This window comes from Vibrio agarilyticus (assembly GCF_012641465.1).
In the GTDB taxonomy this organism is placed as follows: Bacteria; Pseudomonadota; Gammaproteobacteria; order Enterobacterales; family Vibrionaceae; genus Vibrio; species Vibrio agarilyticus.
The window spans coordinates 288,357-346,027 of the sequence record NZ_JABAIK010000002.1 but is presented as its reverse complement, the minus strand read 5'-3'; the positions used below and the strand labels follow the sequence as shown (position 1 = coordinate 346,027).

General features: G+C 47.0%; 54 protein-coding genes and 1 tRNA gene (1 of these 55 only partly in view). 18 read left to right on the top strand and 37 right to left on the bottom strand.

Going from position 1 to position 57,671, the window contains the following annotated elements; translation table 11 throughout:
• Nucleotides 1-161: 161 nt before the first annotated feature.
• The 3 genes from HGP28_RS03490 to HGP28_RS03480 form a co-directional block, all read right to left on the bottom strand.
• A complete protein-coding gene (locus HGP28_RS03490) occupies nt 162-1,049 on the bottom strand; it encodes an N-acetylmuramidase family protein (RefSeq protein ID WP_168835043.1) in 888 nt (295 codons plus the stop codon).
• A gap of 309 nt (nt 1,050-1,358) precedes the next feature.
• Entirely contained in the window at nt 1,359-2,165 is an 807-nt protein-coding gene (locus tag HGP28_RS03485) for a phospholipase A (protein WP_168835042.1), read from the bottom strand.
• Nucleotides 2,166-2,354: 189 nt separating this feature from the next.
• Nucleotides 2,355-3,266 (bottom strand): LysR family transcriptional regulator, encoded by a 912-nt coding sequence (locus HGP28_RS03480; protein WP_168835041.1) that lies wholly within the window; start codon nt 3,264-3,266, stop codon nt 2,355-2,357.
• Between the two features lie 198 nt (nt 3,267-3,464).
• Here HGP28_RS03480 and HGP28_RS03475 point away from each other — a divergent pair, with 198 nt between their 5' ends.
• Genes HGP28_RS03475 through HGP28_RS03465 form a run of 3 tightly spaced genes read left to right on the top strand, consistent with a single transcriptional unit; the run spans nt 3,465 to nt 6,223 of the window.
• A complete protein-coding gene (locus tag HGP28_RS03475; protein ID WP_168835040.1) occupies nt 3,465-3,944 on the top strand; it encodes a hypothetical protein in 480 nt (159 codons plus the stop codon).
• On the top strand, nt 3,945-4,556 hold the full coding sequence (locus HGP28_RS03470) for a cytochrome c3 family protein (protein ID WP_168835039.1): 612 nt from the start codon (nt 3,945-3,947) through the stop codon (nt 4,554-4,556). It abuts the gene before it with no gap.
• The gene (locus tag HGP28_RS03465; RefSeq protein WP_168835038.1) at nt 4,556-6,223 is read left to right on the top strand and encodes an Lcl domain-containing protein; all 1,668 of its coding nucleotides are present in this window, start codon (nt 4,556-4,558) and stop codon (nt 6,221-6,223) included. The genes HGP28_RS03470 and HGP28_RS03465 overlap by 1 nt, the downstream gene beginning before the upstream one ends.
• A 73-nt stretch (nt 6,224-6,296) precedes the next feature.
• Here the strand turns inward: HGP28_RS03465 and rsgA are convergent, their stop codons facing one another.
• The gene (gene rsgA / locus HGP28_RS03460) at nt 6,297-7,343 is read right to left on the bottom strand and encodes a ribosome small subunit-dependent GTPase A (protein WP_168835037.1); all 1,047 of its coding nucleotides are present in this window, start codon (nt 7,341-7,343) and stop codon (nt 6,297-6,299) included.
• A 161-nt stretch (nt 7,344-7,504) separates the two neighbouring features.
• On the opposite strand from rsgA, the gene HGP28_RS03455 reads away from it, so the two are divergent.
• From HGP28_RS03455 to katG, 3 genes are all read left to right on the top strand, one after another.
• A complete protein-coding gene (locus HGP28_RS03455; RefSeq protein WP_168835036.1) occupies nt 7,505-7,846 on the top strand; it encodes an ArsR/SmtB family transcription factor in 342 nt (113 codons plus the stop codon).
• Nucleotides 7,847-8,223: 377 nt separating this feature from the next.
• Complete coding sequence (arsB, locus tag HGP28_RS03450) at nt 8,224-9,306, top strand: ACR3 family arsenite efflux transporter (RefSeq protein WP_168835035.1); 1,083 nt, start codon at nt 8,224-8,226, stop codon at nt 9,304-9,306.
• Nucleotides 9,307-9,743: 437 nt separating this feature from the next.
• Nucleotides 9,744-11,912: a catalase/peroxidase HPI gene (gene katG, locus HGP28_RS03445; RefSeq protein WP_168835034.1), complete on the top strand. Its 2,169-nt coding sequence runs from the start codon at nt 9,744-9,746 to the stop codon at nt 11,910-11,912.
• Between the two features lie 162 nt (nt 11,913-12,074).
• On the opposite strand, the gene HGP28_RS03440 is transcribed toward katG, so the two are convergent.
• Nucleotides 12,075-12,323 (bottom strand): hypothetical protein, encoded by a 249-nt coding sequence (locus tag HGP28_RS03440; RefSeq protein ID WP_168835033.1) that lies wholly within the window; start codon nt 12,321-12,323, stop codon nt 12,075-12,077.
• Between the two features lie 230 nt (nt 12,324-12,553).
• Here HGP28_RS03440 and HGP28_RS03435 point away from each other — a divergent pair, with 230 nt between their 5' ends.
• A complete protein-coding gene (locus HGP28_RS03435; RefSeq protein ID WP_168835032.1) occupies nt 12,554-13,066 on the top strand; it encodes a lactoylglutathione lyase family protein in 513 nt (170 codons plus the stop codon).
• A gap of 127 nt (nt 13,067-13,193) precedes the next feature.
• Here HGP28_RS03435 and HGP28_RS03430 read toward each other — a convergent pair whose 3' ends face one another.
• The 18 genes from HGP28_RS03430 to HGP28_RS03345 all read right to left on the bottom strand — a co-directional run bounded on the left by HGP28_RS03430 (nt 13,194) and on the right by HGP28_RS03345 (nt 35,178).
• Nucleotides 13,194-13,469 carry a hypothetical protein gene (locus HGP28_RS03430; RefSeq protein ID WP_246225521.1) on the bottom strand — a complete coding sequence of 92 codons (276 nt, stop codon included), beginning with the start codon at nt 13,467-13,469 and terminating at the stop codon, nt 13,194-13,196.
• A 221-nt stretch (nt 13,470-13,690) separates the two neighbouring features.
• Nucleotides 13,691-15,184: a sodium/proline symporter PutP gene (gene putP, locus HGP28_RS03425; protein ID WP_168835031.1), complete on the bottom strand. Its 1,494-nt coding sequence runs from the start codon at nt 15,182-15,184 to the stop codon at nt 13,691-13,693.
• An 829-nt stretch (nt 15,185-16,013) separates the two neighbouring features.
• Entirely contained in the window at nt 16,014-16,826 is an 813-nt protein-coding gene (locus HGP28_RS03420) for a helix-turn-helix domain-containing protein (protein ID WP_168835030.1), read from the bottom strand.
• A gap of 289 nt (nt 16,827-17,115) precedes the next feature.
• A complete protein-coding gene (gene pdxH / locus HGP28_RS03415; protein WP_168835029.1) occupies nt 17,116-17,751 on the bottom strand; it encodes a pyridoxamine 5'-phosphate oxidase in 636 nt (211 codons plus the stop codon).
• Nucleotides 17,752-18,211: 460 nt separating this feature from the next.
• Entirely contained in the window at nt 18,212-19,897 is a 1,686-nt protein-coding gene (locus HGP28_RS03410) for a flagellar assembly protein A (RefSeq protein ID WP_168835028.1), read from the bottom strand.
• A gap of 203 nt (nt 19,898-20,100) precedes the next feature.
• Nucleotides 20,101-21,315, bottom strand: a complete 1,215-nt coding sequence (locus tag HGP28_RS03405) for a methyl-accepting chemotaxis protein (RefSeq protein WP_168835027.1) — start codon at nt 21,313-21,315, stop codon at nt 20,101-20,103.
• Entirely contained in the window at nt 21,312-22,421 is a 1,110-nt protein-coding gene (locus HGP28_RS03400; RefSeq protein WP_168835026.1) for a protein-glutamate methylesterase/protein-glutamine glutaminase, read from the bottom strand. Before HGP28_RS03400 ends, HGP28_RS03405 begins: the two co-directional genes overlap by 4 nt.
• Nucleotides 22,422-22,438: 17 nt before the next feature.
• Nucleotides 22,439-23,047, bottom strand: a complete 609-nt coding sequence (locus tag HGP28_RS03395; protein ID WP_168835025.1) for a chemotaxis protein CheD — start codon at nt 23,045-23,047, stop codon at nt 22,439-22,441.
• Nucleotides 23,034-23,894, bottom strand: coding sequence for a CheR family methyltransferase (locus tag HGP28_RS03390; protein WP_168835024.1), 861 nt, complete (start codon nt 23,892-23,894; stop codon nt 23,034-23,036). Before HGP28_RS03390 ends, HGP28_RS03395 begins: the two co-directional genes overlap by 14 nt.
• The gene (aer2, locus tag HGP28_RS03385) at nt 23,879-26,359 is read right to left on the bottom strand and encodes an aerotaxis transducer Aer2 (RefSeq protein WP_168835023.1); all 2,481 of its coding nucleotides are present in this window, start codon (nt 26,357-26,359) and stop codon (nt 23,879-23,881) included. The genes HGP28_RS03390 and aer2 overlap by 16 nt, the downstream gene beginning before the upstream one ends.
• Nucleotides 26,360-26,403: 44 nt before the next feature.
• On the bottom strand, nt 26,404-26,871 hold the full coding sequence (locus HGP28_RS03380) for a chemotaxis protein CheW (protein ID WP_168835022.1): 468 nt from the start codon (nt 26,869-26,871) through the stop codon (nt 26,404-26,406).
• On the bottom strand, nt 26,871-27,386 hold the full coding sequence (locus HGP28_RS03375) for a chemotaxis protein CheW (RefSeq protein WP_168835021.1): 516 nt from the start codon (nt 27,384-27,386) through the stop codon (nt 26,871-26,873). Before HGP28_RS03375 ends, HGP28_RS03380 begins: the two co-directional genes overlap by 1 nt.
• A complete protein-coding gene (locus HGP28_RS03370) occupies nt 27,383-29,590 on the bottom strand; it encodes a chemotaxis protein CheA (RefSeq protein ID WP_168835020.1) in 2,208 nt (735 codons plus the stop codon). Before HGP28_RS03370 ends, HGP28_RS03375 begins: the two co-directional genes overlap by 4 nt.
• A 63-nt stretch (nt 29,591-29,653) precedes the next feature.
• Nucleotides 29,654-30,013, bottom strand: coding sequence for a response regulator (locus HGP28_RS03365; RefSeq protein ID WP_168835019.1), 360 nt, complete (start codon nt 30,011-30,013; stop codon nt 29,654-29,656).
• Entirely contained in the window at nt 29,988-30,299 is a 312-nt protein-coding gene (locus HGP28_RS03360) for an STAS domain-containing protein (protein ID WP_168835018.1), read from the bottom strand. Before HGP28_RS03360 ends, HGP28_RS03365 begins: the two co-directional genes overlap by 26 nt.
• A gap of 465 nt (nt 30,300-30,764) precedes the next feature.
• Nucleotides 30,765-32,831 (bottom strand): tRNA(Met) cytidine acetyltransferase TmcA domain-containing protein, encoded by a 2,067-nt coding sequence (locus HGP28_RS03355; RefSeq protein WP_168835017.1) that lies wholly within the window; start codon nt 32,829-32,831, stop codon nt 30,765-30,767.
• A gap of 149 nt (nt 32,832-32,980) precedes the next feature.
• Nucleotides 32,981-33,955, bottom strand: a complete 975-nt coding sequence (locus HGP28_RS03350; protein WP_168835016.1) for a ParB/RepB/Spo0J family partition protein — start codon at nt 33,953-33,955, stop codon at nt 32,981-32,983.
• Between the two features lie 5 nt (nt 33,956-33,960).
• The gene (locus HGP28_RS03345; RefSeq protein WP_168835015.1) at nt 33,961-35,178 is read right to left on the bottom strand and encodes a ParA family protein; all 1,218 of its coding nucleotides are present in this window, start codon (nt 35,176-35,178) and stop codon (nt 33,961-33,963) included.
• A 1,446-nt stretch (nt 35,179-36,624) separates the two neighbouring features.
• On the opposite strand from HGP28_RS03345, the gene HGP28_RS03340 reads away from it, so the two are divergent.
• A complete protein-coding gene (locus HGP28_RS03340) occupies nt 36,625-38,592 on the top strand; it encodes a replication initiator protein RctB domain-containing protein (RefSeq protein ID WP_168835014.1) in 1,968 nt (655 codons plus the stop codon).
• Between the two features lie 53 nt (nt 38,593-38,645).
• Here HGP28_RS03340 and HGP28_RS03335 read toward each other — a convergent pair whose 3' ends face one another.
• The gene (locus HGP28_RS03335) at nt 38,646-39,140 is read right to left on the bottom strand and encodes a transcriptional regulator (RefSeq protein ID WP_168835013.1); all 495 of its coding nucleotides are present in this window, start codon (nt 39,138-39,140) and stop codon (nt 38,646-38,648) included.
• 333 nt (nt 39,141-39,473) lie between these two features.
• Here HGP28_RS03335 and HGP28_RS03330 point away from each other — a divergent pair, with 333 nt between their 5' ends.
• The 3 genes from HGP28_RS03330 to HGP28_RS03320 all read left to right on the top strand — a co-directional run bounded on the left by HGP28_RS03330 (nt 39,474) and on the right by HGP28_RS03320 (nt 40,987).
• On the top strand, nt 39,474-39,671 hold the full coding sequence (locus tag HGP28_RS03330) for a hypothetical protein (RefSeq protein WP_168835012.1): 198 nt from the start codon (nt 39,474-39,476) through the stop codon (nt 39,669-39,671).
• Between the two features lie 300 nt (nt 39,672-39,971).
• Nucleotides 39,972-40,181, top strand: coding sequence for a DUF3283 family protein (locus HGP28_RS03325; RefSeq protein ID WP_168835011.1), 210 nt, complete (start codon nt 39,972-39,974; stop codon nt 40,179-40,181).
• Between the two features lie 89 nt (nt 40,182-40,270).
• Entirely contained in the window at nt 40,271-40,987 is a 717-nt protein-coding gene (locus HGP28_RS03320) for a YebC/PmpR family DNA-binding transcriptional regulator (RefSeq protein ID WP_168835010.1), read from the top strand.
• Nucleotides 40,988-41,086: 99 nt separating this feature from the next.
• On the opposite strand, the gene HGP28_RS03315 is transcribed toward HGP28_RS03320, so the two are convergent.
• From HGP28_RS03315 to HGP28_RS03280, 8 genes are read right to left on the bottom strand one after another with little or no spacing between them, the layout of a single operon-like run.
• The gene (locus HGP28_RS03315; RefSeq protein ID WP_168835009.1) at nt 41,087-41,446 is read right to left on the bottom strand and encodes a c-type cytochrome; all 360 of its coding nucleotides are present in this window, start codon (nt 41,444-41,446) and stop codon (nt 41,087-41,089) included.
• Nucleotides 41,446-42,066, bottom strand: coding sequence for a thioredoxin domain-containing protein (locus tag HGP28_RS03310; protein ID WP_168835008.1), 621 nt, complete (start codon nt 42,064-42,066; stop codon nt 41,446-41,448). Before HGP28_RS03310 ends, HGP28_RS03315 begins: the two co-directional genes overlap by 1 nt.
• The gene (locus HGP28_RS03305) at nt 42,063-42,692 is read right to left on the bottom strand and encodes an SCO family protein (protein WP_246225520.1); all 630 of its coding nucleotides are present in this window, start codon (nt 42,690-42,692) and stop codon (nt 42,063-42,065) included. Before HGP28_RS03305 ends, HGP28_RS03310 begins: the two co-directional genes overlap by 4 nt.
• Before the next feature lie 9 nt (nt 42,693-42,701).
• On the bottom strand, nt 42,702-43,811 hold the full coding sequence (locus HGP28_RS03300; RefSeq protein WP_168835007.1) for a YncE family protein: 1,110 nt from the start codon (nt 43,809-43,811) through the stop codon (nt 42,702-42,704).
• A 60-nt stretch (nt 43,812-43,871) separates the two neighbouring features.
• Entirely contained in the window at nt 43,872-45,548 is a 1,677-nt protein-coding gene (locus HGP28_RS03295; RefSeq protein WP_168835006.1) for an Lcl domain-containing protein, read from the bottom strand.
• Nucleotides 45,541-46,167, bottom strand: coding sequence for a cytochrome c3 family protein (locus tag HGP28_RS03290; protein WP_168835005.1), 627 nt, complete (start codon nt 46,165-46,167; stop codon nt 45,541-45,543). Before HGP28_RS03290 ends, HGP28_RS03295 begins: the two co-directional genes overlap by 8 nt.
• Nucleotides 46,164-46,637 carry a copper chaperone PCu(A)C gene (locus tag HGP28_RS03285; RefSeq protein ID WP_168835004.1) on the bottom strand — a complete coding sequence of 158 codons (474 nt, stop codon included), beginning with the start codon at nt 46,635-46,637 and terminating at the stop codon, nt 46,164-46,166. Before HGP28_RS03285 ends, HGP28_RS03290 begins: the two co-directional genes overlap by 4 nt.
• A gap of 16 nt (nt 46,638-46,653) precedes the next feature.
• Nucleotides 46,654-47,634, bottom strand: coding sequence for a porin (locus HGP28_RS03280; RefSeq protein WP_168835003.1), 981 nt, complete (start codon nt 47,632-47,634; stop codon nt 46,654-46,656).
• Nucleotides 47,635-47,935: 301 nt separating this feature from the next.
• Between HGP28_RS03280 and HGP28_RS03275 the strand changes: the two genes are divergently transcribed.
• Nucleotides 47,936-48,862, top strand: coding sequence for a LysR family transcriptional regulator (locus HGP28_RS03275; protein ID WP_168835002.1), 927 nt, complete (start codon nt 47,936-47,938; stop codon nt 48,860-48,862).
• A 32-nt stretch (nt 48,863-48,894) separates the two neighbouring features.
• Here the strand turns inward: HGP28_RS03275 and HGP28_RS03270 are convergent, their stop codons facing one another.
• Complete coding sequence (locus HGP28_RS03270) at nt 48,895-49,320, bottom strand: thiol-disulfide oxidoreductase DCC family protein (protein WP_168835001.1); 426 nt, start codon at nt 49,318-49,320, stop codon at nt 48,895-48,897.
• A gap of 554 nt (nt 49,321-49,874) precedes the next feature.
• Between HGP28_RS03270 and gltS the strand changes: the two genes are divergently transcribed.
• Complete coding sequence (gltS, locus tag HGP28_RS03265; RefSeq protein WP_168835000.1) at nt 49,875-51,101, top strand: sodium/glutamate symporter; 1,227 nt, start codon at nt 49,875-49,877, stop codon at nt 51,099-51,101.
• Nucleotides 51,102-51,246: 145 nt separating this feature from the next.
• Here the strand turns inward: gltS and nagB are convergent, their stop codons facing one another.
• Nucleotides 51,247-52,047 (bottom strand): glucosamine-6-phosphate deaminase, encoded by an 801-nt coding sequence (gene nagB, locus HGP28_RS03260; RefSeq protein ID WP_168834999.1) that lies wholly within the window; start codon nt 52,045-52,047, stop codon nt 51,247-51,249.
• Between the two features lie 462 nt (nt 52,048-52,509).
• Here nagB and HGP28_RS03255 point away from each other — a divergent pair, with 462 nt between their 5' ends.
• Nucleotides 52,510-52,800 (top strand): DUF3081 family protein, encoded by a 291-nt coding sequence (locus HGP28_RS03255; RefSeq protein ID WP_168834998.1) that lies wholly within the window; start codon nt 52,510-52,512, stop codon nt 52,798-52,800.
• A gap of 119 nt (nt 52,801-52,919) precedes the next feature.
• Here HGP28_RS03255 and HGP28_RS03250 read toward each other — a convergent pair whose 3' ends face one another.
• Nucleotides 52,920-53,279 carry a MaoP family protein gene (locus HGP28_RS03250; protein ID WP_168834997.1) on the bottom strand — a complete coding sequence of 120 codons (360 nt, stop codon included), beginning with the start codon at nt 53,277-53,279 and terminating at the stop codon, nt 52,920-52,922.
• Nucleotides 53,280-53,428: 149 nt separating this feature from the next.
• On the opposite strand from HGP28_RS03250, the gene HGP28_RS03245 reads away from it, so the two are divergent.
• Nucleotides 53,429-54,307, top strand: a complete 879-nt coding sequence (locus tag HGP28_RS03245) for a LysR family transcriptional regulator (RefSeq protein WP_168834996.1) — start codon at nt 53,429-53,431, stop codon at nt 54,305-54,307.
• Between the two features lie 117 nt (nt 54,308-54,424).
• Here HGP28_RS03245 and HGP28_RS03240 read toward each other — a convergent pair whose 3' ends face one another.
• Nucleotides 54,425-54,631: a hypothetical protein gene (locus HGP28_RS03240; RefSeq protein WP_168834995.1), complete on the bottom strand. Its 207-nt coding sequence runs from the start codon at nt 54,629-54,631 to the stop codon at nt 54,425-54,427.
• 205 nt (nt 54,632-54,836) lie between these two features.
• Between HGP28_RS03240 and HGP28_RS03235 the strand changes: the two genes are divergently transcribed.
• On the top strand, nt 54,837-56,234 hold the full coding sequence (locus tag HGP28_RS03235; RefSeq protein ID WP_439333826.1) for an Ada metal-binding domain-containing protein: 1,398 nt from the start codon (nt 54,837-54,839) through the stop codon (nt 56,232-56,234).
• 8 nt (nt 56,235-56,242) lie between these two features.
• Complete coding sequence (locus HGP28_RS03230; protein WP_168834994.1) at nt 56,243-56,746, top strand: methylated-DNA--[protein]-cysteine S-methyltransferase; 504 nt, start codon at nt 56,243-56,245, stop codon at nt 56,744-56,746.
• Nucleotides 56,747-56,774: 28 nt separating this feature from the next.
• Here the strand turns inward: HGP28_RS03230 and HGP28_RS03225 are convergent.
• A tRNA-Arg gene (locus tag HGP28_RS03225) sits at nt 56,775-56,849 on the bottom strand.
• 534 nt (nt 56,850-57,383) lie between these two features.
• Between HGP28_RS03225 and HGP28_RS03220 the strand changes: the two genes are divergently transcribed.
• A protein-coding gene (locus HGP28_RS03220) for a GGDEF domain-containing protein (protein ID WP_168834993.1) crosses the window boundary here: on the top strand, nt 57,384-57,671 show its beginning. The gene runs 915 nt beyond the window's last position; 288 of the gene's 1,203 nt are visible here — the first part of the coding sequence; the start codon lies at nt 57,384-57,386; its stop codon lies off the right edge, out of view.

The following is a 57,671-nucleotide window of genomic DNA, read 5'->3' as shown; positions in this document are numbered from 1 at the left end:
AGGTGCAGCTAGGCGGCAAACACTCAAAGCCTCTGAGCACTTCGTGAACATAGACGAACACTATCATGAGGTTTGAGAGCGCCCGCCAACCACGCTATAACGTCAAGTGGAAAGGGTATACTTGGCAATTTAATTTCGATGAGAATTGCGCATTGCTGTGATTATGATGCTGCGTCATACGCGGCTTTTAATTTGGCATCATAATGATTTTCAGCATAGCCTGGGCCGTTGTAATGACGCGCAAACGTCGCCCAATCGAGTGACTGGATCGCTTGATGAAGACGTGAATTGGACAAAATGAAGCCGACAAAAGCATCGAGATGATGAGATTCCGCCACAAACATATCATGAACAAAATCTTCAATGTCATCATACCCAGCGGCATGATGGTTAAAGCCCATGATCTGATAACGACCGTAAGAAGCCGACATCAATGCGGCGTGGCGATCCAGCATCATGGCTTGTTGCAAGCGTTGATATTCTTGCTCGCCGCCTTGATACAGTGACCGATCCCATTTTTTGCTCGAGAGCGACGGATGGCTCTCATCAAAACGCGAATCACTGTATTTTGAAAAAATGTGCGCTTCAAATAAAATCGCAGGCGCGCCATTGGCAAAAAAACCACTTCCCTTTGATTCAACCTCAGATACGGCTTTTATTGCCGCGACCTCACACTCCAATCTTTCTGCTGCGCGGAGAAAATCAGAGTCGCTCAACCCCGTTGTGGGTTTAATGCGAGGCAAAAACAAACCCAATATTGGAGAAATGGCATTACTGCATGCTTTTGCTAACCCTCTATGGCTGCGGCCCCCTTCATCAATACGGTAATCTGGATTATTAAAACCCAATAAGCGACTTTGAAAGCGGCCAATCGCAATGCAAGTGGGCGATTGATTTGGCGGGGTGATTATCACACCATCTTCGGATAGTGGCTGAGTCAACCCAATTTTATCACTGAGCTGATTCAGCGCCTTCTGCACGGCCAATACATCGTCGTATTGGTTTGGCGCGCCAGCACCGACGGCGCGATTCATATGAATGCTTTTCATGACGACTCCCTGATCTAAGAATGGATACCCAAACCATTTGAAAATGCAGCTCGTCAGCAAAGCAATCTCTAACCATAGCAGCAACTATGATGAGGTTTGTTTGCGTTAATCGCTAGTGCCGTAGCAAACGCACTGCAAAATCAAGCAAAATGGGTAGAGACCAAAAAGTATCACAGCCGAACCCGCAACAATCGGCCAAACCACGTGTTTATGCGGGTCAATCTAAGCGACCAATAGAAGTATGTGACGAACGTACTCTACTGGCCACTATTCACTGATGAGGCGTCAGATTTAAAATTCAAATCAGATTTAAAATTCAAAGTAGAACCCAAGTCCAAAGGCATTATGTCGAAAATTATAATTGGAAATCGTGGTGCCATAACCCGCTTCTGCTTTTGCATACCCTTTAATGCCTTGATACACAGGAAAGGTCCACGCTAAACGGTAGTAGCCACGGCTAAAGCCGCTTTCAATGCCATTGCGCATCATCGCTTTTAAGGTCTGATGATCACTAATATTCCAAGCCAATTCGGTTTCACCATAGCCTAAATAGTGTTTTATATCGGGGTTATAATCGGTGCCAGTATGCACCCGGACCCAAGGCGTCACTTGCAGATAGCCCCAATCAAACGGAATATTAAGACCGGCGTAAAGCCGATTCCAGCTCACCTCTTCATCGCCCCCAGCGCCATTTGACTCATGTTCAAAACCGAGTGCCACACTGTAATCTTGTTGTTCAAGAAGGTAATAAAGCTCAGGGTTGTAGTCATTGTCGCGAAAATACGCTGAACTGGCGTAAGCTTCCCAGTTGGACGTTTGGCTGTAGGCCAGAAACAGGTTATGCCGCTCAATCCGCGCAATACGGTATTTCACGCTAAAACGAAATTGAATGAATGTATCTTTTACCGCGTCATCATTGGGATTCAACGGTCGAAAACGCGCTTGGTTCACGCGCGTTTCATGGTAAACCGGCAAAAAGTAGTTATCTTTAAACGCGGAAAAGCGAGCGTCTTTCTCATCGGTACTTTTCGGTTGCGACCACTGTGCAGCATAAGCACTACCTAAGGTTACAACGCTACTCAGTGTTACACAGATTAACGAGGGGATGATCTTCATTGCTCTCGCTCCTTCGATTATGGCAATACGGCTCTTCATGACTATAAAAATAGTCTGCTTTTTTAAAGCGCAACATGTTGCCTAATGAATAATCCCTCATTAAATTGTTACATTGCTGAGACGAGTAATACATTTATCGAGCGACGACGCTCAAGTCACTTCATTTGAGGCAAAGAGCAAACCATGAGTTTAGCGTGCGGGCACTTGCATGCCTTGGTCGGAAAAAAATTGGGCCAAATCTTCAATAAACAGCTTGTAACGGCGCGGCGTCTGAACGCTCTGCTTATAAAAAACACTAATCTCTCCCATTTGAAAGGCTTCCCTTTCAAGCAGATGAATGAGTTCGCCGGTTTCCAAATGCGTTTTAACTTGTTCAATCGGCACCAACCCGACCCCCTGATGCTGTTGAATCATCATAATGGCCAAATCCACCGAATTGGTACCACAGCGCCCATTAATGTTGACGGTTTTAACGTGCCCCTGTTCGTCTTGCAACTCCCAACGATTTGCGCCAGCAGGCAGATCATCAAAAACAATGCATTGATGAAGTTCCAAATCATGCGTGTATTTTGGGGTTCCGTGTTTTTTGAGATACGTGGCAGAGGCAACGCATCCACGTCGATACTGGCCAAGCACTCGCTTTACGACATTTTCTGATGTCAGAGGGTATGGTGATATCATCAAATCAACCGCTTCAAAGTTTTCAAGACAGCCACGTGAAAACGTTTTGATTCTGACCGCAATATCAGGATAGTTTTGCATAAAGCTGGGCAAAAAATGCTGAGTCAAGTTGCGTCCCATCGAGGGCAGACAACCAATAACTAAGCTGCCCTGACTGGCCTTAGATTCAAGATGCATACCCTCTTTTGAGATATCAATGGTTTCCACCACTCGCTCTGCCATTTCAAAAAAGGTGACACCTTGTGGGGTCAAGCTGATAGCACTTCCACGACGATGCACTAAGGGGGTTCCCATATAGTGCTCAAGGGCTTTGATTCGACGACTCAAAGATGGCTGGCTAATATCAAATTCTTTAGCGGTTTCAGTAAAATTTAGCTTTCGCGCAAGAACCGTAAACATACGCATGGTTTCAATGTCCATCGCGTCTCCTACAACTATTTTTCACTTCATTTTCCCATTTTTTGATCTCGCAAAGCTAATACGGTTTTTGCATAGCAGCGATAGAGAGATTGCGTTTTGGAATATCGCCCCCTCGCTATAATCGGGCCTCCTTATATGTCTAAACGAGCAGTTTATGTGCCCCCACTGCTTCGTCATGACAGAGTTTTAGAGGCAATAATGAAAAAACTCCTCCCCCTTTCAGCACTATTATTATCCACGACCACACTCGCGAGTGTGAACGTCAACCACTGCTTTATTATCGAGCCAGAACCTAAGGCCAATGAAACGTATTTATTTTTAGATATCGATTATCGTATTGATGAGGAGACAAAAGCGTTACGTATTCCCTCTCCTGAAGCCATCGTCGGAGGGCGCATTGATGCTCTAACGCAAGATGTGCAAATCCGTATTCAGGCCAATCCTAACCAACCAACGACTCAACGCTTACCTCGCATCAACCTAAAACCCGATGGCGTAACGTCGCTCAACTTAGAAAATGCGCATTTAAAACTATTCAATTTAACCCGTCGTCCAATTCAAGGCGAGCAATACACTTTTGTCCCTTGGCTTCAATATCACGACGAAATTCCATGCCAAGCCAAAGTCGTCACAATGGCACAGTACCAAGCGTTCACGGCCGCTAAGGAGACAAAATAAATGTCCCTTATTCATGCAATAAAAAGCACCAAGGGCAAAATTGTTGCCTTAATCACAACCGCTGGTATCGGAATTGGCGCGCTGATGGCACTGCCCGCCGTTGAAGTGCTGCACGTTTTTAGCACTAACGAGTTTTGTGGTTCATGCCACACGATGGAACCGATGGTCGAGACGTTCGCAAGAAGCGTTCATGGCGGTAACAACAGCCAAGGTTTCGTTGCTGAATGCGTTGATTGTCATTTGCCGAAATCGAATGTGGTTGAAACCTTGTATGTGAAAGGCACATCAGGGATCCGCCATTTATGGGGAGAATACATCGAAGGCAAAGAAGTGCTGGACTATGAGATCTTGCACAATAAACGAACCGAATTTGTGTATGACTCAGGGTGTCTTGATTGCCATCGTGGCCTTGAAGAAAAGGCCACTAACGCCGATACCACCGCGCCTATTCGCGATCAAGTGCATCAACAGGCTTTTGCCAATCGTCAAAGCGATCCCGATTATCAATGCGCAAGCTGCCATTACGACATCGCGCACCCGAACCTAAAACATGAAATGCAAACGCGTCAAACGCAACTGCGCCAACACTATGCTCAAGAAGGCAATCTGTGATGAATAAACCCTCAATATTAGGTCTTGTCATTGCGGCAAGCCTAGCAACACCGATGACCGTATTCGCCGCCGAAGACATCGACAACGGCTATTACGATTACATTATCAACCGCACTGTTGAAGATCTGACACCAGCAGATCGCAAGCTCGCCGCCCTCATCGTGAGTGATTGCTACCTTGGCTGTCACCGTCCCGCGCTTGAAGAAGTTCCAGAAACACTCAGCCCAAAGCTTGAAGGCTTTGACCCGCAGTATTTTTACAATCAATGGGTTGATATGGACAACGAACGAACGTCTGGCATTTCATCGCAAATGAAACTCAAAGTGTACGGATACCCACCGCGCGACTTGGCCACCGTGGCCCTCTTTATGAGTGAGCGCAAAATGAAATATAACCCAACCCAAGAGGCGTTGGACAGTGAAGCGTTCAAGCGTGGCAAAGCCAAATACGACGCTTCTTGTAAAATGTGTCATGGTGAGCAAGGGGCCAGTACCCATGAGCGCTATCCGCCACTGAAAGGCCAAATGCCAATGTACATCGTTGAACAGATGCGTGCCTATCGCGATGAAACGCGCACCAACCGAGATGCGCCAATCATGTACCCATTTGCCAAAATGTATAGTGAAGAAGATTATCGCGACATCGCCACCTATGTTTCGGGACAAAAGCCGGTTCAAATTGAGTATCACGAATTTATTTCTGGTATTGGCATGCCAGCGCCACAAGGGTTTAAGCTGCCCGACTCAGGCCAAATTCAGAACTTTACCGATACCAAAGGGGAAGACTCTGACTACATAAATGCGCCGCTCGATTACACCATCAGTGAGTCAGGCAAAGTCACTATCGACAACAACACCAAGCTGATGTGGGAACGCGAAGCATCTCGTATCTGGATGACCGCCCTTGAGGGTGAGCAATACTGTGAAAACCTAGAGCTGGATGGTTACCAAGATTGGCGTTTTCCACTGATGAAAGAGCTACAAAGTATCGCCGATTACGGGAACTTCCGCCCAGCCATTGATACCAACGCTTTTCCCAATATGCCTCGTATGGCCGCAGGGATCTGGACATTCCCGAAATCGGATCACCCTGATCATGTTTGGCACATCGGCTTTCCGGATGCGCACATCATGGGCCAACATACCGCTTCAACCAAATTAGTGCGCTGCGTTCGCGCAGATAATGGCGCGGCTTACCACAACATGAGCTATGTTGATAATCAAAATGGCACAGTAACCGAAAATGTGACCCAAAGAATGTGGCAGAAACACATTGATTTTCAACAGCGTCCTTGGGAAGAGGCAATGCAATATTGTGAAAATCTAAACCTCGGCGGTCATCAAGATTGGCGTTTACCAAATGTCAAAGAGGCTGTATCGATTGTCAATTACAACAAAACCTCGCCTGCAATTGATGAGCAATATTTCCCAGATACGCCATCAAAATCGTTCTTTTGGACAAGCTCATCTGATGTGGCAGGCCCCTTCTGGTTTGCTCGACCACTGAATATGCGCAAAGATCAGCAAACCGCAGAAGAGCTAGACTTACGTACCGACAAAGGTCAAAAAGACAGTGCTTGGGCTGTGGGTTACCAAATTGGCAGTGGCTTAGGGATGCAAAAATCCATGCCATTCTATACCCGTTGCATTCGCACCATTCACCAATAACCCCTTGTATGGGCGCGACTACGCGCCCTATTCTCTTGCAACACAATCTGAGATGCGGGAGGTTATCCGAGACTCAGTAGCCTTTTTTGTATTTTTTTGTCGCGCTTTGAGCACTGCTGATGAGCTTGCCTAACGCCTTATCTTTAGAGCGCTTTTCAGCCAATGTTGCTCCGTTAACCGCTTGCTCTTGCAGGAGTTTTTGATAGCTATTTAAACGCCTTTCGGTTAAATCACCCCGTTCTAATGCACGTTGAACAGCGCAACCCGGTTCATTTTGGTGTGAACAATCCGAAAAGCGACACTGACTCGCCAGCGCTGAAATTTCAGCAAACGTCTCACTGACTCCTTGCTCGCTGCTGCCAAGTTGCAACTCTCTCATTCCGGGCGTATCCATTAACAGACCACCGTTAGGCAGCAACTTTAACGCGCGGTGAGTCGTGGTGTGGCGACCTTTGCTATCCTCTTCACGAATGCTGCCGGTTTGCATCGACTCAAAACCCAGCAAGCCGTTGACCAACGTCGATTTTCCTACCCCTGATGAACCGAGAAAAGCCAGCGTTTTGCCTTGGTGACAGTATGTGCCAAGCGATTGAATATCATGCTCATCCAATGCATTCAATGTGCGAACATCGAGCAGAGGATCGAGCTGCTGTACTTGCGCTCGCTTTTCGTCTGCACTTTCACAAAGATCGGCTTTAGTTAAAAGGATCACAGGCTCAACCATAGCTTCACGAGCGAGCGTTAAGTACCTTTCGATACGGCATAAACTAAAGTCATGGTTTAACGACGAAACAATCATGACAGTATCAATGTTCGAGGCGATTAACTGAGTATCCACCTTTGAACCTGGTGCTTTACGCTCAAATAGGGATTGACGTTCTAGTCGGCGATGCATTCTATTTTGCGCGTCAAATAATAACCAATCGCCCACGCAAACTCTGTCATCAGTACTGGTAAAAGTTACGCTTTTTTGCCCCTGTTCAAACATGACAACGACGCGGTCTCGGTGCTGTTCAATCACACGACCAATATGGTATTCCGTTAAATCTTCTAAGCTGAGTTGCTGTTGAAAGAAGGGTTTCCATCCGAGCTGTTGAAGCGTTGGGATTTCGCTGTTCATCGGCTTTGCTCTTGTGTCAATAGTGCCACTATCATAGCGCTATCTCACTAGGAAGCGATTGAATATTTCCGACAGCTATACCTAAATAACGTCAATCAATCTACTTGCCTTCTCACAACAACAGGTGTAAATTCATCGTCAATCGACGATTGAGGTGTGATATGAATAAAACCTGTGCCAGTGTGGCCAATATCGATCTTAGCGCCAGTGAAGCAACACTGTTACAAGAGCAACAGCTCGCCATGCTGGCAAAAGCACTTGCTCACCCCGCACGCGTCAGAATACTGAAAATGTTACTCACGCTTGATCAGATGGGCGGCTGTTTAAACAGTGATTTGGTCTCAGAGCTGGGCTTAGCGCAGTCAACGGTATCGGAGCATTTGCGTATTCTAAAACAGGCTGGGTTCATCACTGCCGAGGCGATGCCACCCAAAGTGTGTTATCGCATCAATCGTGAGCAACTTAGCCAGTTCTCTTTAACGTTTGATGGCCTTTTTGGCTAATCCATATACCCAAACAACTTGGAGTTGCAGGTAGGCGGCAAACGAGCAAAGCCTCTGAGCATAGACGAACTATGTGATGAGGTTTGTGAGAGCCCGCCAACAACGCTGCAACTTCAAGTGGAAAGGGTATAGCCAAACAACTTGAAGATGCAGGTAAACGAGCAAAGCCTCCGTGCACTTCGTGAACATAGATAAACTCTGTGATGAAGTTTGTGATAGCTCACTAACACAGCCGCAACTTCAAGTAGGACGGATATAGTTATTCGATACCCAAGTAAGTTCTATTGAGACGGGTATCAGTGGCAGACTCATCTTTCTAAGGTGAGTCGTTAACCTCAAATAAATCGTCTTTCGACGATAAACGAAAGGAAATGGTGATGAGCGAGACTTGCCCTTCCCCAACCGCGCACGCATCCGCGGCACAAAATATGCGCTTTTTAGACCGTTACTTAACCGTATGGATTTTTTTAGCTATGGCGCTTGGCGTCGCGATTGGTGCCTTGTTTCCCAACGTTGCGCAGTGGAACGAATCTCTCAGTGTTGGTAGCACGAACATTGCGTTGGCGGTTGGCTTGATTTTGATGATGTACCCACCATTGGCAAAGGTGGACTATCGCTCAATGGGCAAAGTTCGTCATGACAAGAAAGCCATTACCCTCTCGCTTATCATGAACTGGATTGTTGGCCCCATCTTAATGTTCATTCTCGCATTGACATTTCTTGGTGATCACCCCGGTTATATGGTGGGCATCATTCTAATTGGCCTTGCTCGCTGCATCGCAATGGTATTGGTTTGGAATGACATCGGTGGCGGAAATCGCGAATATGGCGCAGCCTTGGTTGCATTAAACAGTGCATTCCAAATTGCGACCTACAGTTTTATGGCATGGTTATTTATCAGTGTATTGCCACCCATGCTTGGCTACCAAGGCTTTGACGTCGATATCTCAATCGCGCAAATTGCTGAAAGCGTACTGATTTATCTTGGTATTCCGTTTGCCGCAGGCTATTTAAGCCGCACGCTGCTCAGCCGCTGGAAAGGCGAGGCATGGTATAATGACGTTTTTATTCCGCGCATCTCTCCCATCACGCTCATTGCGCTATTGGGCACCATCGTTTTGATGTTCAGCCTAAAAGGTGAAATGATCCTTGAGCTACCAATGGATGTTTTGCGGGTTGCGGTTCCACTTGCTATCTACTTTGTGGTGATGTTCTTTGTCAGCTTCTGGATTGGCAAAAAAATGGGGATCGCCTATGACAAAAATGCGTCCATCGCCTTTACCGCCACGGGAAATAACTTTGAATTGGCCATCGCCGTATCCATTGCCGTCTTTGGTTTAGGATCCGAGCAAGCTTTTGCGGGTGTTATTGGGCCACTGATTGAAGTACCGGTATTAATTTTACTGGCTAATGTGGCACTAAAAATGAAAGCGCGTTATCCACAATTTTCATCTAAATAACCAATCCCCTCCACAACTCACCTTAAGATGAGCGGTTTAGCGAAAATAGCTTAACCGTTCATTTTACATCCATGATTACAATCAAACTGCAACATTTATCAAACGAATATTAAACTAAGCGTACCGTAAAAATCGCAAGATCATAAAACAAACACGTGTCGGTCACAAAAAAAACAATTTATTGTTTTATGTTCACCATAAATTAACATAGATCAAAACTGTTGCAGTTATTGATAATAACGATTGTCATTGCCATTCAGAAAGGCGTATTTTCCTCATTGTCAAATGACACCCGAACCGTCTTGGTCACAGCATATAAAACACCGCAGTTGGTCTCTCCACATTGTGTTCAACTCCACCAACTCGGCTGCCTGCCTTTTGCGCAAGCAGTAGCTGTTCTAATCAAGGCACTAGGTCGTTTTATAAGGAAAATAATAATGGACAAAAAACACACTGGCGGTTGCCCGGTTATGCACGGCGCAGCAACACGTAACGACTCCTCAAATGTTGCGTGGTGGCCAAATGCCCTCAACCTTGACATTCTTCATCAGCACGATAGTAAAAGTAACCCACTGGGTGCCGACTTCAACTATCGCGATGCTTTAAAATCCCTTGACGTTGAAGCCCTCAAAAACGATCTCAAAGCCTTCATGACCGACAGTCAAGCTTGGTGGCCAGCGGACTGGGGTCACTACGGCGGCTTTATGGTTCGTATGGCGTGGCACTCGGCAGGCTCTTACCGTATTGGTGACGGCCGTGGCGGTGCGAGTACTGGTAACCAGCGCTTTGCTCCGCTGAACTCTTGGCCAGATAACGCCAACCTTGATAAGGCGCGTCGCCTACTTTGGCCTATCAAACAAAAATACGGTAATCAAATTAGCTGGGCCGATTTAATGATTTTGGCTGGCACCATGGCGTATGAGTCTATGGGGCTAAAAACCTTTGGTTTTGCTTTTGGTCGTGAAGATATTTGGCACCCAGAAAAAGACATTTATTGGGGCGCAGAAGAAGAATGGCTAGCGCCAAGTGGCGGTGAAAATGGCCGTTATGGCAAAGGGGAACGCGACCTTGAAAACCCACTTGCGGCGGTGATGATGGGCCTGATTTACGTGAACCCTGAAGGCGTTGACGGTAATCCAGATCCACAAAAAACAGCGCACGACATGCGTGTCACTTTTGAGCGCATGGGAATGAACGACGAAGAAACCGTGGCATTGACCGCTGGTGGTCATACCGTAGGTAAAGCTCACGGTAATGGTAACCCGGTGAATATCGGCCCCGATCCAGAAGCCGCAGATATTGATGAACAAGGGCTTGGCTGGATGAACCACGCCACACGCAGTATTGGCCGCGATACCATGACCAGTGGCATCGAAGGCGCTTGGACGACCCACCCAACGCAATGGGACAATGGTTTCTTTAGCATGTTGCTATCCCATGATTGGCAGCTCACGAAGAGCCCTGCGGGCGCATGGCAATGGGAACCGGTCGACATTGCGGAAACAGACAAACCTGTCGATGTAGAAGATGATTCCATTCGCCACAATCCAATGATGACCGACGCGGATATGGCGCTCAAAGTGGATCCTGAATATCGTAAGATTTCTGAAAAATTCCACCAAGATCCTGCGTATTTCTCCGATGTATTTGCACGTGCTTGGTTTAAACTGACGCACCGCGATATGGGACCAAAATCTTGCTACGTTGGCCCCGATGTACCAACTGAAGATTTGCTATGGCAAGATCCTATTCCCGCAGGCAACACCGCATTTGACGTTGCTAGCGTAAAAGCGAAGATTGCGGCAGCCGATCTTTCGATTGGTGATATGGTCGCCACCGCTTGGGACAGTGCACGTACCTTCCGTGGTTCCGATAAACGCGGCGGTGCCAACGGCGCTCGTATTCGCCTTGCACCACAAAACGAATGGCACGCAAACGAACCTGAACGCTTACAGCGCGTCTTAGCGGCGCTCAGCCCTATTGCCGCAGATTCCGGTGCAAGCCTTGCGGATGTGATTGTCCTTGCGGGTAATCTTGGGGTTGAATTGGCGGCCAAAGAAGCAGGCTTCGCTATTGAAGTACCGTTCTTTGCTGGACGCGGCGATGCAAGTGCCGAGCAGACTGACGTCACCTCATTTGCAGTACTGGAACCCTCTGCTGATGGCTTCCGCAACTATGAGAAGAAACACTTCGCTGTAACGCCAGAAGAAATGCTTCTTGACCGCGCGCAATTGCTTGGCCTTACTGCCCCCGAAATGACTGCGCTTATCGGTGGTATGCGTGTGCTAGGTACTAACTTTGAGAGCAGCCAGCACGGCGTCTTTACCGACCGCATCGGCACGTTGAGCAACGATTTCTTTGTCACATTAACCGATATGAACTATCGCTGGATCCCAACCGGACGTAATTCATACAACATCGTTGCTCGCAGCGATGAGAGTGTCAAATACACTGCAACTCGAGTTGATTTGGTCTTTGGTTCAAACTCAATGCTACGTGCCTATGCAGAAGTGTACGCACAGAACGACGGTCAAGAGAAATTAGTTCGAGACTTCGTTGCCGCATGGAGCAAAGTGATGAACGCAGACCGTTTTGACCTGCTCTAAGGAACGGGTATAAAAGCTAGCCATAATCACCTACTCAAAAGCCGCTATCAAAGCGGCTTTTTTTCATATTTTGAATATGAAGGCTGAGCAGCATAACGCGCTGCTAGACGGTCCAATATCACGTGCGAGCGCCACCTACCGCTAAACTATTAATAGAGGAGGTTACTCCTCATCACTGTCTTGCGACGATTGAACAATGGTCACAGGGCCATAATAGTGATGGTGATGGTGCACTGTTTTATGATGGTGGTGCGTGCCTCGGTGCGAATTAACGCCACCATGCAAATGGCGCCCATGGCTTGGCTCATGCGCGCGATATTCAAGATGATCTTTGTTGTGCTTGTCATCAGGATCATCGTATAGCTTGTCCATTTTCTCGTGGGTAGATACTTTGGTTTTTTGTTGTGCCATTGCGTTTCTCCTTCCCATAAACACAGCAAAGTTTGGCATGCAAATCACCAAGTGACCCACTTATCTCGTGTCATTGATGAGATTACTCGCAGCTTGATTCAGCATCAGTGCGCTATCGAGACGAAGAAAATAACGTAAAATTATTAAAATGATGAATATTGATAATTTTAGCAATTTCTCTCGAACGACTATGCTTAACTGAGTTTCAACGACACAGTAAAGAGTTCACTATGAATCACACCTACCCTCGCACATTTAGTCACATAGGTATCTCGGTAAAAGACTTAGACGCCGCAGTCAAATTCTATACTGAGGTTTTGGGCTGGTATCTCATCATGCCACCAACCACCATCACTGAGGATGAGTCCGCGATTGGCGAGATGTGTACCGATGTATTTGGTGCGGGTTGGGAGCATTTTCGCATCGCACACCTATCTACCGGAGATAAGATTGGCGTGGAAATTTTTGAATTTAAGAATCAAGAAGATCCGCAAGATAACTTTGAGTACTGGAAAACGGGCATTTTCCATTTCTGTGTTCAAGATCCTGATGTCGAAGGACTGGCAGAGAAAATTGTCGCCGCTGGCGGGAAAAAACGCATGAAAGCGCCCCGTTTCTACTACCCAGGTGAAAAGCCCTATCGCATGATTTATATGGAAGACCCATTTGGCAACATTCTGGAGATTTATTCTCACAGCTATGAATTAACCTATTCAGCTGGCGCTTATCAAAGCGGAAAGTAATGGCTTATCTTCAAGCAACTAGAAAAAACGGCTAAGCAGCGAACGAACAAAGCCTTCGAGCATAGACAAACGCTATGATGAAATAGAGTAAGCCAGCAACGCGATGACTATCGTTGAAAGCGAATAATCAACCGCGAGAATGGGGAAGAAGTGGGTTTGGCTGCGCAATTACTGTGGCCAAATCTCGCTTACTCAAAGCGACATTTTGCGTTTGCTGATTACAACAACGGCAAAAATGCTGTGGTTCCATATCGTAATAGTGAGTACCAGAGACAAACTTGCCCACCATGTGCGCGAAGTGACTCAACTGAGCCGTAACAGACGTGACCTCCGGTTTACATCGCCTCATCACCACTTTATGTGGTGTGTGTTTTTTACACATTGAGCAATAAACCTTTGCCATGATCTGTTCCCTCGCTGCTGCTTTTTCGTTCGATTGCTTATTGTGTGTTAAAAACGTCATAAAAACTAAGCATTTAGTTATTTTTGTGCTACGCGTTCAATTTTTAATGACAATTTGCCAAAATACATTGGCACAGTCTGTAAATTGCTCACACAAAAATGCCCCAACACGTGGGGCATAAACTGATATCGAAATGAAAACACTTTACAGTGTAAATCCAATCATTCTAGTTCAATAAGCTTTTGCTGATACTCAACATGCTGCTGCTTGACTGAATCGCTGGGTGCGCCACTCAATTTGCTTACCACCACAATGGCGATGGTTGAGAACACAATCCCAGGAACAATTTCATACAGATCGAACCAACCGCCAGTCAACTGTTTCCACACCACGATAGTAACGCCACCCACAATGATTCCAGCCAGCGCGCCATTGCGGTTCATACCCGACCAATAAAGGCTAAGCACCACAGCAGGGCCAAATGCGGCACCAAAACCGGCCCATGCATAAGACACCAAGCCAAGCACTGTACTGTCAGGGGTCATTGCCAGCGTCAAAGCAATAATCGAAATAATCACCACTCCATAACGGCCCACTTTGACAATTTGATCCGACGTGGCTTGTTTGTTAAATACCTGTTTGTACAAGTCTTCTGCCAATGCCGATGATGACACCAAAAGTTGTGAGTCAGCCGTGCTCATAATCGCCGCCAAAATCGCCGCCAAGAGAATGCCCGCGATAATTGGGTGGAAAGCGGCATCAACCAGCAGCATGAAAATCTTCTCTGGATCTTCTAATTTGACACCTGCATGATTCGTCACATAGACCAAACCAACCAAACCAATCGTTAATGCGCCAATCATTGAAATGCCTGTCCAACCGACAGCAATACGACGCGCAGTTGTCAGCTCACGGTTAGTACGTGAGGCTTTAAAACGCGCCAATATATGAGGCTGACCAAAATAGCCAAGCCCCCACGCGACGAGAGACACGATAGCAATCATTGATAGCGGCTCGCCTTTCACATCACGCCAAAGGGTCAATAACTCCGGATTAATCGCGTGCATGTTATCGATAAGATCCGCAGGCGTTCCTTCCATCACCGCAATCGGCACGATCATCAGTGCTGCGGCCATCAACAAGCCTTGCACCAAATCCGTCCAAGCGACCGCTAAAAAGCCGCCAAAGAGCGTGTACGACACAACACAAACCGTCCCGATGACCACAGCAATGCCGTAATCCAAACCAAAAACGGTTTCAAACAGTTTGCCACCAGCTACTAAACCAGAGCTGGTGTAGAACAAGAAAAAGAGCAGAACAAAAAAGGCAGAAATGACTTGAATAAGGTTTGACTTGTCATCGAAACGGCGCGCTAAAAATTCAGGCAGCGTTAAAGAGTCTGTTTGAATACTGTATGTACGCAAACGTTTCGCGGTAATAAGCCAGTTAGCCCAAGTACCCAAAAGCAAACCGCCCGCAATCCAAAATGCCTCAATACCGGCAACATAGGCGTAGCCTGGCAAACCGAGCAGTAACCAGCCGCTCATATCTGATGCACCAGCCGAAAGCGCTGCGGGCCATGGGCCTAAGCTACGACCACCTAAAAAATAATCTGACGAGTTTTTGGTCTTTAAATAGGCAAAAACCCCAATACCTACCATGATAATCAGGTACGCAATAAAGGTCGTAGTAATCGCCAAGCTATCTTCTATCATTCTGAAGTCCTCTTTTGAATGATGTTCTCAGCGCGATATCACTGTCATGATGCGGCTAAGCTGTAAATAAAATCGTTGGTTGTGATATACCCAAACAACTTGAAGTTGCAGGTAGGCGGCAAACGAGCAAAGCCTCTGAGCATAGACGAGCTATGTGATGAGGTTTGTGAGAGCCAGCCAACAACGCTGCAACTTCAAGTAGGACGGGTATAAACCCGAGTTGAGATATTGCCTAAACTGGTTAAAGGTACAGCTAAACCCTTTTCACTTTACGTTGTTTGGGTATAGTCGCTGAAGCACAAAGGTTAGATTTCCTTGATCATGCTTTCAGAAATAGCGCAGTGGTTAGGTGAATAAGCAGACATGGGCATCTATACCCAAACAACTTGAAGACTCAGGTAGGCGACCAGCGAACAAAGCCTCTGAGCACTTCGTGAACACTTCGTGAACATAGATAAACTATGTGATGAGGTTTGTGAGTGCACGTCAACACCGCTGCAACTTCAAGTAGGACGGGTATATTCACCATCAATATCCCTTCTATGGCTAGGTATTTTGCAGCGACAAAGCCAACTTGTCAAAAAGTCCGTTTAATTTGTGAAAAACTCTATTTTTACACTTAGATTTAACCAGTTATAACCAAAAATTTTAACTTTACGGCGAGCAAAAATCGACCTAAGCGTCTGACTAGTCCAAGTAAATTGCACATATCACGTTGTATAGGTCGATTGATCGTTAGTGGGAATATTTCAGTAGATGGGCAAATGAGCGCACTGGCACATCTGCAATGTGACGTTGTTTGGGTATAAATGAATGTCAGATCGAAAGGTCAACAGGCCGTAGAGATCTGCTTTTTGTATTGCGATGGCGAGATCCCCTGTAAGCGAGAAAACGCATGAGTAAAAGTGCTTTGTCCGGAAAACCCTGTCAACTCGGCAACTTGCCCTAGTGTTAAATGTCCTTGTTCGATCAATTCGCGCGCGCGATCAACGCGCTTTCCTAACACGTATTGATGCGGTGTGACGCCAATTTGATCTTTAAATACGCTGTGGAATTGACTCTCGCCCAAAAGAACGCTGCCCGCCAGTTGAGCGACACTGATCTTGCGGCTGAGATGTTGATCGATATAGCGGTCAATTGCATCAAGATCGAAACGCGGATCGCGCCGAGAATGATCAAAACTGCGAATGTGTCGCTGCAATAACGCCATCACCGTATCGTTACACGCTCGGCTGAGTAACAGATCATTCGGACTAGATTGCATTTCTGCCACCAACATTTGGATCAGCTTTTGAATTTGGCTATCAAGCTGAAAATAAAGATGGTGGTCCGCTAAATGATTCAGTGCTTGTAAGGCCAATGGATCGTCCTTGCCGGGTATGGGCATATTAAGAACCAAAATATCCGATTGTCCAATCACACCACCAAACGCATGATCAGAACACGCGGTTACCACACACCCTTGTCCTGGCCCAACCAGATTGCCTTTGCCACGCACTTCAAACTCTGCTTGGCCCTTTAAACCAATCACAATTTGAGTGTATTGGTGATCGTGACAATCCATATAAGACGGCAAAGTAATTAGCTCTGCAGGCTTTGGTGAAGGATAAATTAATGGCTGATCAGCTACGGGATTATTCATGATGCATCAAAGGTGAAAGGACGGTTAACCAAGACACTGCGCATCATATACCAGCCGCGAATATTTGCCCATACTCGCCGCGCTTAACTCAAATACGCGAGTTCTCGACCTCGTGGATAACCTCTCGATCTTTAAGACATATCGCATGATCATACTTCCGGAACGATGATCATGCGATATCAAGTTACGGACTGTGGATTTTTGATTTTATGCTCAAACAATTTGGCCAGCAGATAGGCGCTAAACGAACACCGCCGCCGCGCCAAGGCGTGTCGCTCCCATGACGACTTTAAGGCGCTAGGCGATCAATATGCCAGCCACCTGACTCTCGGCTGAATAAGAAGCGATCGTGCAGACGGTGCTCGCCCCCTTGCCAAAACTCAATGGTTTGGGGGATCACGCGGTAACCGCCCCAAAATTTCGGCACCGGAATCTCACCTTTCGCAAACTGCTGTTTAAGCTCCAAAAACTTACCTTCCAACACACCGCGAGCCGAAATTCGACTGCTTTGATGACTGGCAATCGCGGCTAATTGACTCTCTTTTGGACGAGAGGTGAAATACTTTATGTTTTCAACCGTTGAGAGTTTTTCTGCAACTCCAGTAATGTGCACCTGACGTTCGAGTGGGTGCCATGGAAAGTGCAAACTCACCTTATGATTATGAGCAATTTGCTCCGCTTTTCGACTGGCCAGATTGGTATAAAAAACAAAACCATTCGCCTCAACGTTTTTCAAAAGCACAATACGTTGAAAGGGCTGCCCCGTCTCATCGACAGTGGCAACTGTCATCGCCGTTGGGTCGGTCAATTTGGCATTTACCGCTTGCTCAAGCCATAGGTTAAATTGCTCAACTGGATTGGCCAGCAAGTCTTTACGACGTAAACCGCCACGTGAATACTCACGGCGAATATCGGCAAGTTCCATCTTATCTCCTCATTTTTTCAGTTGATTGTGCGCTTAACCGTGGTGAAACTCAAGCACCTCGCCGACGCCTTATAATGAGAGATTTAGCTCAAAAATAGACTTTGCTCAATTTTAGGTCAAAGAGTGTGCAGTAATCGAAGGTTACGTTTCAAAGAGAAGGCTAAACTGCGACCGCCGCATGCCTGTGTCGCGGCAATGGCGTTTTTTGCTTACTGGCGCTTATCAGTGCCAACAATGCGTTACATCAATCCAGCCCAGTAATGAGGTAATTCGCGATGAAAAGACACAACAAGCACTGGATCAGACGGAGCAAACTCTCAAGAAAACGACGCTGCAATTGGCACTTTCGAGCATGTGCTCTCACTTAAATATCCTGCGCCATTGCCAAACCGCTTGGTGCTACTGACTGATTGACGACTGATAAACACAGAGGCATGGGGAGAATCAAAAGACCCTATTATTAATGTGGCTCAAGCGTAATATCTTCGGCTTTCATTGCCGTATTGGCTCGAATTTCATATTGATTAAAAACGAAATTCCCGGCACCTGTCGCACGTTTGATGATCATTTTTTCATCACCAAATTGAACCGTCACTCGAGTATGAACTTGCTTTAGCGCTTCTATCGTATTGACGGTGAGCAAACGTTCCAGCTCGGCTTCAAATGCCTCCAGCTCAGCTTGCGCGCTGGCAACCGCTTCACTGTTTTGTGCCTTCAGCGTATCAATCTCTTGCTGCGCATTAGGATCCCGCTCAGATTTGGGCGTTTTTTTCAGCTCTAACTCCTTACGAATCACCGCCATGGTTTCCGCTTGAGCCTGACTGTATGCGTCTTTAAGTTGCTGCTGTTTCTCTTTCAAGCCCGCATAACGATAAAACCCATGCACTAGGGTCGCAGTATCCCCTTCAACGCCTAAGGAGACGCAGCAAACCCGCCCGCCAACCAAAGCGGTGCCACCACTTAGAGTGCCTGTACGCTGCTGCGGATCAACCACCGTCAGATCGCCACCACAGCGTAAATTGTTGTTCATACAATGCAGCTGCAATTCAATATCTTTCCTTGCAGAAAGCTCGGCAAACTGGGCGTAGCTTGCGACAATTGAGCCATTTGATTGGACCACACAAGAACGCGCGTCCTCCTCCCCCACATTGTGCCCGATGATACCTTTACCCACGATAATATCGTCTTTTGCTTGCACATTGGCCGACTCAATAAATCCACCAACCGTTATCGAGCCTGCCGCTTTGACAACCATGCCGGACTCAATATTGCCGGTGATCAATAAATCACCGTTAAATGAGACATGCCCTGTTGCAACGCTGACCTCCGTCATAACAAGCGCATCATCCACTTCTACCACACCATGCTTGATCAAAGGGGTACCAGGTTTGGTCGCGACTAACAGGAGTGGATTTGTCGTACTGACCTCTGTGCCTTTGCCGCCTTTAAGTGACTTATCTTTACCTGGTTTGGGGGCTATCACACGTCCCTGAACCGTAAATCCAGCCAGGCCCGGTGTCGCAGGTTCTAAGCGCATAACCGGTTGCCCTTCCTCAACAGAGATGGTTTGGCCCAAATTGCGCATGTCGACTTTGCCGTCATTCTCGTGTGATTGTTGCGGCCGTAGAATGCGTTTTGTGATGTCTTCCACTAGAGGTATAAAACGGGCGTCTTCACCATTGACCGGTTGTTTTCCCGCCGCAACCACTTGGGTAAAACGCTGCCCCGCGCTGAGTTGGTTACCTTTGACCAGCACCTTTTTTAACGCAAGCTTATTGATACCCTTTTTGATTTGATTCTGCGCCAAAGCCTGCACAATATCGTGGCCACTGACTGAGTTACCGCCGTAGCTACCGACGATGGTAATTGATGCCAGCATGTCTGCCTGACTCAATTCCACCTGAATTTGAGCGTCAAGGCGCTGAGCAATGCGTATGCCTTCATAAGCGTCAGGAAATTCGCCCAAGGTGGCTTCGATAAATTGGATGATATCTTGCTCATGAAGAAACAATTTCTCTGCATCCATCGCGCGCAATTGCGCATCGAGCGTGCGGCGTTTTAACGGTTCAGACAGTTTCCGATCGCGGGGTAGTTTGGCGATGATATTGTCATGTTTGTCATCCCATGACAGGCAATATTTCCACATAAATAAAATTGGCGGCCTACAACTATGATGATCCCAGTGTATTAAATCGCCAATTAACTGCCCATAATACAATAATAAATATCGGCACTGCGTCACTAATCGACACAATTAATCGTAAACACCGAGAGGTGCATCAAATCCAACTTTTTATACCCAAACGACTTGAAGGCGTAGGTATCACGCCAAGCATGTGCCGATTGTGTTTAAAATAGTTCCACCTCCCCTTCTTTCACACTGGTCTGATTGGCTGCGGCATTATCACGGCGTTTTTCTTCGTCTAGTAAAGATTCTATTCGTAGCATCAATTGCTGCTCACTCAGCTCGCCAGAAAAACAGCCGGCTAGACCATGTTGAACTGCCTCGAGCGTCGTTATACTTTGACTCGCATAGTCACCTTGCTGGGACACAATATCGCTAAACTGTAACGCTCGCACGCCATCAGCCACACGCCGTGTCATCTGTTGCCCCAGTTGGGCTACCGTGTGAATTTCTGCTTCAATTTCCGTGTTCATTTGCTGAACACCTCGCAGCATCTCATCGACTTGTTGTTTTGAGTCAATGGCATCATGGACATCTATCGCCGCCATTTCACTCACCGATTGATTCGCATTCGCTACCGTATTTTGTGCGACATTAATTTCTTGACCGATTTGCGTATTGAGCTCCGCCGCTTTGAAGGCAAGCTCTCGCACCTCTTGCGCAACCACGGCAAATCCGCGACCAGCATCCCCGGCGCGAGCCGCTTCAATCGCAGCATTTAACGCCAGTAAATTGGTCTGTTCGGACAAATTACGAACCTGCTCAAGCAATTTAAACACTGCCGTCAATTTTTCCGACATATCCTGAATACTCGTCACGGCAGACTGACTACGTTCAGCTACTTTAGAGAGAATATCAACGTAATTATTAATAATGGCTTCCGTTTTTGGCAGCACCTGCGTCAAGCTGTACTGGCTATTTTGATTGGCCAGCAATCCATTGACCAAACTGTGTGTCACCTCGCTTTGTTGTTCACACACATCGCGCAAACCCAAAAAGCTCTTATTTAACGTGTCGGTCGATTCTTGTAATACTTGTCGTTGCCGAGCCAAGGGATCACGCACGCGCTCTACAATAACGGCCAGTAACGTCCCTAGTGGTTTAGAAACGCGAGAAAAACGCGCCTGCGACCCATTGCTATTCAAAACGTGCGACACGTGTTCCCGTGACACGTTATCGTCTTCGTCTTGAAACGCCGCTTTTTGGGCTGACGTCGTATCAAATGGCAGAATAAGCCAAGGGATAAATGACGCCATGGTCAACACCAGTAACGCTATCGTTCCATCAAAAACGGTCAACGCAACCACAATGATCCCAAGTTGAACTAAGGCCAAATAAAGCCTGCCTGAGAATGTTGAAGTGGTTTTTCTCTGATTCATCGTCTCTCTCTCTCTAATGAAGCATGACTTGGCCGCTGTAACCGCTCACAAATTGCGCGGGGTATTTGGTGTAATGGCTTCACTTTCATCGCAGCACCGAGTTCTACAGCTACGCGGGGCATTCCCCACACCACCGAGCTGTGTTCGTCTTGAGCGATTGTCAAAGCGCCAGCTTCACGCAGCGCCAGCATGCCGCGCGCGCCGTCACGCCCCATTCCCGTCAAAAGTACCGCTATCGCTTTTTTGCCACAGTTGCGACACACGGAATCAAACATCACATCCACCGACGGTTTATGACGGTTTACTGGCGGCGAATCCTCACGGCGAGCATACAAGATGCTGCCTTTTCGAGTGACACATAAATGACTGTCGCCAGCGGCAACGTAAGCGTGATTCGGTTGCAGTTGTGTAGACATTTGTCCCAGTTCACACACGGTCAATTGAGACGCGCTATTTAACCTTGCAGCCCATGCGGCTGAAAACAGCCCACTGATATGCTGAGTGATGACAATCGGTGGCATTTGCGAAGGCAGAGCACTTAAAAGCTGTTTCACGGCTTCCGTTCCTCCGGTCGATGCCCCTATCGCGATAAGATCAACATGACTATCGCTTGGATTCGGTACTGACGTATTTGCGGAGTTCAACGTTACCGACGATGACAAATCTGATCTCTGCTCTGATGCCGATGAAAATGGCTGAATGATTTGCGCGCTGGCTGCCGATTTGATTTTCTCGTTCACTAATCGTTTGTAGTTAAGAAGATCCGCCGTGTCATCCACCGCGGGTTTGGGAAAATAATCAATCGCACCCAGTTCAAGCGCTAACAGCGTCGCATTAGCGCCATGTTGCGTGAGGGTTGAGATCATCACCACAGGCATGGGCCGTAAACGCATTAAATTTTTCAAAAACTGCACACCGTTCATTTTGGGCATTTCAATATCAAGCGTTAGCACGTCAGGATTGAGCGCCTTGATCATCGTTCTGGCTTGATAAGGATCTTCTGCACACCCGACCACGCTAAGATCGGGATCCGCTTCGATGATCTCACTGAGCAGCGCGCGAAATACGGGTGAGTCATCAACAACCAGCACTTTAATTGGACGCATGATCTTCTCCTTCTCATCTATACCCAAGTAACCTCAAGATTCAGTGGCAAGCGCTGACGCCACACTTTTCCCGAGCTCGAATCGAATTGAATACGCATCGGCGACAGACCGCCCAGATCCTTGGCTGTGATGCGCAGCTGTTGCTGGCGCATATACGCCAAAATGAAAGCCACATTTTGCTCTCCAACTGAATAATCACTTTGACCTTCAGTGGCCCCAAGCAGTTGCGCTCCGCCAAAGATCTTAAATTCCATCGACGCGCGGCAAGCTCCTAGATTTTCTGCTTCGGTAATCAAGGCTTGCATCGCAGGCTCAGCAAAGCGCAGAGAGTGCGCGTTCAAAACCGTGCGGTTCGCCAAGGCTAAATCCGTCGGTGTTTCGAGCGCTTCACGTAGGCAAGGCTTTGGTAAAACAAAATGATTCATTGCCGCAATTTGGGTACTGTTGTCCCACAAACACACGGCAATACAGGAGCCCAAACCTGTTGTGATCGTTTCAGGATAACGGGTGCAGTAAAGGCCGCCAGGCAGTACTCGAACCATTGACCGAAGTCCATTGGCGGCGTTTTGTCGCTGCACAGCATGAGCAAAGCGGCGTTTTGGGCGACAAAACTCATTGGTTACCATGGCTATGGTCCTTGGTGTATATCGTTTTACCAAGATGCTGAAATCGCGCAGCTTGAGCGCCGACACTTTCTGAGTGACCTAAAAATAGGACACCATCGGGATGCAAATGTTGATAAAAACGATGGATCAGATTCTGTTGCGTCTCTTTATCGAAATAGATCAAAACGTTACGACAGGAAATCAAGTCAAATTTCAGGTTCGATGGCCAAGCATCCAATAGATTAAGCGCACAAAATCGCACATATTGCTGCAACGACTTTTGCACCTTGATCTTGCCTTGCTGAGCGCCACAACCGCGTAGAAAAGCACCTTTAAGGTATCGATGAGGTATCGAGTCCAGTGCAGCTTGAGGATAAACTCCAGCGGCTGCGGTCGCCAAAACGTCGGTGTCTAAATCCGTCGCCAGTAGCGTCACTTCCTGCTCCCCTTCAAGCATTCCAGTCCATTTCAGTGCAGCCAAATAACTGTAAGGTTCTTCTCCCGTTGAACAGCCGGCCGACCATATTGAAATCGACCGCTTGGCCTGACCTCGCCACTTAGGCACCAATTGCTGCTCGAGAAAATCAATATGGTGTGACTCACGAAAAAAATGCGTTTTATTGGTAGTAATCGCATTAATAAAACGGCGCCGATCCTGCTCATCGCTCTCGATACATTGACGATAATCCGCAAAACGTCTTAAACCTTTTTCACGCAGCTTGCGACTGACTCGGCCATAAACCATATTGCGCTTTTGATCAGAGAGAAAAATGCCAACGTTTTTATGAATAAACCACTGGATGAACTTGTAATCTTGATCCGTTAACTCGAACTCTTCATTTTCAGCAAGTGCTAAAACTCTTCCCATTCATTACTCTCCTCGCCATCGAGTAAATTCGTTTGTCGGATATTCGATTGCTGGATCGGTGTTAAACGGCTTTTCGACAACCGACCAACGCCATTTACCGAACTGACGGTCAGCGAGCGCGCCGCGTTTGTTGGCAAATGGGACGGCTGAGTTAGCGACGTTGGATCCAACGAAGTCACATGAGCGTCTGAACGAAAATAGTGCATCAAATTGATCAGCTCTTTTCCTTCAGATTTGAGCGATTGACTGGCGGCCGATGTCTGTTCAACCAAGGACGCATTCTGTTGGGTCATTTCATCCATCGTGGCAATCGCACGATTAATTTCATCAATACCAGTCGATTGCTCAATACTCGATTGCGCAATTTGCGTTATAAGCTCCGAGACTTTCGCCACCGCATCGACAATGTCATTCAGCGTCGCTCCCGACTCATCCACTAAACGAGAGCCCTCTTCGACTTTATCTACGCTATCGTTAATCAGCCCTTTTATCTCTTTTGCCGCAGCGGCACTGCGCTGAGCCAAATTGCGCACCTCACCAGCGACAACAGCAAAACCTCTTCCTTGTTCACCCGCCCGCGCGGCCTCGACCGCGGCATTCAATGCCAACAAATTGGTCTGAAAAGCGATTTCATCAATCACCCCTATGATGTCCGCGATTTTTTTACTTGCCTGATTAATATCAGACATGGCAGAAACCGCATGACCCACAACACTGCCACCTTTGCGTGCTTTTTTTGCGGCCTCTTCTGACAATTCACTGGCGCCACGAGCGTTATCGGCATTTTGCCGCACCGTTGCAGTCATTTGCTCCATACTTGCGGCAGTCTCTTCAAGGTTGGATGCTTGCGCCTCAACCCGTTGGCTAAGGTCGTTATTACCATCAGCAATTTCTGTCGATGCGGTGGCCACTCTGGCTGATGAGGCGGTAATTTTAGCAACCATGTTGCGCAAATTTTCAATCGATGTATTCACTGCACTGGAGAGACGACCAAATTCGCCTTGGTGGTCATCCGTCATTTGATGATTGAGATCGCCCTTAGCCACATCACTCATCACCGCGACACATTGATTCAGCGGCTCAACCAAAGTATCGAGCAAACTATTAATACCATCGCCCAGCTGCTTCATAAATCCGGAATAAGCTGTGGTATCAATTCGCTCTTCCAATTCACCCGCAATCGCTTTTTGAATGAGCGCTTCGACCTGACGCTGGCCATCGTTCTGTTCGGTGATATCGACCCACTGCAGCGCTGGCCCCATATAGTTGCCGTCATTATCACGCATGGCGATACAGGTAAGGTTAAACTCAAGTCCGCCGACTTTGATGTCGGATGAAAACGGCAGTCTATCGGGGCTATTTATGATCGCCTGCTGGTGAGCTGGGTTTTTGTGGAAAATATCAATGCTCTTACCCACAAGATTATTCGCAGCAAAACTCGGCAGCGCGCGCTGAATGTCGCGCTCCCGACTGCGAAGCAATTTGTTGAGCGACGGATTAACGTATTGAATAACTCCGTGTTCATCGGCCATCATTAAGTTGGTCGTCATGCCTGCGACAGCAGAGGCAAGCCTGCCAACTTCCGCCGCGCGCGCGCGTTCAACAGTCACATCGCGCCACTCGAGTGAATTACCAATATAGTCACCTTTTGCATCGTGGACTGCGGCAACATTAAGCTCAATTTTAACGTCACCCACAGAGATATCTGTTTTGTAGGGCAGATTATCGGGATTGGCGAGCATCGCTCGCTGATGCGCGGGTTGTCGATGGAATTCATCAATGCAACGTCCCATTAACCATTCACTGCTGGCGGTAAACCCAGACCAAATGGTGCGAAACGCCGCTTCATGGCGTTGAAATAACGTCAGTGTCTCTTGATTAATGTAGGTAATTTCAAAGTCACGATTAATCATAATGAGGGCCGTTTGAGCTTGATCGACCGCCGCTTGTAAGCGGGCGATGCGATCGTTTTGGGCGACCTGCTCGGTCACGTCACTCCACTCCAACGTGTTGCCGACATAATTGCCCGTCCCATCGATAATCGCACCGACATTCAATTCTAAAAGAATGCCCTTAATGTTAATCGTCGTCTTATAAGGTAGGTTTGCCGGGTTTGCGAGTAATTGCCGCTGGTGGCTTGGGGTTTGATGAAAACCATCAATACAAAACCCTTCAAGAAAACCTTTATCGGCACGAAATTCGGGCCAGACCGTCTGAAAAACGCGCTCGTGCTGTTTAAGCAACGTAACTGACTGGTTATTAACATAAGTGATATTGAAATCTCTATCGACCATCATTAATGCGGTTTGCGCGGCATTGAGGGCCGAAAGCAATTGCTCCTTTGACAGTTCGACAGAAGCTGACTCTGCCGCTAGATATGGATCGCGCGGCGGTTTTTGGCCCTCACCCACGAGGTTAGACTCGGTCTGATCTTGAAGGTGTTTTTTTCGATTCCAAAATCCCATAATGGTCCTCTTTGTTGGTCTGTCAGCGACAAGGTAGATTGGCGTTAACACGCAGCACTGATTTTCTCTTTATGAGCTTTATCCGTGATCGCTGCGCCACACAGCGTCATTAGATCAATAATGATGACATGACGGCCCGCAATGGCCGCTAGCCCTTGAATGTAATTTTCGTGGATATGAAGCCCCTGAGGTGGTGGTTTTATTTGGCTTGCAGAAAAGCTATACACTTCCGCGACGGCATCAACCACAATGCCTAAGGGTTGATGATTCGCCAGATTCACCACGATCACGACCGTCGTGGCGCACAGTGAAGCGGGCTCAAGCGCGAAGCACTGGCGTAAATCAACCACTGGCACATATTCACCGCGGATCTCTAGTACCCCAAGCAGGGAACGTGGACCGTGGGGCACCGCACGCACCGGTGTCCAGCCTCGGACTTCACGAACTTGTAATATCGGCACGCTGTACTCGTCGCCATCCAACATAAAACTTAAATATTCGTCATTGTGCATCAAAGGCCTCCGACGATTTGCGAGATGTCCATAAGTGCTTTGGCGTCAAGTAGCGAGATGATCTGAGCATCAACACTGACTAACCCAAGCATAAATGGGGTGACGCTCGACTCCCCCACCGTGGCTTTGATCTTCGTGCTGGGGAGCCGAACCACATCCGACACCGCGTCCACGACCATTCCCATTAAACGTCGTTCGTAGAGCGCGTCACAGCGTAAAACTAACACCACTGTCGTTGGTGTGTAGCGTGGTTTCGCTAGCGCAAATCGAATTCGAAGGTCGATAATCGGTACTATCATGCCGCGAATATTAATCACACCTTTGACATACTCTGGCGCATGCGGAATTGGAGTGGGTATCTCCCAGACGCGGATCTCTTCTACTGCGTCTATGCCAATGCAGTAGCGCTCGTGGGCTAAAGTGAAACTCAAATATTCCGCACTAACCTCGTCTTGCTCTTGAGTTACTTCAACATGGTCGAGGGCATCACTTTGCAGTATTGAGGTTGATGTCATGCGGCGACTCCTGCGCGATGTTTGGTATGACGCGCGACAAATGCAGCAACCAGACCTTGCACATCAATAATCAATGACACCGATCCATCGCCTAAAATCGTCGCCCCCGAAATGCCCGCAACTTTGGTATAGTTTGACTCTAAACTTTTAATCACCACTTGCTGCTGATCGTGCAGCTCATCCAGCAATAGCCCGACACGATGCCCAGCCGACTCAACAACGCAAAGGATGTCACAAGAAAACCCGTCGTCCTCACGCATTTGATCAGTCGATGAGTCATCAGCGGCTTTCTCTGCGACGTTGCTTATCGCCAGAGCATCATGAAGTCGTAAGATGGGTATTGTTTCTTCGCGCAAGCGATACAGTTCGATGCCGCCAGATGCGTGAAGAATCGAATTGCGGTCAACTTGAATCGATTCAATGATGGTCAGCAAAGGGATCACATAAACTTGCGCCCCAACTTTGACAAGTTGCCCATCAAGAATGGCGAGTGTCAGCGGCAAGTTAATCGTAAAAGTGCATCCTTTTCCGAGAGTAGAATCGACGTCAATATACCCGCCCAGCTCTTCAATATTGCGCCGAACCACATCCATGCCGACACCACGACCCGAAATATCAGAGACCGACTCTGCTGTGGAAAATCCTGGTGCAAAAATCAGGGCCATCACTTGCTTGTCACTCATCTCTTTGCGGTGGGTGTCTGGACTAATAAGCTGTTTTTGTTGCGCCTTATGCCATAACTTTTCACAGTCTAAGCCATGGCCATCATCTTCAATCACAATGACGATATTGCCGCCTTGATGGTATGCATTGAGTGTGACAACCCCCTGCGCTGACTTGCCATTGCGAACGCGCTCCTCGGGCGATTCAATGCCATGGTCGATAGCGTTGCGCACTAGATGCACTAATGGATCAACTATTCGCTCCAATACGGTTTTATCCAGTTCCGTATGTTCACCGAGAATCGTCAATTTGACCTCTTTGCCAAGGCGTTGAGTCAAATCACGAACTAAACGGGGAAAACGGCTAAAGGCAAAACTCATCGGCAACATACGTATATTAAGCACGTTCTCCTGCAAATCTTTGCTGTTTTGCAGTAACTGCTCTAAACCTGATTTGAGTTTTTCTAATTTATCCGCGCTAAAATCGTTACCAATTTCAGTCAGCATGGACTGCGTAATCACCAGCTCACCGACTAAGTTAATGAGGTTATCGACCTTTTCAATATCGACACGGATTGAGCTCATCGCGCCATCAGGTTTTTTCATCGATGCAGTGATGCTGTTGTCATTGGTACTGACTTGAGTGTGAGTCACGCGAGCTGGCGTATCTTGCGAGTCGAATGTCGTCGTTAAAGCTGGCGCAGCGACTTGTGGTTTACTCTCACAGGCGGGATTAGTCGCAACACTCTGATGAGGCGCAGGCGAGAGTGCTGCCTCAGGAGTAAGAGGAACGGGCTGTTGCGTAATAACGAGTTCACATTCATCCTCGACCCATTCAAACACTTCATCAATCGCCTCGCGCGACACTGAGGACGACAAATCAATCACCCAGCGCAGATAGCAAAGCTCGGGATCTATGTGTTCAAGGCTGATTATGTCTTGTTTATGGCACACCAACTGGCTTTGCTGATCAAGTTCGGTAAGTTCACGTAATATTCGCAGCGGATCATTCCCGCTATAAAAAATCGATGGATATGGCGAAAAATGGACTTGCCAGTGCCAAGTGGCTGCGTCGGTATCAGAGGGCTCTTGTGTTTCAGGTGAGTCGAGCGCATTCAAAGCGCTTCGTGTTTGATGCTCTTCTGGCTTTGGTTCTGTAATAAGAAGCGCGGCAAGCTCTGCGCTCAGTTGGGCACGTTTTTCTTGGTTTGCGACTTGGCCGACTTCAACACTTGCCAGAAGTTCAGCTATGTAATCACAGCTGCGCAGTAAAAGGTCAACAGCAGCGGTATTCATGCTTACCATTTGGTTACGCACCGCATCTAAGTACGCTTCAACGTCGTGGGTAAACTCACTGATGTCACTAAAATTGAACGTTGCTGCTCCGCCTTTTATCGAATGGGCGGCGCGAAAGATGGTATCAATGGTCTCTTTATCGAGCTGACTACAATCAAGATGCAATAAATTGTTTTCTAAAATCTCAAGATTTTCACGACATTCGTCGTAAAACATCTTGCGCAACTGCTCCATGTCTAGTGCCATTGGCATCACCGCTTAGTTATTGGTTCGCAGCACATATATTGCTAGCGTGTCGAATGCGTCGGGTTAAATCACGCGCTGAACGGTTTTGAGTAGTGTGTTGGGATCAAACGGCTTTACCAACCACCCGGTTGCGCCGGCTTGCTTACCCTGCGCTTTTTTATCGGAACTCGACTCTGTGGTTAACATCAAGATCGGGATGAATTTGTATTGCGGCATTTGCCTCATCGCTTTAACGAGCTCAAAGCCACCCATTTTGGGCATGTTGACATCGGAAATCACCACATCAAATTTCGATTGGCGTGATTTAGCCAAAGCATCAGTGCCATCAATCGCCGTCTCGACACGGTATCCAGCATCAACTAGTGTGTCCTTCACTAAGGTTCGAATCGCGATAGAATCATCCACCGCCAATATTCGCGTCATGGCTTCCCTCCTCTGTGCCTTTTGAAACCATCAGCAACTCATGAAATCCAAGTTGGGTTAACCCTTCTTGCAACGTTACGGATTGTTCACGCCATGATATTTCTTTATCCGCCTCACGCAGACTGCGCGCGAAGGCCGCTAGCAACTGAATGCCTGCGGCATCAACTTTCACCACATCGCCACCATCAAACACAATCGTATTCTGGTGGATTAGCGCATCGATCCATTGCCGACGAAGGTCACTGACCGAGCTGATGTCAAGTTTCGCGCCTAAGTGATAGTTCATTGTGTGCATCAACCAATAGTATGAGTTTTTGTATGGTTTCTCTTTTTTGAGTCTAGGAAGAATTCATTATTATGCAAACAAAGTATGACCGCGTTCTCATACTAAAGCGCTCTCTTTTGCGGGCATTTCACGGTTATTTATCGTTGAAACAGTAAGATAGGAATTGGGGGGTTAATGTTTTTTTATTTAGCTAATTTTGCTTTCGATTCGATATAGCCTTACCACTTGAAGTCGCCAGAGTGTTGGCGAGATCTCACAAACCTCATCTCATATGTTCACGAAGTGTTTGCTAAGATTACTTGGATATATTCAATTCAAACCTAGGGACTAGGTCATCATCTCCAAACACCATTAATGAGAGGTTTGTCAATTTACACTGTAAATCACGAGCCAAAGTATTGGTGTGAGTTTAGCGAGAGCGAGCCACTCGCTTTGCCACCAATACCACTGCAACTTCAATCTGATTTACAGTGTAAATTGAGTATCCTCAAGTCGGATTCTGATCTGTTCGCGCAGATGTTGCTCGACCCCACGGCGCCCCGGCAAACCAAATCGTGACGCAATCTCAGTAATAGACTGCTGCTGCAAGATGAGTGCAACTAAAAATTCATCGAGGTATTGCGGAGAATGTAATAACGCATAACGCAGCCAAACCAACACGTTTTCCATACTACTACCACCATGAGCAAAGTTAGCCAACAGGCCACGAATGCGCTGTAGCTGAACCGCACTTGGAGTCCAAGTCACGCCGACCGAGTTTTGCTTAAGTAACCTTGTTACAAGTGACGATTCCAAAGAACGGAATTGCGAACCCAGCGACTGTGAAAATTCAAATTGAAACGCGCTAGCCAAATCGGCAATCCAACTCTCATGATCGAATTCGCGCGCATTTAACATTAAGAGCGAATAGGTACCACTTGCCGCGTCACGGCTTAACCCAAGCCGCACCGGAACAAATCCGCATTGGAGCCAAAATGAGACCAGTTCATCCGTTGCACCAAAACACGTTGAAACATAGTCATACTGCCCAGCGCTCTGTTGCTGGAGCAATTGAATCACACCTTGTCCCAATCCCCTATTTTGCAACTCCGGTGAAAGGGCAATTCGCATGACACGTAATGCACGCAGTGAGGCGGCATTAAGTGCATTGACCTGACCTATCAACATTACCGGCGTCAGTGCGCCTTTGGGACGCCGCCTGCCGAGCGCGATCTCTGACGCAAGTTGCGAGTCTATCGGCCCTTCTTCAACTGTCATCACCGCGCCAATCATAGTCGAGCCGCAATAAGCAAGCCACAGCTCGATCTCAGGCTCGCTCAACAGCTGCATCAAATCATTCGGCGAAGTCTGATAATGAGCTTGAACTAGCAGTGCGAAACCACTTTGTAGCGACTGAGCGTCTTGCAGCCAATCGCGTTTGTCACAACGCTTTAGGCTCAACGCGCTAAAATCCAATACTGTTGATTGAAGTGCGCCCCACTCATCTGAGAGTAAAAAGGTGTCGTTTAACCACTGTTCTAGTGGATCGCCCTGGCGCCAGCGCATGGGCAACGCCAGATGCTGAAGTCGCACTTGCGCGTGAGTTTTTCGTAGCCAAGGAACAAACTTTAACGAGAAACCACGCCCACAGCCTTCATAACCATGCACTGTAGTTGAAAACACCACTCGTGAATAAGCAGTCGCCATGTTTTGCAATAAACGCTGCGGAATCGCGGCCGCTTCATCAACGAGTAACAGATCGCATGGCGGCAGAGTTTCGATTACATTATCTGGTGCAATAAACTGCAGCTGTGACTGCTGAAAACTTAATTGCCATTTACTTCGAATAGCTAACTCACCAAGAAGCGCCTGAGCATGCTGAAAAACTGGGGTGACAGCTTGCGGAGTGGGCGCCGTCACCACAATTGAGATCGGACGCTGCGCCATCAAGTGCGCGCAAGCCATCCCAAGCGCGCTACTTTTACCACGCCCTCGGTCGGCAGTCAGAACCAACGGGCGCTGCGCGCGTCCGAGGGCTAACTTAACGACATTTTCAACCGCTGACTGTTGACTCTTTAACGCCAACTCAAAGAAATCATCTTGGCTATCGACTTTGGCCTGAAAATCTACGCTGGGCAAAAAACCGCGTTGCTGATCCAATATCGGCACTCGCGCTAAATGTTGCAAAAGCCACTGCTGCGCCAAATTATGGGTTGAAGAAAAACGCTCGAGCAAAATCACTAAGCCGCCAGCGGCAAGCGTGCCACAAGCGGCATTAAAACTATTGGCATCAAAGCGTTCGTCAAGCTCAACAATCAGCAATTGGCACTCTTGACCAAGCAGTTGATGACCGCGATTAATCGCAACTTGTTTGGTGACCGAAAACGGCTCATTTCCCAATGCAAAGCTTGGCTTATCACGCCAATGGGCTGTTGCTTTGGCAGTGACCGCAACTTGCCACTCTCGCTCACCACGTAAAACAACCGCTTGACGATGACCTTGAGATTGCGCTTGTTGCTGCAAGTCGAGCAACAAATTGAGATAAGCTTTCATGATGTTCCTAACAGATGCGATAAATTGATCTCTCAAATGGCTCAAAGCCGATATCCGCGTATGGTAGCACAGAGACAAAAAAAGCCGCTAACGGCGGCTTCTATAATGATAAAGTGACTTGGGTATAGATCGGATTACTTACTCAAAAATTAACTGAATTTACTTTGCAAAAAGTCGAGGATCTCTTGCAAAGTTTGGTCATCCACTTTTTTGAGATTCACCGCTACATCAGCGCCTTTACGGCTATACGCAACACGGCCTTTTACGAGCTGAACTTTCTCTTCTTTTGCACTGACAGAAGTCGGTTTCATCGACTCAATCCATTGCTCAATTGTCTCTGTGACCTCTTTGGTTAAGCGCGCGACGCCATGAGCTTGGCCGCGCTGCCAAACAAAACCGTCTGTTGTGTGGCACTGTTCAAGCAATTGCTGCTGCTGCTGCTCATCAAGCGCGAAAAATTGCTTGTGCAGTTTAACAATCGTGGGACGCCCGAGGTCACTGACATTAGGGTAAGCACGTAGCAAGGATAATGGCAATGCGGCGGCTTTAAGCGCTCCGCTGACCAATGCCTCGCTGCACTGAAAAATTTTTGCCAACGCCTTTTGATCTTCGGCTTCGCCACTATCGAGTTTTGCCTGCATTTCACGCCCTTTTTCATACAGCGAGAGCGGTTTATGTGCATTGGCCACATCAGAAAGAAACTTGGCGTGGTCTCCGTTAATATTCTCACCAACGTAGACCAAGAAATCCTGTTGAGCAATAATACACGACATTCTTCGACGACTGCCGTCCAGCACTTCAATTTTACCCTCTTGAGTACGACGACCCACTGCAGGATATTGCTGACCACGGACACGCAACGTCTCAAGGACATCAGAAAGCGCATATTCGGTTAAAAACGCTTGTTCACGAGCATTTTCAGCAAATACGACGGTGTCAGATTCAATTTGAGCAGCTGGCACACGTACCAGTTCAAACATCACATTTTCTTCACCCGCCACCGATAGCTCGATAGTTTGAGTATTTTCGCGAGCCGCAGTTTGCGCTTCTTGTGGGGTTGATACTCGACGCTTATTGGCTTTGCCAAACAACTTAGCATTCAGATCAGAGGTTTTAATTGCCATTGTCGTTATCCTTGATTAAGTGAAGACCAGTGTGTATGAAGCACGCGTTCCAATTCAAGGGCGCTCTTTTGCACCGAATCTTGAGCGGTTGCAAGGGTTTTCTTACCCCCTTCAAAGTCACCGGTCGTCAAATCAAACACGGTACTGTACGTATCTGCGCAGGTTTCAAATGCACGACTACGTGGAATGGTGGCCATCATCACTTGATCGCCAAGCAAATAGTTCATTTCAGTTAACACAGAAACTTGTTTTTTATTGTCATCTTCAAACATAGTTGGCATCAAACGTACAAATTCAAGCCCCTTCCAATCTTCAGGAAACATCTCATAAACGGTGGGAAGGTGTTGAAAAAAGTTCACTGTTGATGCCCAGTCAAGGCGTTTTGCGGCGCAAGGGATCAATAATGCATTAGATGCGTACATCGCATTCCAAACCAAAGGGTCAACGTGAGGGCCTGTGTCTATCATGATGACATCAAAATCGTCGGCTATCTTATCAATCAATTTTTCTTTAAGCAGTTTGACGATATCGAGTGACTGATTTTGCGATAAGTACTGCCACGCTTCAGCATTAAACATCGCGTCTTCAGGAAACGCAGAGATGGTTTTTAAGTTCGGATACTGCGTCGGAAGCAGCACACTACGATGAAGAAAATCACGATCAACAACCTGATCTTCTGGAATATTATCCAGCATCACATCGACAGCAGAATAGATATTCTCGTGCTCGGTCACGCTGATCTGTGGATTTAAAAATAGGCGCAATGAGCCTTGTGGATCAAGGTCAATAAGACAGATGCGGTAACGCTTATCAAGGTTAAGTGCTAAACACGCAGCAAGATGCACCGCGGTCATAGACTTGCCTGTGCCCCCTTTTTGGTTTTGCACATTGATGATCCATGGCTTGTTTTCATGATTTTTTTTGCGTTGATGAAACTTAGCCACACCAGCGGCATCCATTAACATGTGCGCTTCATCGAGTGAAATTGAGTAATGGTTAGCGTTATTTTTCGTAAATTGGTGCCCTTCTTGTTCCAATTTACTAATTGCATCATCTAATTTTCGGCGCGTTAACCCAGAACGCGTCTCCATCAATGCCTTTGACATCGGTGGAAAATAATTATCACTGCGCTCTTCCAGTACAATCTCAATACGATCTGCTTGTACTTGCTGAGTCTGCTCCGCTAAACGCTGCAGATTTTCAATAGTTTGGCTACGTTTCATTCTCAAATCCCATGTGAAATCACTTTGGTTTATTGTACAGCAGTTAACTAAAATAACAACTAAATGGTGAACATGGGTTTTATACACCTTATTACAACGTTAAGCATGATGAGTATGATTCACTATTTAGCGTGGCAAATTCATCAAAAAAGAGTCAACCTAAGAACAAAATATGAGCACGATGAGCCTTTGGTCATGCTTATTCACCGAGCTACTTAGTCCTAAGTATAACTCACTTTTAAAATATTACAGTGTCACTTATTTACAATGTAAAGGGTTATATATCGGAACGATAGCCGATCAACAATAAATTACGGTAATTGTGATTTGGATTAAAAGTATTGAAATCAATTGAGCCTAAATAAGTTGAAAGCGAGTGGTAGGCCACATATGAACCAAGCTTCTCGGCACTTCGTGAACATAGATGAACTATGCGATGAAGTTTGTGAGAGTTAGCCCCTTACTTTGTAATGGAAAGCGCTGCTGCTTCAGGTAGAACAGGTATAACTCACCTTGATCATGCTTACGAAAAATTCGCCATTGAACCGAAAAAACGAGAAGACTAACCCGTCCCGAGTTAAGGGAAAGATGATCAAGAAACCCCTTGATCATTGTTTCGATAATAACCTCGCTGAACGAAACTATGATCAAGGAATGTAACGGGCAAATCGGCGCTATCCATACCGCGTATCAAAGATCCAATTTGTCGTAACGATGATCATGGTGTGATAACGCCGGAAGCATGTAAATTCTCAACCAAACTACGGGTAAATGCAGACAGAATAAGGGATGCGGCGTCATCACTAAAAAATGAGTCTAATTGAAAATGATAAAAAACAGTCAGCAAGGTTGATTAATTCATCAAATAGCCGTGATCATGGTTTCGAACAATACATTTAACCGACCTGCTATCAAACAAAGAAAGGGAAAAAGGAGCAACTGACGAATTGACCGCCAATGTGATGAAAATATCGACACTGTTTTTCAAATTACGCTACCATGATCATTGTTGCTAAATTCATCTGGCGGCTAAAATCACTCAGATTGGCACAAAGTGACTCTTTATACTCATTTCAATAACGCGATCCTGTGGATAACCTGTCAACATTCGTTGATCATCGTTGCGAATTAATGATGATCATACTTACTTGTCACTGATGATCATGCTTACTTTCATTTATGATCATAGATACGTCACTTTGTTGATCATGCTTTTATCATTACCATGATCATCGTTTCAGAAGAGCTTTTTTTATATGTTTATTAATCAACTGGTTACAGTGGAACTTGTGGCCAGATCATTAGATCAGATCACCAATATAGATCATATAAAACATAAAGATCAGTTTATTTAGAGCAATAAGAATTTTTCTTTATTTATGATCGAAAATTCTTTATTCTTCAGGAACGACAGTCACATTACGGCAAATGTAATCTGGATTAGGAATGACAACATCAACGAAAGTGCTTATCAAGCTTCCCCGCAGCCACAAAGATGGGCACCTGTTTGAAGTCAATGACTCAGCAGCGGATTGGATTGAACAATATCAACATTTTAAGGGTGTAACCAAAAGCATCCTCGAACTGCTTAATCTTATTGCACTACGTGGTTTTAGCAGCAAAGATGGACTTGTCTCAACCACAGAGTTAGTTGATGCAACCGACGGAAAACTTACCCGCGCTGCGATTCAACAACGGCTTCGCGCAGCTGTGGCCAGTGGTTTATTTGAACAAACACCAGTGCGGTTTGAAGAAGGCCTCGCCGGTAAAACGATGCTGCATCATTTTGTCAATCCAAGTCAGTTAATTTCAACCCTTGGCGCAGCCAGCCTGGTGACAGAGAAAGTCAAATTAAACGAAAAGCAAAAGCGCTCTAAAGCATTGGCACAAACTCAAGTTAACAAACGCTTACTTAACGAACATGGTTTGAATATTCCCCCGTCAATGAAAGATGAAGCGGAGCAATTTGTTGTCTCACCCACGAATTGGGCCGGGATCATTGATCAAGCGCTTGCGCCGCCACGTACTCGCAAACATTATCAAAAGTCGATGGTATCGATTTCAGGAACGCGAGCGGTCATCGAAACACGATCATCGAAAAATATTATGACCGTCGATGATCTTATGACCTTATTTGCCCTGTTTACTCTCACAGTGCAGTATCACGATCATCATAAAGATCAATATCAATTAGACGCGTCACAAGTGCCCAATAAAACGCCATTATACATTACCGATATTTTGTCGTTACGGGGTAAAAAAGACAGTGGACCTGCCCGCGATTCGATTCGTGACAGCATTGAACGAATTGAATACACCGATTTTCAACTTCATGAACTCACAGGCCGCTGGTTAAGTGAAAACATGCCTGAAGGCTTTAAAAGTGATCGTTTTCGCTTTTTAGCGCGCACCATTACCGCCTCAGAAGAAGCGCCAACGGAAGGCAGTGATGGCGAAATACGCATTAAACCGAATTTATACATCTTGGTTTGGGAGCCGTCGTTTTACGAAGAACTACTCACGCGGGATTATTTCTTCTTGTTTCCACCTGAGATCTTAAAACAGCATACGCTGGTATTTCAGCTTTACTCCTATTTTCGCAGTCGTATGGTACGCCGCCACAGCGATGCCATGCTGTTAAGTGAATTGAACCAAAAACTCGCACGTAACATTGAATGGCGACGTTTTTCGATGGATCTTTTGCGCGAGTTACGTCGATTGTCCGATGGAAAAGGGGACGATTCACTGTTTGTGGTTAATTTGTGGGGTTATCACTTGACGATTGAGGCCACCGGCGAGGCGAAAAACCGCGATTATCACGTCGCGATTCAATGTGACGCCGAAGAAGTTTTACGCTACTCACGGGCTCGTACCACCAACGCGGGTAAGCGCAATATGGCACCAACCTTGCCAAACCCGTTGCGTAATGAAATGGTCAGTCGAAAACAGCTCGATGAACTTTCAGGGATCATTGATGGCGAATTTGAGCCAATTCAGCGCAAACCTCGCTCAACCAATGGTAATTTGGGGCGTCGAGTGAAGCTCAGAAAGCACTTGGTTGAGATCAATGCAGACGAAATAACCATTACACTATCCAAATATACCTCGCCAGAGGCTCTAGAACGCAGTATCAGCGCGTTATCAGCAATGACAGGGCATTCCTATGCCTCAATTAAAGAAGAGTGTTCTGAGCTTTTGGAGAAGCTCGATTGGCTTCGAGTCGATGAAGATGTTGTGAATTATTCTACGCTGAGCCAGTTGGTTGAGCTGTATAACAGTCAAAATAGCCATAAACATCTCTCAATTGAGCGGTTAATTGCAGGATTAGCCGTTCGCCGTAAAGTGTGTCGTCAGATCTTTGAAGGGCACCTGGATGACTCGGTGATGACCGCGCTTGAAGAGATGGCGGTCTAATACAAAACCCCTTGATCATGAAACGATGATCAAGGGGTTTTTATCCAATGATCTTAATGTCGCCGCGTCGAAGCATGCCTAAATTCGTGGCTTTCATTCCATTCTAATTGTTCCATTAATGCCACGTGCGCCTCGCGCAATTGCTTCACCCTCAAAGCCCAAATCGAGCCCATTTGTTGTTGGCAAAATGTCAACATTAACACCGTGATGTGTTGCAGCCGTCTCATGCACCAATCTCGAATGTGAATATCACAATCCAACGTTTTGGCAGTATGGGCCAAGTCGGCATAGATCGCCTGCAGTCGGTGGTAGGCTTGAATTGGTTTGCGTTCACGCACATGTTCAAATTGACGTAGGCTGGCATCAAGCCAAGTGGCAATGGCTTGGCTTTGAGCGTCACTTAAGGTTGGGCCCCAAACCGCTTGAGGCGTTTGAGCAATTAGTTCGATCAATATCGTGTCTTGATCGTCACTATGCACTTGATCATCGTTCCGAGATTGATACCAAGTATTGAGTTTTTGCTGCCAGCTATCGAGTGATGGTGTCATTTGTTGATCCTCGCTCTCGCCGGTTGTGAGAGACGTTTACCAACACGAACACAACCGCATCAAATATCAGCGCTCGTGAAATGATAGACCACAGTAAAACGTCAGTCAGTTTTAAGCCAAAATAACGCGCTTCAAACACGATGTTTTCACGTGGGAATCTTTTAAATGTACTGCGAGAATGATGCCATTGCAAAGTGAATAGCATGCAAAAAATCAGCTAGTAATCGAATACTCGATAGAATCACATTTTGCAGCTTTTCTACTTAATAGAAGTGCTGTGCTTTGCTATAGATAGCACGAGGAAATGTCGAAATAGAGTGTTGCGGAGGTACTATGTCCATCAATTCTATCGACCATGATGAAATGGCCAACATGGCACACAAATGGGAGATCCCAGAAGAGGGGATCGTCGCGCGACCCGATAAACAGATGCGTTCGGCCGCAGCTCGTCGCCGCATTGAAATGTTACGGGAAATTCGTGAAAGTGGTTTAACCATAGAAGAAGCGCGCGAGTTGGGTTTAATTCATTGAGGCTGTATGCGTGGGCGGCGCAAAACCCGCCCTGATTGACGACTCTCCACCACTTGGTTCAAATCGACTGCTCTTGTTTCCATTTTGATCAAGCCTATTCAAAAGTTCTATACCCGTCCTACTTAAAGTTGCAGCGTTGTTGGCTGGCTCTTACAAACCTCATCACATAGTTCATCTATGTTCACGAAGTGCTCAGAGGCTTTGTTCGTTTGCCGCCTACCAGCAACTCCAAGTTGTTTGGGTATATACGCCTGTGCTATATTTCGCGAACCCTTTTTTGTTGACCAAGATCGGTATTGCATGCCATTTAATCTTTCGTTGTTGCCCGAGCAAGAGAAAAACAAAATTGAGCTTGATAAACAGGCTTCTTTTTTGGTTTGGCAATTGCGCGCCGCGAAATGCGGCCCGGATGCGGTGATCACGCAAGCGCAAAAAATAGTGTCGCCTGAAGAGCGAGCTTGGTTTGAACAATCGGTGGCCAAATACAAACGAGTGATGGGCGTGGCATAAGCCAGCCACTGCGTTTTGCTAAGCAGATGTTTTGTTAGCAGAACGAGTATCTATCCTTCGCGTTCAATTGAATTTAGAGAGACATCCCTATGGGAAGAAGTTTTGAAGTGCGTAAAGCCTCTATGGCGAAAACCGCAGGTGCAAAAATTAAAGTTTATTCAAAATACGGTAAAGAAATTTACGTGTGTGCGAAAAACGGCGGTGCTGATCCTGACATGAACTTGTCACTGCGCCACCTGATCACGAAAGCGAAAAAAGATCAGGTTCCAGCGCACGTTATCGAAAAAGCGCTCGATAAAGCAAGCGGTGGCGGCGGTGAAGATTATGTGCCAGCACGTTATGAAGGCTTTGGCCCAGGTGGTACCAGCGTGATTGTTGACTGTCTAACCGACAACGGCAACCGTACTTACCAAGATGTACGTCAATGCTTTGTCAAAACCGGTGCAAAAATCGGCGTTGAAGGTTCGGTTTCTCACATGTTTGCTCACCAAGCGGTGTTCCAATTTAAAGGCGATGACGAAGAAGCGATCCTTGAAGCGCTAATGATGGCTGACTGTGACGTGACGGACATCGAATTGGAAGACGGTGTGGTAACGGTATACGCGCCAAACACTGAGTTTTTCAAGGTGAAAACGGCGTTAAACGCGGAGTTTCCTGAGCTGACTTTGGATGTTGAAGAGATCACTTTCGTGCCACAAAACTACGTGACTGTGCCAGAAGAAGATCAAGAAAAGTTCCAAAAATTCCTTGATATGCTAGACGATTGCGATGACGTTCAGCAGGTTTATCACAACGCTGAGCAGTGATTTCGAACGGTTTGATCGCTGTCGTATCTGGCGGTGTTTAAGAACCATTTAATGTATTAAAAAAATCGAGCTGGTTTGCAGCTCGGTTTTTTTTTTGCTCTAGAAACTGTTTTGCGCTGCGAGATACGCCGACATCGCTTTGATTTCCGCATCGCTAAAAGGCTGCATGGCGATTTCCATCGGTATGTACAAGCCATTTTTGCGTCGCTTTTCGCGGTAATCGATGAGCTGATTGTAAAGATACTGCTCGGATTGACCACCAATCTTTGGATACAAAGGGACCACAGGACGATTCCCTGCCTCACCATGGCACTGCACGCAGCCACCGCGTCCTGGATTACGATACAGTGCTTCGCCTTCTGAAATTAACGGTGAAGGCTCTGCTGCGGTGGCGACTGCGGCGACCACACTTAAACTGAACGTGCATAGTGAGGAGATGCATAAGGAAATAAGGCGCATTAGGGCTGCTCCATTAGGCACTGTAGCCAGTGTTGATACGTGGTTTCTGGTTGATCGAGATAGCCGCTTGCGATGAAGCGAACGGCGCCATTTTGCGCCACGAGTGTCACTGGCAAGCCGTGAAAGCCGAGCGATCTTAATGACTCAAAATCTTCGATGATCCCTTGATTTAACGCGCTTGCGCCAAGTGACTCAAGCGTATTGGCCGCGGCGGCATTTAGCGGACCAACGTGCAGCGTACTGAGCGCAAAGCGGGGCAGGGTGCCATTTTGATTGGTCGACATTTGATCAGTCAACGTTTCATTCGTCAATGGTTGATTCGTTACTGCTTGATTCGTCAATGTGCTGGCAAGAGAGACCAACATGGGTAACTCTTTGCGGCATGGTGCGCACCAGTTAGCCCATAGGTTAACAAGGCTGATTGGCGCGCTATTGACCTGCGTAACAATGGCACTTGGCCAAGCAAGGCTTGCGTTTGGCTCTAGCGCGACAAATGGCGTAGGAACCTGGCAAACCTGACTGGCCAGCGCAGGTGTGGTTAACGCACTCAAAAGCAGCAATAGCGCACTTGTCCGGCGCTGCATGTGGCGATAAAGGGGTATATTGGACCGTTTTATCATTGCGTCGCCTCGCGCGCTGTCGCGGGCAACTCTGCGATCATCGCATTCGCAATTTTCTCCGCGCCATCACCATAACCGTACACGTCAACTAACTCACCATCGGGTCCATAGAGATAGAGGTAGGTTGAATGAAACACTTCGTACAGCTTGGGCAGGGGGGCGTAAACTGGTTTGCCATCTCGAGAGTACCCATAAGTGGCGCGCAGTGATTTTGCCACGGCTTTGGTTTGTGCATCGTTGCCCACCAGCCCAACCAATTTAGGGTGAAAATATTGCACGTATTGAGCAATATTTTCTGGGGTATCTCGATGGGGATCAATCGAGATAAATAGAGGCGTCACCCACTGGGCTTTATCGCCAAGGCGATGCATGACGCCTGCCATATCAAGGGCGGTGGTCGGGCAGATCTCAGGACACGAGGTGTAACCAATGGCAATGAAAAGATATTGATTGGGCCATTGTTTTTCAGTCACGGTGCCAACATTGGCTTGTTGTAATTCAAAGCGCAGTGGTGCGGCATTCGCGTTGGTTGTCATTAATGTTGGCATTGCGAGAGCAATTAACGCCAACGAGCGCAGGCCATTTTTTATGAGATTGTGCCCACGCTTATGAAGGATCGATAGCATAATCTACTCCTAGTGGCAGATGGTGTTTGTCAGCCCCATCGCGATAAGATTGGGTTTAGCAAGGCCGGTTTCTAATGGGGCTAGGCGCGTTTCTTTGCGCAAATCCAGTACCAGCAGCTGGCTACTGTCACCTTGCGTTGCAAACAGGGTTTTCGAGTCAGCGACTACCACCACATCGCCCAGTGGCGCGGTTAATGGAAAATGCTGCGCAGGCGCATCGCTGGTGAGATTGAACACATTGAGACCACTGTGCGTGGCCACCACGCCGATGGATTCCAGCCATCCGGTGCGGATTTCTGTGGTTTGATCTTTAAAATCAATCGTTTTTACGGTTTGGCCGGTCCAGCTATTGACCACCAGCCCTTGGCCATTTTCGGCGGCTAAAATCATGTGTTCGCTGTCTGAGCTAACATAAGGACGCCAGGGTTTTGCGTCTAACGAAATGGTGGCGAACTCTTGTTCCATGAAGAGATCCCACACCGCCACCTTGTTTTTATTCAGATCGCCAACCATCGCAAGGCGCGCGTCAGGTGAGAGGGTGACTTCTGAGACGGCGCCGCCGCTGCCAAGTTGAATTTCACGGGTGGCTTTATCGTGCACACGCCAAATTAGGGTGCGGCCACTGTTTTGTTCCGTGATGTACAGGTTGTAGCCGCCGTTGTCAAAGTTGATGCTATAGGGCTTAGCAAGGTTTGGCACGGTTTCAAGGTAGCGGCCAGTCAGAGGTTCGAGCATGATCAGTTTGTCGTCAAGCTTAACCGCAAGACGCGCGCCATCTGGCGCCACAACGATGCCTTGCGGAACGCCATCTACGGCCATAGTCCAATGTTTCTTTTCGATGAGATCGTAAACGTACACCGTTGGTGTCTTACCATCGATGTACAGCAGCATGTCTTGCACATCGGAAACTTCTAGTGCGCTGGGTATCACGCTTAGGCTTAAGGTATCGACATGACGATGGTTAAAGGTATCAATAACCGCAACACGCGGTGAGGTTTTATCAGTAATAAACGCCCAACGCGCACCGTCATCATAACGGCTTGGATCGCTCGCTTGGGCTGCAAAAGGGGTGGCTACAGCAAGCAGAGCGCTTAGCCAGAAACGAGATAGTGTCTTCATAGGGGGGAAGTCCAAAAGCTAAATGAAAACGAAAAATGCCCCCGAAGGGGCATTAATGATTTAAGGGTTACGAATACAGCGAGTGTAGAACTCGGTATCTTTGATCATGCCAAGGCCTGATCCAATTTGATAACCTTGCGCCCAAGCACCGTTACCTGTGTCTTTGCGTTGATCAAGCATCTCCGGTGTTTGGTCTGCCTTACGAGGAGGCAGTGGTCGCACAAACAGAGTTGGTCCTGGTAAGTCGCTGGTGCTACTCCAGAAGAAGTATTTTACCGGCGTGTTCGGGAAGAACTCTTCATCAATGGATGGTGACGTTTTGTTATAGTTAACAATGGAAACCAACTCTTTGATGTTCGGTAAGCGCCAATCATCAAACCCGGCGTACGTCAGATTTTCGCAGTATTCAATCGAATCCCACCAGTCGCGACGTTGGTAATCGATTTTTTGTTGCCACATTCGATTGGTGACTTTCTCGGTTACCGTACCATCTTGGTTATCGACGTATTGCATGTTGTGATACGCCGCGCCATTGTCGGCACGCACGCAGCGGGTAAGCTTAGTCGATGCGGTATGCTGACCCATAATATGGCCATCTGGGAAGCCCACGTGCCAAGCGTGATCAGGGTGATCGCTGACTGGGAATGCCCAAATGCCCGAGCTCATGCGTGGCATGTTAAGGAAAGCCTCGGTATTGATCGCTGGGCGGAATTCACCCAAATCGGTAATACTTTGCAGCTCTTTCATCAGCGGATAACGCCAATCATCGTAGCCATCAAGCACCAGATTTTCGCAGTACTGTTCACCTTCTACCGCGGTCATCCACAAGCGGCTTGAATCGCGCTCCCAAGTTAACTTGGTGTTGTTATCCAAGACGGTTTTGCCCGATTTACTGATGGTGTAGCTTAATGGGTTTTGTGGGTAATCTGAGTCTTCGCCGTGTTGGTCGATGAAGTTTTGAATTTGGCCAGTGTCAGGCATTAAAAAGCCTTCAACGGCTGGCATTCCTTCACCCGTAATAAACGCTTTGCGCTCGATAGGGGTGTAATACATACCTGTGACATAAGCGACGATGTCAGCGTAGTCGTCTTCGCTCAGCATTTTCGCAAACGGTGTCATGACCGCCGCTTGGCGAGTATTGCGTTTACCATCACGATAGGCTGTCATTTGCTCATACACGTAAGCGGGCATTTGACCTTTGAGTGGTGGGTAAGCGGGGTTGGTGCTTGCGCCTTGTTCGCCATGACACATTTTGCATGTGGCGTCGTATTTGGCTTTACCACGTTTATACGCGTCGCTTTCCAATACGTCTTGGCGTGGATTCCATTTCATTGGACGCTCGCTAAGCACGAGTGCGACATCAGCAATCTCTTTTGGCGTGACGGTATATACCATCTGTTTCATCTGCGAAGAGACACCAGATTGACGCTCCATATCCATATCAACCAATTGGTTGTAGAAATATTGTGGGTCAAAGCCTTCCAATTTTGGGCTCAGTGTTTCTGGCACTTCTTCCAGTGCCGGACGGTGACAGCCCATATAACAACCGTTGATAGTACGGCTAGCGAGCTGGCGTTCTTGTGGCGTTAAATCGGCTGCAGTACGACGAATGGTGTAGTCTTCATAGCCATTATCAATGTCGGTGACTTTGTCAGTTTCAGCGTGTGCACCAAATGCTACCGCCGTTACCGCCAAAAGACTCAATGCTAATTTTGATGGTTTGAATGGATTAGTCATTGTTGTGTTCTCCCAAGAGAGTAGCGATTTCACGCATACGCGCTTCTTCGCGAAGACGCATGTCACGTTTTAATCCTGGGTGGGCAATATCGTAGTGACAGCTTGAACACTGCCAATCGGGATCGCTGTCTTTACGCGCAAACGCCATTTGGTGGGTTTGATCCGAAATAGGTGATTCGCTAGTGGCTTTTTCGGCACGTGGCTCTAAGCCTTTGTGGCAGCTTTCACAACCTGAATCAAACACATAGTCGGTGCGTTTTGGGTGTAGCTCTTCGTAATCCAAGGCGTCCATCTGTAGCACATATTCGCCAAACAGATGGCGCATGCCTGAAGTGCCTTTGACCCAAAGCTCTTCCACTACATTGGAATCTGGCAGGTGACAAGAGACACAGTCAGCGACAAAGCCTTGCGTGTTGTTGCCGCCATGGACACTTTGAGCAAACGTTTCGGTCGCTGGCGTCATGGTGTGACAAGTGCCACAATATTCGTTGGTGCTAAACGCGTGCAAAACTTCACTGGCTGGCAGCGAAGCCAAAAGGCCAATGCCGGCACCAGCCGCAATCAAGCTGGCTAAGACCGCACCACGCACGGTGCGAATTTGTTGCCAAAGCTGTTTCATTTTTTCACCTCTTGCGCCAGTTGCGCCGATGTTTTAACGATGGCTTTGCACGTGACGCCAGGCGCCCATGCCATCCATACATCCACATCGTATTCTTCCCCAGCAACAGGACGTTTGGCCAAATTAAACAGCATGACGTGTTTACCGCCTGGTTTTAGTACAACAGGCTGGTTTGGTTTGACGGGAAGGCGAGAAAGACGCTGCATTTTCATCACGCCATCAACGTGGGTCATGTCGTGCAGTTCGGTATAAGTGGTAAGCTCAGGTACCGCTGCGCCAAAAAGACTTTCTGGCCCAGGCAGACGCAAAGCTTGCGTTTGTTCGTCAAGGGTATAAGTCAAATTAAAATACAAGCCGGTTTTATCGCTGCCAGGCGCAGGTTCGCGGATCACACAGTCACTGACTTGCACATTTGCGTGCGCGCTAAAGCAACTGAGTCCAAGCAACAACGAACAAAAAGTACGTTTCATGGTGCTGTCCTTGTGGTTAGAAAGAAACGATGAGGCCAAGGTTGTAGTTGTTGCCTTTGGCTTTTAGTTGTGGGGTAGTTGCCTTAGTCTTGTCGCTGTCGCCATAGAAAGCCGCTTCGCCATAAATGGCAAAATGATCATTTAGCGCATGGTTAACGTTGGCAATCCACAAAGATTCATTCTCTTGGTGTCCAAACCAATCGGCGCGTTGGTAACCCAGGCTGAACTTGGTGTCGTCTAGGGTATAACGGGTTGAGAGTGCGTAAACGTTGCGGCGGCCAAAAGGTACGTCATAGTCAAACTCGGCGACTGCACCAACGTACCATTGATCCCATTGGTAGCTTGTTGCCGCCACGGTACGCTGCGCGTCTTCTTTGGCATTGTTCATCTCTTTTGCTGTGAAAGAGTGGTTGACCACAAAGCTGAAATTGTTGCGACTGTACAAAGCGCGAAGACCAATAATATCGGCATCGTTATCGTTGTACTCTTTTGGGGTGATCATTGCGGCTTTGAACTGAAAACCGTTCATTTTTGGTGTCATAACCGCTAACTGGTTTGAGCCGTAACGTTTGCCGCCAAACAGTAAATTGTCGCTATGACGCTCCATGTTGTTGCTGTCAAAGATATCCACTTTGCTGTAAAGATCTTTCCATGTTCCCGTTGTACCGGTACCGATGAAAGCACCACCGTACGTCTTGTTCACTAAGGCGATGTTGGCTTCACGTACGATAATATCGTTGTCTTTGCTAGCGTCAGTCAGTGATTCTGAGTATTCCAGTTCCAAGGTGTAGTGCGCTGCAATGGCTTCCGCTTTTACGGTGCCTTTTAGCCCTACTTCTGCGCGAGCGATGTCGGTAGTGTAATCGGCGTAGTCATGCCAAGCGGCTTGTGCTTGGATTTCACCGTAGAATTGAGGTTTTGGAGCCTCTAGAGTTTGGGCAACGCCATAAACAGAAAAGGTACTTAAAAGGGCTAGCGTGCAAACATTTGTTTTCATAATTGGGCCATAAATTGAAATAATTTTTCATCGGCGAGTATATGAAGCGGATTTATAAAGAGAACATCGCTTTTGGCATCGGAGCTATGCGTAAAGTGAATAGAGTGTTTTTTGTGCAGTGATTAGTGAAAAACGCCTATTGTTCTATGGCTTAACTTTATGTTTTTATTGGTTTTAACATTCTGTTTTTACTTTCATTTCAACTAAGTAACGTCGACTTTTTGTGGTAGCGCTGAAAAACTTTGCTACAATTCGGCCCCTTTTGGTGTTCAACAGCGTTCTCTATGGTGGCCGTTTAATCATGTCATACCCAATCGATACTCTACGAATGTTTTGCTTATTGGCGGAAAAGCTCAGTTTTACTGAAGCGGCAGAGGCGTTAAATGTGAGTCAGCCAACGTTGAGCCGCAAGATAAGCCAACTTGAGCAGAGTGTGAAACTGCGACTGTTTCACCGAGGCGGCAACCAAATTCATCTCACGCCACAGGGAATCGTGTTTTTAGAGTCCTGCCAGCGTATTTTGCAAGATTTGGATGATACTTTGGATGGTCTTCACGATACGACGGAGATGATTCGTGGTGATATTACCATTGGGCTATTGCACCCGATGGCTCGTTGGTTAAGTCCGGTTTTTTTTCGTGAGTTTTGCGACCGCCACCCAGAGATCCGTATTCATTTAGTGACCTTGCATCCAGCTTCGCTGCGCGAAATGGCCGCGTGTGACATTATGATTTCACCCCTGCTACCGGTTGACCATTCACTGGTCGCAAAACCGTTAATGCAATATCGCCGCATTTTTTGCGCGGCCCCTGAGTATTTGTCACGTATGGGAACGCCTCAGCATCCCAGTGAATTGGAATTTCATCACTGCATCACCAATACCAATGCGCCAAAAAAAGAAAATACTTGGTTTTATGAAAATCACTTAGGTGAGTCGGGCACGGTGTCGGTCGATGGGATCATAAGCAGTGATTCGGTTGATATTGCGATTAACCTTGCTGTATCAGGTATGGGCGTTGCGCTCGTGCCGTCAAAGCAGATTGTGCAGCAAAAGACGGAAAATCAGCTGGTCGAACTGTTTGACGGTGAGTTTTGCCAATGTGGCCAGATGTACGCAGTGTATCGGTCACGTAAATATCAGCCAATGCGCTTTCACGTTTTTATGGAAGAGCTGCGCGCGTTTCTTACCAACGAACCTTATCCGCCACTGCCGACTATCGAGACTTGAGTTTACAGTGTAAATTGCCACCGTATCCCATCTTAGCGGCGTGGTTTTGACTTGGCGTCTTTCTGACTTTCACACGGAAAGCAGCGGGCGAGACCTGTGAGCAGTTTCGAAATGCGGTAGCGATGCCGAGCAAAATAAGCGTAAGCGCGCTCAGCCAAAGGACGAACCCAGTGCCAGCGTAGCGGGCCATATAGCCAAGGTACTCCAACAAGAGACCACGCCTGGTGTAGCGCATCAAGCCCGAGTAACCATTGATGATCTGGCGTTAAACCGTGCAATGTTTCTTTGGCTCTGCGGCAATCTAAAGCGGGGTTAGCTTTGGCTTGCTCACTACCGAGTGGTATCAGTTGAAGACGCTGTTGTGTGTCGCGCTTTTTGAGCGCGCTCATTTTTTTAACACACAAGGGACATGTGTCGTCATAAAACAGCGTGAACGGAATTGGTCGATTTTTCTGCATAAGCCAACGTCTCCAATATTGAACCTGAACCGCGCGTCCGAAATGCTTACGCGCAATTTGCGTTTTGGATCATTCGCAAAACCGATATGAGAGTAGGGTATACACTAGGTTGAGAGTCATACTGGTCACAAAAATTTATCCCTTTGCATTTGAAGCTGCAGAGTTGTTGGCGGGCTCTTACAAACCTCATTACGTAGTTCGTCTATGTTCACGAAGTGCTCAGAGGCTTTGTTGGCTTGCCGCCTACCTGTAACTCTAAGTTGTTTGGGTATAAGACTTAACTTAGCGCAACAAAAGCAAGCGAAGTCGCGCTGCGTATGTTGGTTGATATTAAAAAGCGCGACGCAATGCTGTGAAAATTCGCGCGTCATTTGTATCTGTCTCACTAAGTGAGAAAAAACATCGTTTTAAATCGATTGTTATCTCATTTGGTGAGAATTGGCGTGTGATAGAGTTGGTAAACCCGTGTGGTGAAAGGCAAACTGACCGACAAATAAAAACAATCCCATGACGGTAAGCGCAATTGTGCGAGCTCAATGGAGCGAAGAGGTTTTATGAATCAGTTAATTTCTGTGGGGGCGCTGGAGTCGTTTCTTGTCGCAATTGTGGTGTTATTTTTAGGCCACATGATCAATGCGCGACTGCCTATTTTGAAAAAGTTCAATATTCCAGAGCCGATTGTCGGCGGTTTGGTCGTTGCCTGCATTATCACCGTGTTGCACTTTAACCAAATCGACCTGGTGTTTGATTTGCCGTTACAAAACACCTTTATGCTGATGTTTTTCTCAACCGTTGGTTTGGCCGCCAATTACACTCAACTGCTCAAAGGTGGCATGAAAGTGTTCATTTTTCTTGCGGTGGCCTCATTTTTTATTGTGATTCAAAACGGGATTGGCGTTTCGTTGGCAACGGCGTTAGGTCTGGATCCGCTAATGGGATTAATTGCAGGTTCGATTACGCTCTCTGGTGGTCACGGTACTGGCGCTGCGTGGTCACACACCTTTGCTGAGACTTATGGTATTGAAAATGTGCTTGAAATCGCGATGGCATCGGCCACCTTTGGGTTGATTGCTGGTGGTATCATTGGCAGTCCAGTTGCTCAGCGTCTCGTGGAGAAGTTCGGTTTAGAGTCTGAATACGGTCGTGGCACTCAAACTCACAAGCGTTTTCCTGAAGTGGTGACCTACAATGAGTACGAAGAAGATAAGGTGACCGCGAAAAAGGTGATAGAAAACCTATTTATTATGCTGATCTGCGTGTTAGGCGCGCAGTATTTGTCAAAATGGGTTGCTACGTTTGAAGTGAAATGGTTGATGATCCCCGACTTTGTTTATGCCTTGTTTATCGGTGTTGTGATCACCAATGTTTTGGAGGTGACGAAACTGCGCAAGGTCGATACGGAAACAGTGGATATTCTTGGCACTGTGAGTCTCTCTCTGTTCTTGGCCATGGCGTTGATGAGTTTGAAGCTGTGGAATATTTTTGATTTGGCTCTACCGTTTTTAGTGATCTTAACGATTCAGTCTATTGTGCTTGGCATTTTTGCTTATTTTGTGACGTTTAAAGTAATGGGGCGTAATTATGATGCTGCTGTGATCGCTAGTGGTCACTGTGGCTTTGGTCTTGGCGCCACCCCGACGGCAGTTATGAATATGGGTTCAATCGTCAATCGTTACGGCCCATCTCCTCAGGCGTTTATGGTTGTGCCTATTGTTGGCGCTCTGTTTATCGACATTATGAATTTGATCATCCTTCAAGCGTATTTATCATTCTTAGCTTGAGGTATACCAATAGATGAGATGATCTTTCAATAAGAGGCTCATCGTTCAGATAGCGAAAACAAAAAAACGCGAAGGGCCAGAAACCCTTCGCGTTTTTTTCTAATACTATTTCGGCTTGAGGAGGCAGTAAGGAGGTTAACCGCGGTTAAAACCCTTTAATGTTCTCCGCTTCAAGTTCAGTAAAGTATTTCACGGTTTTGACTTTCAGCTCTTGCGTTGATGGCTCATCACACACAATCACAGATTTTGGATGCAGCTGCAGCGCAGAAACCGTCCAAAGGTGGTTCACGCTGCCTTCAACAGCCGCTTGAAGTGCTAAGGCTTTACCGTGTCCTGTAACCAGAATCATCACTTCTTCAGCATCCAGCAGTGTACCCACGCCAATGGTTAAGGCGTATTTTGGCACTTGATTGATATCGCCATCGAAAAAGCGCGAATTCGCGATACGAGTGTCTTCAGTTAAGGTTTTGATACGGGTTCGCGATGAAAGCGATGAGGCGGGTTCATTAAAGGCAATGTGGCCATCGTTACCCACGCCACCCATAAAGAGATTGATGCGGCCGTAGGATTTGATTTTGGCTTCATAGCGTTGGCATTCGGCCTCGTGATCCATCGTATTGCCGTTGAGTAGATTAATGTTCTCTTCTTGAATGTCGATGTGGTTGAAGAAATTGTTGTACATGAATGAGCGATAAGATTCAGGATGATCTGCCGGCAAACCAATATATTCATCCATATTAAATGTGACGACATGCTTGAAGCTGACTTCTCCCGCCTGATATAGCTCAATTAGGGCGTTATAGGTGGACAGTGGCGTACCACCTGTAGGTAAACCTAGAACAAATGGGCGTTCAGCCGAAGGGTTGAATTCTTTAATGCGTTGAACAATGTGCGCCGCGGACCATTTGCCAACCTGTGCCGCTTTGTGTAATGGAATAAGTCTCATCGTTTGCCCCTAATTGTGGAATATGGCGATACTCTGTGCTCGATAGTGTTACGTTTTATTGGCGCTGTCGTAGCGAATATGGCGTAACGCACTGTTGTCGCGTCGTTTGCATCAATTTATTAATTCGCAGTATAAAATAAGTTTCAGAATGCGGCTACGGATTTTGATCACAATTTCTCACTGTTGACAAAAATGTGCGATGGATAACACGTTTTTGGCTGTTTCACCTCAATCTAAGTCACTTTGTGATTTGGTCTTTTTTTAAAGGAAAATAAGTTATTGTTTCGAATATGCTATACCTAATGGGTACTGCACTTGAGTTCTGCGTAAGGTGCGGTTTAGCTGCGGTTATTACGTCTTTTTAAGTGAAAGATGTTGTTCAAGCGCGACGAACCGATGATTTTGAAGTGCGGGCACAGCCAGTAAAATGGGCACATTCCACTCGAATTAGGACGCAATTGCATGCAAAACGAACTGGAAATTTCAAAAGTCTTGGAAGTGTTTGAATGGATTCGTCGTCATGGTGAGGCAACCGACAATGGCTATCGTTATGACGATATGGAAGTGACCAGTGATTATGACGGCTATACACTCTATTTTGCCGCTCACGATGTCACTTTAACGATTGGGTTTCATCAAACCTACCTATGGCATTATGATGATGCCAATCACAAAGAGCGTTTTATGGCCTCTTTGAATCGATTGATTGCCAAGGTTGATGAGTCTGAGGATGAAGGGTATCACGAAGAGTAAAACGGAAATTGTGAGGACGAAAGCGCCCTCGCGTCCGTATTGGTGTCTGTGATCGAACTTGACGCGTTACTCAGTGTGAAAATGAGAAAGAAGAGAGTCACGGAGTAACGCGGTTTCGTTTAGTCTTCTTCGACGATACTGGTATCTTCGTCTGCGAAGTCTTCACCACCCTCAGACTTATTGCGGCCGTTTAGAGTGTGGAAGCGTTTGCGGCCACGAGCTAAACGAACGTATTTTAGCCAAGTCCGTTCGTGCTTGCTGTTGGCCAATTCAGGATTGTCGAGCACCTCGATAAAGTGCTTTTCTTCTTCGTTTGCCGGGGCCAGTTCACCGGATTCCAAGCTTACAAAAGTATCCCCATAAATTGTTAGGATTTCTTCTTCAGCCAGAGTAAAATCGCCAGACTTCGCAAAGCCACGTGGGAACTTTGTGTTATCGTAGAAACGTCTTTTGCCATGACGAATTTGAGTGTCAGACATATTAACCTCGAGTGTTAAACACAACTACTAATCTTGATGAATTATGGCGAAAATTAGGCGTAAAATAGTTAAAAGAAAAACAAAATTTTTTTGTCGTTAATATTAATTTCACTTGTTAATTTGGCGAGATTATCGTCAAGGGATCGCATATGGACGTCAAAGTCTTCCGAACATTTTTAGAACTAGCAAAAGTTCGTCACTTTGGCCGCGCCGCTGAAAACATGTACATCACGCAAGCGGCGGTGAGTGCGCGGATCAAACAGTTAGAAAACTACTTTGATACTCAGTTGTTCATTCGAGATCGCAATAACATTAAGTTGACCTCGTCTGGCGAACGCTTAGTAAGCTACGCAGAGGTCATGGTTACCACATTGCAGCAGGCCAAAATGGAGTTGTCGCTTGAGAGCGGTAAGGCGCTGCAGTTAACCTTAGGTGGCACGCCAAATGTGTGGGATGCCTACTTACAAAATTGCTTAAGTGTGATCACTGACTCGTTTGGCGGTTATGGATTTATTGCCGAAGTGATGGGGCGCGAATTATTGAACCGTGGCTTGCAAGAACGCACGTTAGATATGGCGTTCGCGTTTGATCAAATTAAAGCGGATGAGCTTTCGTGCCGCAAGGTTGCTGATCTTACTTTGGTGATGGTGTCGACGGAGCCGTGTGGTGTGGAAACGGTGTTTGATAACAAATACGTTTATGTCGACTGGGGTACGAAATTTACCTCTGAACACGCCGAGCGCCATCCGAAAACGCCGGCCCCTTATCTGCGTACCTCGACGGCACGTATCGCGTTGGATTTTATTCTTGAGAAGGGCGGTAGCGCTTATTTGCCTGCGCCTTTGGTGCAGCCATTTATTGACAGTGGCCGTTTGCACCGAGTCGCTCAGGTGTCCGATTGGACTCGCCCGATTTATTTGAGTTACCGTAAATCAAGTTCATCACTCGATGCAATCAAGCAAGTTGAAGATTTGGTACGTGACATTTCTCCCATGACTGCGTTTAGCTTGCAACGAGCAGGATACTAGCGTTTATCGCCGTCCTACTTGAATTTGCAACGTCAAGTAGGTTGGCAATATGTCAGGACTTAAAAAAGGGCACGTGACTGAGTCTACGTGCCCTTCGTTTTTTCTTTTTCGTTACAGTTAAAGATTCATTAAGTTCTCTAATGATTCTTCAATATTCGCACAGTGATATGTGTGAATATCAACCCCATCCGACGTCGCGTTAATTTGAACCGTTTCGATCTGCTCCGCGCCTTGCGTTTCAATGATCCCCAATGAATCCTCAACGGATTTGCTCGTGACCACTTTTTGGTCACGAAGTACAATAATGCAAGAATGCAGATCCATAGCCAGTTTCCTATTTATTTATATTTTTTGATTTCCCATAGTTAAAAGTAGTCAAGATTTTGAGAATTACCAAAATTAAAACAAAAATAAATTTGCTTCCGAAAGTGGCCAGTGACATCGGCATTTTTCGTTACACTGACAAACCAAGTCATTCTCGCTGAAGCATGCATCTTGAGGTTACTTGGGCATCACTAAGGAGCAACGAGTGAAGCGTATTTCAAATTTGACGGGTAACGGTATTGGCTCAGCCACTTCAGAACTGCCACTGCAAGCGTGTCATCGTGCCAGAATGGCGCGAGACCCTCGTTTCGATGGTCGTTTTTTTGTCGCGATATCGACGACAGGCATTTTTTGTCGGCCGATTTGCCCGTCTCCGCTCGCCAAAGAGTCTCATGTCCAATATTTTGCGCTGGCTGCACAAGCGTTGAATGCGGGCTATCGTCCTTGTTTACGTTGCCGCCCAGAGAGCGCGCCAGACTCTTGGGCATGGCGAGGCACACAGACCACGGTGGCTCGCGCGCAACATTTGATTGAACAGGGCGCATTGGTGACTCAATCGCTTCCTCAGCTGGCTGAGCGTTTGGGCGTCAGTGATCGTTATCTGCGAATGTTATTTCAGCAACAAATTGGCATGTCACCAAAGCAATATTCCCTCTATCACCAACTGATGTTTGCCAAATCACTTTTGCATAACAGTGCCCTGAGTGTGACTCAAATCGGTTTGGCTTCAGGATTTCACAGTACACGACGCTTTAATGATGCATTTAAAAAACAGTTGCATTTATCTCCCTCGCAAGTGCGTCGAGAGGCACCAGATAGGCTGACCGATAATCAAGTATTGCTGCATTATCGTGGTCAGCTGAATTGGCGTTATACGCTGGACTTTTTGGCCAAACGCGCAGTGGATGGATTGGAAAAAGTGACAGAGCACAGTTACGCGCGCTATTGCCAGATTGAGCAAGCATCTGCATGGTTTGAGGTGACGCCACTAAAGCCGGGAACATTAGTTATGCAATTTCGCGTGACTTACGCGCACCACTTGCCTATTTTGATTCGATTGGTGCGGCAACGGTTTGATCTTGATTGTGATACCGATGTGATTGAAGCGCATCTAAACCAAGTGGCGCCAGGGTTAGTCCAACATACGGGCTTACGAATTCCAGGTGCCGGCAGCCTTTGGGAGGCGGGTGTTCGAGCTATTTTGGGGCAGCAAGTGACGGTCAAAAGCGCGGTGACTCAACTCAACCGTTTGGTTGCCGAGCTCAGTCATGAGCGAGAGCGGCAGTTTCCAACACCGCAGCAAGTGATTGACTCTGATTTAAGCTGTCTAAAAATGCCCACATCACGGCGAGAGACATTAAAGCGTTTGGCTGAATGGGTTGTGACGCATGGTGAGAGTGAACCGTCTGCTTGGATTGCGATTAAAGGGATCGGCCCTTGGACTGTCCACTATGCACAGTTGCGAGGGGCGGGCGATCCCAACTGTTATCTCGAAGGGGACTTGTTAGTGAAAAAGCGCTCGCAGCAATTCCCATCACTCAATCGGCAGAGCGTAGCACCTTGGGGTAGCTATGCCACATTTCACCTTTGGAGTTTGTCATAATGGGGTTGATGAAACACAGAACGGGCCTGAACGGCCCACGTTATTACCGCCATGTTGCCACGCCGTTGGGCGAAATGACGCTACAAACGAGCGAACAAGGTCTAACTGGGGCGTGGTTTCCACTTTGGACTCGTATACCGGCTAATGCCGGGCAATGGCAGCCTGAACATCCACTTTTAGTGGCGGCAGCGACGCAGTTAACGCAATATTTTTCACAGCAGCGACAGCAGTTTGATTTACCACTCGATATACAAGGCACCGCTTTTCAGCAAGAGGTGTGGCAAGCCTTAACGACGATCCCTTACGGCGAGACATGGAGCTACTTACAGCTCGCCCAAGCGATTGATAATGAAAAAGCGGTTCGCGCAGTAGGGATGGCAAATGGAAAAAACCCGCTTGCGGTCATTGTGCCGTGTCATCGCGTGATTGGTAAAAATGGTCAACTCACAGGTTACGCGGGTGGGCTTGAACGCAAACAAAAACTGCTGTTGTTAGAAGGCGTCAAATATTAGTGTTATAGCGTGCTTATTGACGAAAAAATGGCGTCCCCGGCAGGAATCGAACCTGCAACTAAATCTTAGGAGGATCTCGTTATATCCATTTAACTACGGGGACTCACATACCCAAGTAATCTCAAGATGCGAGGTTGAGCGAGAATGACTTGGGTATATCGAAGGCCGAGTTTAGCGTAACTTGGCATATTAACCAAGAGTGTCATCACGTTATCATCAGCCCTGCGTCTTAAATTCCACGGCACTTTAAAGTGTTTCAAATGTTATTTGATAACAACAAATCGTTGCATATTTTTTGTGAAATTATTAATTTATCTGCATTGCGATAACTTAATATGGCAATTGGTATCGAAGGCACTCATTTTGGCCTTCATTCAGAGTCAGCGATGGCGTTTATCTATGCCGATAGTCAGAAAATTCAGCGTCGCGAATGAGCCAGGGTAAGCGCTGCCAACAACGTTCGCCCGTTGGGAGCCAGTCACTGAACCGCTTTTTGTTGTAACGAAAGTGCGTTAAACAACTTGAAAATAGACTCCTATTTCGCTGCGTTGTTTGCCTTGCTCTCAGCCCTGTGAGCTGACTCTGAATCCAGCATCTTGAGGTCACTTGGGTATAAAGAATAATAAAGGAGGCAGGCATGCCAGAACTTGATATGCGAACGGTGAGTTTTCTGGTCTCTTTTTTTGCTCTTTGCTTTGGTGCTGGCTTATGGTTTTTTCATCGTGAGCAGCGCCACTACCAAGGGATCAATCTAGTCGCATGGGCACAAATTGCCATGTCTGTTGGTGTTGGTCTGATTTTCTTGCGCGGCGCGATTCCCATTTGGAGCTCGGTTATTGCTGCAAACTTGCTATTGTGCTGTGGCATGACACTCGCTTTATTTGGTTTTAGCCGATTTCGACTCAGTGATAATGTATTTGGAGTG

What these genes read in the sequence shown, in the direction of transcription:
- HGP28_RS03490 (WP_168835043.1), bottom strand. Translation starts at nt 1,049, where the DNA reads ATGAAAAGCATTCATATGAATCGCGCCGTCGGTGCTGGCGCGCCAAAC.
- HGP28_RS03485 (WP_168835042.1), bottom strand. Translation starts at nt 2,165, where the DNA reads ATGAAGATCATCCCCTCGTTAATCTGTGTAACACTGAGTAGCGTTGTA.
- HGP28_RS03480 (WP_168835041.1), bottom strand. Translation starts at nt 3,266, where the DNA reads ATGGACATTGAAACCATGCGTATGTTTACGGTTCTTGCGCGAAAGCTA.
- HGP28_RS03475 (WP_168835040.1), top strand. Translation starts at nt 3,465, where the DNA reads ATGAAAAAACTCCTCCCCCTTTCAGCACTATTATTATCCACGACCACA.
- HGP28_RS03470 (WP_168835039.1), top strand. Translation starts at nt 3,945, where the DNA reads ATGTCCCTTATTCATGCAATAAAAAGCACCAAGGGCAAAATTGTTGCC.
- HGP28_RS03465 (WP_168835038.1), top strand. Translation starts at nt 4,556, where the DNA reads ATGAATAAACCCTCAATATTAGGTCTTGTCATTGCGGCAAGCCTAGCA.
- rsgA (WP_168835037.1), bottom strand. Translation starts at nt 7,343, where the DNA reads ATGAACAGCGAAATCCCAACGCTTCAACAGCTCGGATGGAAACCCTTC.
- HGP28_RS03455 (WP_168835036.1), top strand. Translation starts at nt 7,505, where the DNA reads ATGAATAAAACCTGTGCCAGTGTGGCCAATATCGATCTTAGCGCCAGT.
- arsB (WP_168835035.1), top strand. Translation starts at nt 8,224, where the DNA reads ATGAGCGAGACTTGCCCTTCCCCAACCGCGCACGCATCCGCGGCACAA.
- katG (WP_168835034.1), top strand. Translation starts at nt 9,744, where the DNA reads ATGGACAAAAAACACACTGGCGGTTGCCCGGTTATGCACGGCGCAGCA.
- HGP28_RS03440 (WP_168835033.1), bottom strand. Translation starts at nt 12,323, where the DNA reads ATGGCACAACAAAAAACCAAAGTATCTACCCACGAGAAAATGGACAAG.
- HGP28_RS03435 (WP_168835032.1), top strand. Translation starts at nt 12,554, where the DNA reads ATGAATCACACCTACCCTCGCACATTTAGTCACATAGGTATCTCGGTA.
- HGP28_RS03430 (WP_246225521.1), bottom strand. Translation starts at nt 13,469, where the DNA reads ATGGCAAAGGTTTATTGCTCAATGTGTAAAAAACACACACCACATAAA.
- putP (WP_168835031.1), bottom strand. Translation starts at nt 15,184, where the DNA reads ATGATAGAAGATAGCTTGGCGATTACTACGACCTTTATTGCGTACCTG.
- HGP28_RS03420 (WP_168835030.1), bottom strand. Translation starts at nt 16,826, where the DNA reads ATGAATAATCCCGTAGCTGATCAGCCATTAATTTATCCTTCACCAAAG.
- pdxH (WP_168835029.1), bottom strand. Translation starts at nt 17,751, where the DNA reads ATGGAACTTGCCGATATTCGCCGTGAGTATTCACGTGGCGGTTTACGT.
- HGP28_RS03410 (WP_168835028.1), bottom strand. Translation starts at nt 19,897, where the DNA reads ATGTGGAAATATTGCCTGTCATGGGATGACAAACATGACAATATCATC.
- HGP28_RS03405 (WP_168835027.1), bottom strand. Translation starts at nt 21,315, where the DNA reads ATGAATCAGAGAAAAACCACTTCAACATTCTCAGGCAGGCTTTATTTG.
- HGP28_RS03400 (WP_168835026.1), bottom strand. Translation starts at nt 22,421, where the DNA reads ATGCGTCCAATTAAAGTGCTGGTTGTTGATGACTCACCCGTATTTCGC.
- HGP28_RS03395 (WP_168835025.1), bottom strand. Translation starts at nt 23,047, where the DNA reads ATGGTAACCAATGAGTTTTGTCGCCCAAAACGCCGCTTTGCTCATGCT.
- HGP28_RS03390 (WP_168835024.1), bottom strand. Translation starts at nt 23,894, where the DNA reads ATGGGAAGAGTTTTAGCACTTGCTGAAAATGAAGAGTTCGAGTTAACG.
- aer2 (WP_168835023.1), bottom strand. Translation starts at nt 26,359, where the DNA reads ATGGGATTTTGGAATCGAAAAAAACACCTTCAAGATCAGACCGAGTCT.
- HGP28_RS03380 (WP_168835022.1), bottom strand. Translation starts at nt 26,871, where the DNA reads ATGCACAATGACGAATATTTAAGTTTTATGTTGGATGGCGACGAGTAC.
- HGP28_RS03375 (WP_168835021.1), bottom strand. Translation starts at nt 27,386, where the DNA reads ATGACATCAACCTCAATACTGCAAAGTGATGCCCTCGACCATGTTGAA.
- HGP28_RS03370 (WP_168835020.1), bottom strand. Translation starts at nt 29,590, where the DNA reads ATGGCACTAGACATGGAGCAGTTGCGCAAGATGTTTTACGACGAATGT.
- HGP28_RS03365 (WP_168835019.1), bottom strand. Translation starts at nt 30,013, where the DNA reads ATGACGCGAATATTGGCGGTGGATGATTCTATCGCGATTCGAACCTTA.
- HGP28_RS03360 (WP_168835018.1), bottom strand. Translation starts at nt 30,299, where the DNA reads ATGAACTATCACTTAGGCGCGAAACTTGACATCAGCTCGGTCAGTGAC.
- HGP28_RS03355 (WP_168835017.1), bottom strand. Translation starts at nt 32,831, where the DNA reads ATGAAAGCTTATCTCAATTTGTTGCTCGACTTGCAGCAACAAGCGCAA.
- HGP28_RS03350 (WP_168835016.1), bottom strand. Translation starts at nt 33,955, where the DNA reads ATGGCAATTAAAACCTCTGATCTGAATGCTAAGTTGTTTGGCAAAGCC.
- HGP28_RS03345 (WP_168835015.1), bottom strand. Translation starts at nt 35,178, where the DNA reads ATGAAACGTAGCCAAACTATTGAAAATCTGCAGCGTTTAGCGGAGCAG.
- HGP28_RS03340 (WP_168835014.1), top strand. Translation starts at nt 36,625, where the DNA reads ATGACAACATCAACGAAAGTGCTTATCAAGCTTCCCCGCAGCCACAAA.
- HGP28_RS03335 (WP_168835013.1), bottom strand. Translation starts at nt 39,140, where the DNA reads ATGACACCATCACTCGATAGCTGGCAGCAAAAACTCAATACTTGGTAT.
- HGP28_RS03330 (WP_168835012.1), top strand. Translation starts at nt 39,474, where the DNA reads ATGTCCATCAATTCTATCGACCATGATGAAATGGCCAACATGGCACAC.
- HGP28_RS03325 (WP_168835011.1), top strand. Translation starts at nt 39,972, where the DNA reads ATGCCATTTAATCTTTCGTTGTTGCCCGAGCAAGAGAAAAACAAAATT.
- HGP28_RS03320 (WP_168835010.1), top strand. Translation starts at nt 40,271, where the DNA reads ATGGGAAGAAGTTTTGAAGTGCGTAAAGCCTCTATGGCGAAAACCGCA.
- HGP28_RS03315 (WP_168835009.1), bottom strand. Translation starts at nt 41,446, where the DNA reads ATGCGCCTTATTTCCTTATGCATCTCCTCACTATGCACGTTCAGTTTA.
- HGP28_RS03310 (WP_168835008.1), bottom strand. Translation starts at nt 42,066, where the DNA reads ATGATAAAACGGTCCAATATACCCCTTTATCGCCACATGCAGCGCCGG.
- HGP28_RS03305 (WP_246225520.1), bottom strand. Translation starts at nt 42,692, where the DNA reads ATGCTATCGATCCTTCATAAGCGTGGGCACAATCTCATAAAAAATGGC.
- HGP28_RS03300 (WP_168835007.1), bottom strand. Translation starts at nt 43,811, where the DNA reads ATGAAGACACTATCTCGTTTCTGGCTAAGCGCTCTGCTTGCTGTAGCC.
- HGP28_RS03295 (WP_168835006.1), bottom strand. Translation starts at nt 45,548, where the DNA reads ATGACTAATCCATTCAAACCATCAAAATTAGCATTGAGTCTTTTGGCG.
- HGP28_RS03290 (WP_168835005.1), bottom strand. Translation starts at nt 46,167, where the DNA reads ATGAAACAGCTTTGGCAACAAATTCGCACCGTGCGTGGTGCGGTCTTA.
- HGP28_RS03285 (WP_168835004.1), bottom strand. Translation starts at nt 46,637, where the DNA reads ATGAAACGTACTTTTTGTTCGTTGTTGCTTGGACTCAGTTGCTTTAGC.
- HGP28_RS03280 (WP_168835003.1), bottom strand. Translation starts at nt 47,634, where the DNA reads ATGAAAACAAATGTTTGCACGCTAGCCCTTTTAAGTACCTTTTCTGTT.
- HGP28_RS03275 (WP_168835002.1), top strand. Translation starts at nt 47,936, where the DNA reads ATGTCATACCCAATCGATACTCTACGAATGTTTTGCTTATTGGCGGAA.
- HGP28_RS03270 (WP_168835001.1), bottom strand. Translation starts at nt 49,320, where the DNA reads ATGCAGAAAAATCGACCAATTCCGTTCACGCTGTTTTATGACGACACA.
- gltS (WP_168835000.1), top strand. Translation starts at nt 49,875, where the DNA reads ATGAATCAGTTAATTTCTGTGGGGGCGCTGGAGTCGTTTCTTGTCGCA.
- nagB (WP_168834999.1), bottom strand. Translation starts at nt 52,047, where the DNA reads ATGAGACTTATTCCATTACACAAAGCGGCACAGGTTGGCAAATGGTCC.
- HGP28_RS03255 (WP_168834998.1), top strand. Translation starts at nt 52,510, where the DNA reads ATGCAAAACGAACTGGAAATTTCAAAAGTCTTGGAAGTGTTTGAATGG.
- HGP28_RS03250 (WP_168834997.1), bottom strand. Translation starts at nt 53,279, where the DNA reads ATGTCTGACACTCAAATTCGTCATGGCAAAAGACGTTTCTACGATAAC.
- HGP28_RS03245 (WP_168834996.1), top strand. Translation starts at nt 53,429, where the DNA reads ATGGACGTCAAAGTCTTCCGAACATTTTTAGAACTAGCAAAAGTTCGT.
- HGP28_RS03240 (WP_168834995.1), bottom strand. Translation starts at nt 54,631, where the DNA reads ATGGATCTGCATTCTTGCATTATTGTACTTCGTGACCAAAAAGTGGTC.
- HGP28_RS03230 (WP_168834994.1), top strand. Translation starts at nt 56,243, where the DNA reads ATGAAACACAGAACGGGCCTGAACGGCCCACGTTATTACCGCCATGTT.